This is a genomic window from Cupriavidus gilardii, from assembly GCF_013347325.1.
Classification (GTDB): domain Bacteria; phylum Pseudomonadota; class Gammaproteobacteria; order Burkholderiales; family Burkholderiaceae; genus Cupriavidus; species Cupriavidus gilardii.
The window spans coordinates 205464-261601 of the sequence record NZ_CP054624.1; the positions used below are offsets into that span (position 1 = coordinate 205464).

Genomic DNA, 56138 nt, shown 5'->3' on the forward strand with positions numbered 1-56138 from the left:
GATAGGCCGCGTGCTTGTCGGCATCGAAGCCGAAGCGCGTGATGAACTCCTGTGCGTACTGCGTGCCGATCGCGCGCAGGATCCGCACCGACACCAGGTTCTTCGACTTGGCCAGCGCGCGGCGCATCGTCATCGGACCTTCGAAGCGGCCGTCGTAGTTCTTCGGCTCCCACACCTGGCCGCCGGTATCGGGGCCGATCGACAGCGGCGCGTCGTTGATCACGGTGGCCGGCGAGAAGCCCTTTTCCAGAGCGGCGGTATAGATGAACGGCTTGAAGCTCGAACCCGGCTGGCGCCACGCCTGCGTGACGTGGTTGAACTTGTTGCGGTTGAAGTCGAAGCCGCCGACCATCGCGCGGATCTCCCCGTCCTCGGGGTTCAGCGAGATGAACGCCGCGGCCACTTCGGGCAGCTGCGCCACCGACCACGCGCCTTTCTCGTTCTGCACCACGCGGATGATCGCGCCGGGACGGATCTTGACCTTGGGCTGGGCGTTGGCCGCCAGCGACGGCGCGATATAGCGCAGCGCCGAGCCTTCGATCACCACCTCCTCGCCGGACAGCAGCACCGCGCGCACCTGCTTGCTCGATGCCGCGGTGACGACCGCCGAACGCATGTCGTCGCTGGCCGGATGCTCGACCAGCGCGTCGTCGATCGCCTGCTCGCGCTCGGCCGGATCCGACGGCAGGTCGATGAAGGCCTCGGGACCGCGATAGCCGTGCTTGCGCTCGTAGTTCATGATGCCGGCGCGCACCGCCTCGTAGGCCGCGTCCTGATCGGCCTTGGTCAGCGTGGTGTAGACCGTCAGCCCGCGCGTGTAGGTTTCCTCGCGGTATTGCGCGTACATCAGCTGGCGCACGATCTCGGCCACGTATTCGGCGTGGGTCGAGAACTCGTTGCCCTCGTTGCGGACCTTCAGTTCCTCGTGCACCGCCTCGTCGTACTGCTGCGGCGTGATATAGCCCAGGTCGCGCATCCGCTGCAGGATGTATTCCTGCCGCACCTTGGCGCGCTTGCGGTTGACCACCGGGTTGTAGGCCGACGGGGCCTTGGGCAGGCCGGCCAGCATCGCCGCCTCGGCCACCGTGACGTCCTTGATCGACTTGCCGAAGTAGACGCGCGCGGCGCTGGAGAAGCCGTAGGCGCGCTGTCCCAGGTAGATCTGGTTCATGTACAGCTCGAGGATCTGATCCTTGCTCAGGTTCGCCTCGATCTTGTACGCCAGCATCATCTCGTAGATCTTGCGCGTGTAGGTCTTCTCGCTGGACAGGAAGAAGTTGCGCGCGACCTGCATCGTGATGGTCGACGCGCCCTGCGACAGGCCACCGCGCAGATTCGCCAGGCCCGCGCGCAGCACGCCGATGAAGTCGACGCCGCCATGCTCGTAGAAGCGGTCGTCCTCGATCGCCAGCACGGCTTTCTTCATCACGTCGGGGATTTCGGCGATCGGCACGAAGTTGCGCCGCTCCTCGCCGAATTCGCCGATCAGCACGTTGTCGGCGGTGTAGATGCGCAGCGGGATCTTCGGACGGTAGTCGGTCAGCGTGTCGAGCGACGGCAGGTTCGGTGCCGCGACCAGAAGCGCGTAGCCGAGCAGCAGGGCCACCGTGACGACACCCGCGGCCATCAGGCCCAGCGCCCAGTAGCTGGCGCGTATCCACAGCGGGCGGCGAGCCGGTTTGGCCGGCTTCTGTTGTGCAGTAGCCATTGGGTAATACCTAGTTGGAGGTGCCCGGATTATATCGCTCGCGTTCGCGGCTCCCGGGCGGGTAGTGCCGTGGCGGGCGCATCCATGCTGTTACAAGTTGTAAGGTCGGAAATCGCCGCCGCCAATACCAGTATGGGCGCCCGCGGCCCAAGCGCAATCGCGTCGTGACTTGCGAAAACCGGCTCGATGGGCATGGCGTCGCATTGCCGGTGCCATGGCTGGCTGCCGAGAATCGGTCCATCGGCGCGCCCTCGATCGTGGCACGGATCGCGGTGTCGGCAACGAACGGGCAGGCAAGCGGCGGGTCGGCGGGTTGGTGGCGGATTGGCGGCAGGTTGCGGCGGATTGGCGATGCTGGATCGGCGCACAGCAGTGGAAGCGCCGGTTAGAGCCGCCGTCGCGCCGCCGAGTTCAACGCCGCGCCCGGAACAAAGGTTCGACGGAGGGACCGGGATCGTGCGAAGGCAAGGCATCTGGCGTTGGGGATGGCATCGCGCAGCGGGTGTCGCACGGCGTCTGACACGGCGTCTGACACGGCGTCTGGCGCGTCATCTGGCGCGGCGGGCCGGTTCGTTGCGGCCGGGATGGCGCGCCGCCGCCGGCTTCGCCGGAGCCGCCGTGCTGGTGGGCGGCTATGGCGTCGATCGGCGAATCGCGGCTGTCGAGCGCGAGAACCGCACGCTGGCCGAGCGGGCCCGCCAATGGGAAGCGCCGGCGCGCGAGGCGGCCCGCTTGCGGCAGGAGATCGCCGTGGCGAGCCGGCGCGGCAGCGCGCTCGATGCGCTGCTGAGCGACCGCCTCCGGCCGGCTCGACTGCACGATGCGCTGGCCCGCCATGTGCCGCCCGGGGTCCAGCTGCGCAACATCGGTCAGCAGGGCGACACGGTGACGATCGAGGGCGTGGCGCGCCGTCACGAGCGGGTCGCGGCATTGCTGCGCGGGTTCGAACCGTTGCCGTGGCTGGCACGGGCCGAGCTGATCGAGTCCCGGGCGGAATCTTTCGAAGCCGGTACCGCGGGCACGGCGGACCAGGCGGCGGGATTCGCGTTCTCGGTGCGGCTGGTCTATCGCCCGTTCGACACCACAGGCACGGACAGCACGGTCGGCGCTTCCACGCCAACGCCGGCGCAGCCGCACAGGGGCGCGGATGGGCCCGCATGACGACGACGAGCTCCCGTACGCCTCGACCTGCTGGCCCGGGGACGCGGCGCAAGGCGATGCCGGCGCGCGGCACGGGTTTGCCCCGGGGCTTGCGTTGTGGCCGATGCTCGTCGCGGGCGCGGTGCTGGCGGCCGGCTGGCAGTGGCATTGGCGCGACAAGCTTGCCTTGCTCGACAGCCGGCGGGCCGAGCAGGCCGCACTGCGCCAGTCCGTCGCGCGGCAGGCGGCCGAGGCAGCGAGCGCCGAGCCGACGCGACGGCGCCTGGCCGGGTTGACGCAGGCGCTGACGATACGCGAGCGCCATCTGCCCGAGCATGGCGGCGTCGACGATCTGCTGGTCACGTTGAGCGCGCTCGCCGCGGCCCGTGGGCTTCGGATCGCGCTGTTCCAGCCGCAGCCCGCGGCGGCGGGCGAGGACTTCGCCCGGATTCCGCTGAGGCTGCGCGTCGACGGCGGATTTCGCGAGATCACCGCCTGGCTGGCCGATATCGCCGCCTTGCCGCGGCTGGTGACGCTGCAGTCGATGCAGCTGGCGGTCGGCAAGGGCGGCAGCGAGGGCGGCGGGCTGACGATGGAGGCGGTCGCGCTGGCCTACCGCGCGCTCGATGCCGTGGAGCGCGAGGCGAAACAGCGGGCGGCGCGCACATCGCGCGGCAAAGCCGCGGCCCAGGCTCCGCCGCCGACGTCATGGACACCGACACCGCCAGGTTCGCCGCCTCGGCTGGCCTTGCCGGATGCCAACCGTGCCAGCCATGCCGGCCATGCCGGCGACGCCGACCCGGCGGCGGCCGATCCCTTCGCCTACGCGCGGCTGGTGGCGCCGCTGATCGGACCGCCGGACGATCCGCTGGCCGCCGCGCGCCACGCACGGGCGCGGGAGCCGCTCGAGGCGTATGCGCTGGAGCAGATGCGGATGGTCGGCAGCCTGCACGGCGGGGGCCGCGCCTACGGTCTGGTGCGGGTCGATGGCGTCGATGGCGACGATGGCCTGGTCGCGGCGGTACAGGCGGGACAGCGTCTGGGCCGCCGCGATGGCGTCGTGGTGCGCATCGGCCGGGACGAGATCGTGCTGCGCGAACGCGTCTGGAACGGGGAGGATCGATGGATCGAAACGACGTCCCGCCTTGCGCTCGGTGCGCCGGCATGATCGTGCCCCTGCCGCGGCGGCTGATGCGACGGATGCTGGCGTTCGCGCTTGCGCTGGCCATGCCGTGGGCGGTTCCGCTGCGCGCGCTCGCCGTGCCCACGGTCGAAGCGTCGGCGGCCGAGGCCGTTGCCTGGCCGTCGTCCTCGCCCCCGCGCGAGCGCCTGTCCCTGAATTTCCAGCGCGTCGATGTCCGCGCGCTGCTGCAGGTCTTCGCGGATTTCACCGACCTGAACGTGGTCGCCAGCGACAGCGTGCAGGGCAATCTGACGCTGCGGCTCAAGGACGTGCCCTGGCAGCAGGCGCTGCGCATCGTGCTCGATGCGAAGGGCCTGGCGTCGCGGCGCGACGGCAACGTGCTGTGGGTCGCGCCGCGCGCCGAGCTCGCGGCACGGGACCGGCAGGAACTGGAGGCGCGGCAGCAACTGGCTGATCTGGAGCCGGTCGCAAGCCAGGTGTTCCAGCTGAACTATCAGCGTGCGGACGACGTCCGCCGGCTGCTGCTCGGCGGCGGATCCGGGGCGCCGGCGGGCACGGCGTCATACGGCGGTTCGCAAGGGCACGGCGCATCGGCCGGCGCTTCTGCGCTGCGGCTGCCGTCCCGGCGCGGCAGCCTGACGGCGGATGCCCGCACCAACCAGCTGTTCGTCTCGGACCTGCCCGAACGGCTGCAGCAGATCGCTGCCTTCCTGGCCCGCATCGATGTGCCGGTGCGCCAGGTCATCATCGAGGCGCGCATCGTCGAGGCCGACGACAAGTTCAGCCGCAACCTGGGCGTCAAGCTGAGCTTTGCCGCGCAATACGGGCGCGGCCGCATCGCCGATACGCTGTCCGACGTGATGCCCGGCGCGGCCGGGCAGCCCGGCCCGCTGCTCAGTCTGCCGGCCGGCGCGATGCATGGCGCCGATCCGGGCCATCTGGCGGTCAGCCTGTTCAACAGCGCGGCCAGCCGTTTCGTCGCGCTGGAGCTGTCGGCGCTCGAGGCCGACGGCAAGGGCAAGATCGTGTCGAGTCCGCGCGTGGTCACCACCAACAACATCAAGGCGCTGATCGAGCAGGGCACCGAGCTGCCCTACCAGGCGGCCACCTCCAGCGGCGCGACCTCGGTGCAGTTCCGCAAGGCCAATCTGAAGCTGGAGGTGACGCCGCAGATCACGCCCGAGGGCCAGGTGCTGCTCGACGTCGACGTCAGCAAGGACAGCGTCGGCGTGCAGACCACGCAGGGCTTCGCGATCGATACCAGGCACGTGCAGACCCAGGTGCTGCTCGAGAACGGCGGCACCGCGGTGATCGGCGGCATCTATACGCGCGCCGAGCGCGGCGATGCCGCCAAGGTGCCGCTGCTCGGGGATATCCCGCTGCTCGGCCGCCTGTTCGGCAGCCGCGCGGTCTGGCGCGACCGCACCGAGCTGCTCGTCTTCCTGACCCCGCGCATCCTGCACGATGCCGCCGCGCCGGCCCGCGCCGATTCGCGCGCTCCGCCAGGCGGGATGCAGTAGACTGAGGCCCGCAAATGCAGCGGCGGCGCCGGCATGCGGCAGGATCGGGCGAATTCCGCCGAAGATCGGCCGCCGGTGCCGGCCGCGCGGCTGCACGGGTCTTGCCCCGCCGGGCCCGACATAAGAAGATGATGCCGTTTCCAACCCGCGAGCCGCCTGCAGAGCGCCGATCGGCTCGCCGCGAATCCGTGACCGCTTCCCGTCCGAACCTTTTTTTCGTCGGCCTGATGGGCGCCGGCAAGACCACTGTCGGCCGCACCGTAGCCCGCCGCATCGGCTATTCCTTTTTCGATTCCGACCATGAGATCGAGGCGCGCTGCGGCGTTCGCATCCCGGTGATCTTCGATCACGAAGGGGAGAGCGGCTTTCGCGACCGCGAGGCGCAGATGATCGACGAGCTGACGCAGCGCCAGGGCATCGTGCTGGCGACCGGCGGCGGCGCGGTGCTGCGGCCGGAGAACCGCAGCCGGCTGAAGGCGCGCGGCACCGTGGTCTATCTGCGCGCCAGCCCGCACGACCTGTGGCTGCGCACGCGGCACGACCGCAACCGGCCGCTGCTGCAGACGCAGGACCCGAAGGCGCGCCTGGAGGCGTTGTATGCCGAGCGCGACCCGCTCTATCGCGAGGTGGCCGATTTCGTCATCGAGACCGGCAAGCCCTCGGTAGCCCAGCTTGCTAATATGGTGCTGATGCAACTCGAGATGTCCGGCTGGATCGCCGCGGCGGCCGGCGGCAACGATCCCCGCAACGATGTTCCAGACGATGCCCGCGGCGATGCCGGCATCGAGCCGGCCAAAGATACCAACACCGATGATCACGCTTGAAGTCGACCTGGGAGAGCGCAGCTATCCCATCCATATCGGCGCGGACCTGCTGGACCGCGCCGAACTGCTGGCCCCGCATATCCGTGGCCGCCACGCCGTCATTGTCACCAACGAGACCGTCGGCCCGCTGTACGCGGCGCGCGTCGAAGCCACGCTGGCCGGTCTGGGCAAGATCGTGCGCACGGTGACGCTGCCCGACGGCGAGTCCTTCAAGCACTGGCAGACGCTGAACCTGATCTTCGATGCGCTGCTCGGCGCCGGCGCCGACCGCAAGACCACGCTGATCGCGCTCGGCGGCGGCGTGGTCGGCGACATGACCGGGTTTGCCGCCGCCTGCTACATGCGCGGCGTACCGTTCGTGCAGATGCCGACCACGCTGCTGGCCCAGGTCGATTCGTCGGTGGGCGGCAAGACCGGCATCAACCATCCGCTCGGCAAGAACATGATCGGCGCCTTCCACCAGCCGCAGGCGGTGATCGCCGATATCGGCACGCTGAAGACGCTGCCGCCGCGCGAACTGGCCGCGGGCCTGGCCGAGGTCATCAAGCATGGCGCGATCGCCGACGCCGACTACTTCGGCTGGATCGAGCAGCATATCGGCGCGCTCAACGCCTGCGACGCCGACATGCTGGCGCTGGCCGTGCGGCGTTCGTGCGAGATCAAGGCGGCGGTGGTGGCGGCCGACGAGCGCGAAGGCGGCATCCGTGCCACGCTCAATTTCGGCCATACCTTCGGCCATGCGATCGAGGCCGGCATGGGCTACGGCGAATGGCTGCACGGCGAGGCGGTGGGCTGCGGCATGGTGATGGCCGCGGACCTGTCGCTGCGGCTGGGCTTCATCGACATCGAGACGCGCTCGCGCATCGAGCGGCTGGTGGCCGCCGCGATGCTGCCGGTCGTCGCGCCAGACCTCGGCGTGGACCGCTACATCGAACTGATGAAGGTCGACAAGAAGGCCGAGGCTGGCCAGATCAAGTTCATTCTGCTGAAGAAGCTGGGCGAGGCCCTGATCACCAGCGTGCCCGATGCCGACCTGCGTGCCACGCTGCAGCATGCCGTATTGAAACGTCCCGCCGAGGCACCGGTCGCGTAAGCGGTCGGCCATGCCTCGCAACCCTCAGACGATGCCCGCATCGCCCAACCGGATTGCCGCATGACCGACCTCGAAAGCCATCTCGCTCCCTATGCCGCGCACTCGGCGCAGTCGCGCGGGCGTGTCCATGTCGAACCGGCGTCGTCCTCGCGCAGCGAATTCCAGCGCGACCGCGACCGCGTGATCCACAGCACCGCGTTCCGCCGGCTCGAATACAAGACGCAGGTCTTCGTCAATCACGAGGGCGACCTGTTTCGCACGCGGCTGACGCATAGCCTCGAGGTGGCGCAGATTGCCCGGTCGATCGCCCGCAACCTGCGGCTGAACGAGGACCTGGTCGAGGCGATCTCGCTGGCGCACGACCTCGGCCACACGCCGTTCGGCCACGCCGGGCAGGATGCGCTGAACGCCTGCATGAAGAACCACGGCGGCTTCGAGCACAACCTGCAGAGCCTGCTGGTGGTGGACGAGCTGGAGGAGCGTTACGGCGGCTTCAACGGCCTGAACCTGACGTTCGAGACGCGCGAGGGCATCCTGAAACATTGCTCGCGCGTCAACGCCGCCGCGCTGGGCGAGCTGGGGCGGCGCTTCCTCGAGGGCACGCAGCCGTCGCTGGAGGCGCAACTGGCCAATCTGGCCGACGAGATCGCCTACAACAATCACGATATCGACGACGGGCTGCGCTCGGGGCTGCTGACGCTCGAGCAGATGGAAGAGGTGCCGATGTGGGGCCGTCACCGCGCCGAGGTCATCGCGGCCTATCCGGGCATCAACGGCCGCCGGCTGATCAACGAGACGGTCCGCCGGATGATCAACACGCTGATCGTCGACCTGATCGAGACGACCCGCCGCAATATCGCCGCGGCGCGGCCGGCCGACATCGACGCGGTGCGGGCCGCCGGGCCGCTGGTCGCGTTCAGCCCGGCGGTCAGGGAGGAGGCACAGGCGCTCAAGCGCTTCCTGTTCCGCCATCTGTACCGCCACTACCTGGTGATGCGGATGTCGGCCAAGGCCCAGCGCATCATCGACGACCTGTTCGAGGCGTTCATGGGCGACCCGCGCCTGCTGCCGCCGCAATATCAGGCGGCCCACGGCGGCGACCAGCCGCGGCTGATCGCCCACTACATCGCCGGCATGACCGACCGCTACGCGATTCGGGAGCATCGGCGCATGTTCGCCGTCGGCGAGCAGAACTGATGGCCGGCCGGGGGGCCGCCCAATCAAAAAAATAGGGACAGATCAGCTATCATGGCGCCATCGCATTGACACGATGGCGCCATGGCTCGACTTCCCCGCTTCTCTCCGACCGGCCTGCCGGCACTGGTGTTGCAACGTGGCAACAACCGCCAGCCGGTCTTCCTGACCGCGGACGACTACCGCTTCTACCTCGATTGCCTGCGCATGGCGGCGCGCGAGCACGATCTGGCGGTGCACGCCTATGGGCTGCGGCCCAACCATATCCACCTGGTGGCGACGCCGCGGCGCGACGACGCGTTGAGCCTGACCATGCAGGCGGTCGGACGCCGCTACGCCCGCTACTTCAATCGGGTCGCCAACCGCACCGGCACGCTGTGGGAAGGGCGCTTCCGCTCCGCGGTGCTGGAGCCGGACGCCTGGCTGCTGCCGGCGATGCTCTATGTCGAAGGCAATGCGGTCCGCGCCGGCGAAGCCAACACGCCGGAGGAAGACCGCTGGAGCAGCCACCGCCATCACGTCGGCCTCGAGGCGAGCCCCTTTGTGAGCGATCACTCCGCCTATTGGGCGCTTGGCAATACACCGTTCGAGCGCCAATCGCGCTACCAGTCGCTGGCGGCCGAAGGGTTGTCGTCCAGCACGCTGGCCACGCTGCGCAAACACGCGCACAGCGGCTGGCCTCTCGGCAGCGAAGCCTTCCTGCGCGGACTGGAGCGCCACGCGGAACGGCGTGTGCAGCCGTTGCCCAAGGGCCGGCCGAAACGCGCGACGACCGAAGCCGAGGCTCCGGCAACGTCCTGAAACGGTGTCGGCGGCGGGTCGGAGCGGCGCCCCGAATTGGTGCAATCATAATATGTCCCCAATTAATGACCATCACCAAAACAGGGCATGAAATAATATGATCTGACCCTATTTTATTTTTTTGCGGGACTCGGACGATTCTTTTATATTTGCTCCACCCACATTCATTGTGCGGCGCGTCACGTCCTGTGTACGCCGCTGCGGTCCCCTTCGCTGCCAATCACGTCCGACCGGACTGCACGCGAACGCCGTTCCGGCCGATGCCACACGAGGCGCGCTGCCCTCACCGGAATCGAAGCCCGTGGACCAATCGCAATTCCCGCCGGCCGAGCAGGCCCAGCAGGCCCAACAGGCCCAACAGGCGCTGCAGACCCACGCCAGCGCCGAGCGCCCGCAGGCGCAAGGCATGTACGACCCCGCCAACGAGCATGACGCCTGCGGCGTCGGCATGGTCGCCCATATCAAGGGCAAGAAGAGCCACGAGATCATCCTGCAGGGCCTGAAGATCCTGGAGAACCTGGATCACCGGGGCGCGGTGGGCGCGGACCACCTGATGGGCGACGGCGCGGGCATCCTGATCCAGATTCCCGACCAGTTCTATCGCGAGGAAATGGCCGCGCAGGGCGTCACGCTGCCGCCGGCCGGCGAGTACGGCGTGGGCATGATCTTCCTGCCGAAGGAGCACGCGTCGCGCCTGGCCTGCGAACAGGAGCTCGAGCGCACCGTCCGCCTGGAAGGCCAGGTCGTGCTGGGCTGGCGCGACGTGCCGGTCGACGCGGCGATGCCGATGTCGCCGACCGTGCGCAAGACCGAGCCGGTGATCCGCCAGATCTTCATCGGCCGCGGCCGCGACATCATGACGACCGACGCGCTCGAGCGGAAGCTGTACGTGATCCGCAAGACCGCCAGCCACGCGATCCAGGCGCTCAAGCTCAAGCACGGCAAGGAGTACTTCGTGCCGTCGATGTCGGCGCGCACCGTGGTCTACAAGGGCCTGCTGCTGGCCAACCAGGTCGGCCAGTACTACCGCGACCTGCAGGATGCGCGCGCCGTGTCGGCGCTGGCGCTGGTCCACCAACGGTTCTCGACCAACACCTTCCCGGCCTGGGAGCTGGCGCACCCGTACCGGATGGTCGCCCACAACGGCGAAATCAACACCGTCAAGGGCAACGTCAACTGGATCAACGCGCGTACCGGCGCGATCTCGTCGCCGGTGCTGGGCGAGGACCTGCCCAAGCTGTGGCCGCTGATCTATCCGGGCCAGTCCGATACCGCGTCGTTCGACAACTGCCTCGAGCTGCTGACGATGGCCGGCTACCCGCTGGTCCACGCGATGATGATGATGATTCCGGAAGCGTGGGAGCAGCACACGCTGATGGACGACAACCGTCGCGCCTTCTACGAGTACCACGCGGCGATGATGGAGCCGTGGGACGGCCCCGCGGCGATCTGCTTCACCGACGGCCGCCAGATCGGCGCGACGCTGGACCGCAACGGCCTGCGTCCGGCGCGCTTCTACGTGACCGAGGACGACGTCGTGGTGCTGGCCTCCGAGGCCGGCGTGCTGCCGTTCCCCGAGTCGCGCGTGGTGCAGAAGTGGCGCCTGCAGCCGGGCAAGATGTTCCTGATCGATATGGAGCAGGGCCGCATCATCGACGACAAGGAACTGAAGGACAACCTGGCCAACGCCAAGCCCTACAAGAGCTGGATCGACGCCGTACGCATCAAGCTCGACGAGATCGACGCGAAGCCCGAGGACGTCGCCTCCGAGGCCAAGCCCGCGGCCAAGCTGCTGGACCGCCAGCAGGCGTTCGGCTTCACGCAGGAGGACGTCAAGTTCCTGATGGCGCCGATGGCGCTGTCCGGCGAAGAGGCGACCGGCTCGATGGGCAACGACTCGCCGCTGGCGGTGCTGTCGTCGAAGAACAAGACGCTGTACCACTACTTCAAGCAGCTGTTCGCCCAGGTCACCAACCCGCCGATCGACCCGATCCGCGAGAACATGGTGATGTCGCTGGTGTCCTTCATCGGGCCGAAGCCGAACCTGCTCGAGCTGAACAACATCAACCCGCCGATGCGCCTCGAAGTGTCCCAGCCGGTGCTGGACTTCAAGGACATCGCCAAGATCCGCAACATCGAGCACTACACCGGCGGCAAGTTCCGTTCGTACGAGCTCGACATCTGCTATCCGGCCCAGTGGGGCAAGGAAGGCATCGAGGCGCGCCTGGCGTCGCTGTGCGCCGAGGCCGTCGATGCGGTGAAGTCGGGCTACAACATCCTGATCGTGTCGGACCGTCGCGTCGATCCGTCGCACGTCGCGATCCCGGCGCTGCTGGCCACCTCGGCGATCCACCATCACCTGGTGGAGAAGGGCCTGCGCACGTCCACCGGCCTGGTGGTCGAGACCGGCTCGGCGCGCGAGGTCCATCACTTCGCGCTGCTGGCCGGCTACGGCGCCGAGGCGGTGCACCCGTACCTGGCGATGGAGACGCTGGCCGAGATGGCCGGCGGCCTGTCGGGCGACCTGTCGGCCGACAAGGCGATCAAGAACTTCATCAAGGCGATCGGCAAGGGCCTGCAGAAGGTGATGTCCAAGATGGGCATCTCGACCTACATGTCGTACACCGGCGCGCAGATCTTCGAGGCCATCGGCCTGTCGCGCGAACTGGTGCAGAAGTACTTCCACGGCACCGCGTCGAACGTCGAGGGCATCGGCATCTTCGAGGTCGCCGAGGAAGCGCTGCGCCTGCACCGCGACGCCTTCGGCGACAGCCCGGTGCTGGAGAACATGCTCGACGCCGGCGGCGAATATGCGTTCCGCATCCGCGGCGAAGAGCATATGTGGACCCCGGACTCGATCGCCAAGCTGCAGCACTCGGTGCGCGCCAACGAGGGGCAGGGCGCCTACCAGACCTACAAGGAATACGCGAACCTGATCAACGACCAGAGCCGCCGCCACATGACGCTGCGCGGCCTGTTCGAGTTCAAGGTCGATCCGTCGAAGGCGATTCCGCTGGAGGAAGTCGAGCCGGCCAAGGAAATCGTCAAGCGCTTTGCCACCGGCGCGATGTCGCTCGGCTCGATCTCGACCGAGGCGCACACCACGCTGGCGATCGCGATGAACCGCATCGGCGGCAAGTCGAACACCGGCGAGGGCGGCGAGGACGAGAAGCGCTATCGCAACGAGCTGCGCGGCATTCCGATCAAGAACGGCGACACGCTCAAGAGCCTGCTGGGCGACGACGTGGTCGAGCGCGACATCGAACTGAAGGACGGCGATTCGCTGCGCTCGAAGATCAAGCAGGTCGCCTCGGGCCGGTTCGGCGTGACCGCCGAATACCTGGCCTCGGCCGACCAGATCCAGATCAAGATGGCGCAGGGCGCCAAGCCCGGCGAGGGCGGCCAGCTGCCGGGCCACAAGGTGTCGGACTACATCGGCAAGCTGCGTTATTCGGTGCCGGGCGTCGGCCTGATCTCGCCGCCGCCGCACCACGACATCTATTCGATCGAGGACCTGGCGCAGCTGATCCACGACCTGAAGAACGTCAATCCGCAGGCCGACATCTCGGTCAAGCTGGTGTCCGAAGTGGGCGTCGGCACGGTTGCGGCGGGCGTGGCCAAGGCCAAGGCCGACCACGTGGTGATCGCCGGCCATGACGGCGGCACCGGCGCCTCGCCGTGGTCGTCGATCAAGCATGCCGGCACGCCGTGGGAACTCGGCCTGGCCGAGACGCAGCAGACGCTGATGCTCAACGGTCTGCGCAACCGCATCCGCGTGCAGGCCGACGGCCAGATGAAGACCGGCCGCGACGTGGTGATCGGCGCGCTGCTGGGCGCCGACGAGTTCGGCTTCGCCACCGCGCCGCTGGTCGCCGAGGGCTGCATCATGATGCGCAAGTGCCATCTGAACACCTGCCCGGTCGGCGTCGCCACGCAGGACCCGGTGCTGCGCAAGAAATTCCAGGGCAAGCCCGAGCACGTCGTCAATTTCTTCTTCTTCGTCGCCGAGGAAGCGCGCGAGATCATGGCGCAGCTGGGCATCCGGACCTTCGACGAGCTGATCGGCCGCGCCGACCTGCTCGACACCCGTGCCGGCATCGAACACTGGAAGGCGCGCGGCCTGGACTTCTCGCGCATCTTCTATCAGCCGCCGTTCCCGGGCGAGCAGCCGCGTTTCCATACCGATACGCAGGACCACGGCCTGGCGCCGGAATCGGGCAAGGCGCTCGATCACGTGCTGATCGCCAAGTCGCGCGCGGCCATCGACAAGGGCGAGCGGGTGTCGTTCATCCAGCCGATCAAGAACGTCAACCGTACCGTCGGCGCGATGCTGTCGGGCGTGGTGGCGCGCCAGTACGGCCACGAGGGCCTGCCGGACGACACCATCCACATCCAGCTGCAGGGCACCGCCGGCCAGTCGTTCGGCGCGTTCCTGGCGCACGGCATCACGCTGGACCTGGTGGGCGACGCCAACGACTACGTCGGCAAGGGCCTGTCGGGCGGCCGCGTGATCGTGCGCACGCCGCACGAGTTCCGCGGCGATCCGACCCGCAACATCATCGTCGGCAACACCGTGCTGTACGGCGCGATCGCGGGCGAGGCCTTCTTCAACGGCGTGGCCGGCGAGCGCTTCGCGGTGCGCAACTCGGGCGCCGTCGCAGTGGTCGAGGGCACCGGCGACCATGGCTGCGAGTACATGACCGGCGGCACCGTGGTGGTGCTCGGCGCCACCGGCCGCAACTTCGCGGCCGGCATGTCGGGCGGCGTGGCCTACGTCTATGACGAGGACGGCCTGTTCGACAAGCGCTGCAACACCTCGATGGTCGCGCTCGAAGCGGTGCTGGGCGCCGCCGATCAGGAGAAGGGCCAGAGCGCGGCGAGCTGGCACAAGTTCGGCGGCAAGCGCCAGCTGGACGAGGTGATCCTGCGCGGCCTCATCGAGCAGCACTTCCGCTTCACCGGCTCGGAGCGCGCCAAGGCGCTGCTGTCGGACTGGACCACGGCGCGCCGCAAGTTCGTCAAGGTCTTCCCGACCGAGTACAAGCGGGCGCTGGGCGAGATGTACGCCAAGGAACAGGCCGCGCGCGACAGCGACCGCGAGGCGATCGCCGCCTGAGGGCGGGCACCGCAGCCGGGACGGCGCGGGCGGCAACGGTGGCGAATCGCTGCCGCCGCGCGGTCCACCACACCACTATGACCTCACAACGGGGCGCGCGCGTCGCGCTGCGCCCCGAGCACAACCCAAGGAAGCGACATGGGCAAGGCGACTGGCTTTCTCGAATTTCCGCGCCAGAGCGAGAGTTACGAACCGGCACCGAAGCGGGTCCGGCATTACAAGGAATTCGTGTTCCGGCTCAGCGACAACGAAGCCAAGGTGCAGGGCGCGCGCTGCATGGACTGCGGCATCCCGTTCTGCAACAACGGCTGCCCGGTCAACAACATCATCCCGGACTTCAACGACCTGGTGTATCGCCAGGACTGGAAGTCGGCGATCGACGTGCTGCACCAGACCAACAACTTCCCCGAGTTCACCGGCCGCATCTGCCCGGCGCCGTGCGAGGCCGCCTGCACGCTCGGCATCAATGAAGACCCGGTCGGCATCAAGTCGATCGAGCGCGCGATCGGCGACAAGGCCTGGGAAGAGGACTGGGTCAAGCCGCAGCCGCCGGCGCACAAGACCGGCAAGACCGTGGCCGTGGTCGGCTCGGGTCCCGCGGGCCTGGCGGCCGCGCAGCAGCTGGCGCGCGCCGGCCACGACGTGACGGTGTTCGAGAAGAACGACCGCATCGGCGGCCTGCTGCGCTACGGCATCCCCGACTTCAAGCTCGAGAAGGCGCTGATCGATCGGCGCATGGCGCAGATGCAGGCCGAGGGCGTGACCTTCCGCGCCGGCGTGATGGTGACCGACGGCAAGCTGCCGGCCGGCATCAAGAACTACGCGCGCGAAACGATCTCGGCGCAGGAACTGATGGACCAGTTCGACGCGGTCGTGCTGGCCGGCGGCGCCGAAGTGCCGCGCGATCTGCCGGTGCCGGGACGCGAGCTGCAGGGCGTGCATTTCGCGCTGGAATTCCTGATTCCGCAGAACAAGGAAGTGGCCGGCGACGGTCCCAACGAGATTCGCGCCGACGGCAAGCACGTGGTGGTGATCGGCGGCGGCGATACCGGCTCGGACTGCGTCGGCACGTCGAACCGCCATGGCGCCGTCTCGGTGACCCAGTTCGAACTGCTGCCGCAGCCGCCGGAAGAAGAGAACAAGCCGCTGGTGTGGCCGTACTGGCCGATCAAGCTGCGCACCTCGTCGTCGCACGAGGAAGGCTGCGAGCGCGACTGGTCGGTGGCGACCAAGGAGTTCATCGGCGAGAACGGCAAGGTCACCGCGCTGAAGGCCTGCCGGGTCGAATGGAAGGACGGCCGCATGCAGGAAGTGCCCGACAGCGAGTTCGTGCTGAAAGCCGACCTGGTGCTGCTGGCGATGGGCTTCACCAACCCGGTGGGCTCGATGCTGGAAGCGTTCGGGGTCGACACCGATGCGCGCAAGAACGCCAAGGCCTCCACCGAAGGCGAACGCGCCTATTACACCAATGTGCCGAAGGTGTTCGCCGCCGGCGACGTGCGCCGCGGTCAGTCGCTGGTGGTCTGGGCCATCCGCGAAGGCCGCCAGGCCGCGCGCTCGGTCGATGCCTTCCTGATGGGGCATTCGGAACTGCCGCGCTGAGGCGGTTGCCGGGGGGGGGCGCTTGCCCTCTCCCCCAACCCCTCTTCCGCCAGCGGGAGAGGGGAGCCGACCGGCAGAACTGTCCACGCGATCGGGTTCTCCCTCTCCGCTGGCGGGACAGGGCCGGGGAGAGGGCAGCCGACAGCGGGCAGCGGGGCATGCGCCATGCCACCGTCCTGCGACACTACGCCCCGATTTCCTTCCCCATCACCACCGCCCCCTTCCCATAGCGCGACAGCTTGGTCGCCGCTTCCCCGGCAAGCGCCACCGGTGCATAGCCGAGCCCCTGCCACCAGCGCGCCGCGCTCTGTACCGCGATCAGCCGCGAGCAGCGCAGGCCGGCCTGCTTCGCCCCCTGCCGGGCCTTCTCGTAGAGCCGTTTCGCCAGGCCTTGCCCCTGTCCGGCAGGCGCCACCGCCATGTCGTGGATAAACCAGGTCAGGCGTGAGTCGGCGGGCGCGTCGTGCCGCAACACGCCGTCCAGCGGCGGCAGCGACTCGCGCGGCCACGGGTGGGTCAGCAGATAGGCGGCAAGCCGTTGCGGCGCATCGGCGTGCGTGGCGACCCAGCATAGCGTCGGCGCCAGCGCCAGCCGGCTGGCCAGCGCGTCGGCCGATTCGATCAGTTCGGGGCGGTAGCACTGCGCCTGCACCGCCAGCACTTCGAGCAGATCGGCCGCCGCCATCGGCCGCAACAGGAATTCGGACATGGCGCGGATTATAGGGCGCGCCGGCATGCGGCCTGGCGAAGCGCGCCCGGCGCAGTGCTTCCAGCGATGGACCTGCGCGCGATGGACGTCCGCGCGAAGTGCTTCCGGGTTGACCCGGCTATGGTTAACGCGGTTTGTGCTGGCCGGAACCGGCTTCGTACAATCGTCCCAAGCAAGAACAACGCTGCCTCGCTCACCCCTGTCAGCCAATCCAGGTGCCCCACCAGCGCGGCGCCCCGGAGGATCTTGATGCCCGAAGTACGCATGCTTGCGCGGCTTTGGCGAGGTAAGGCGACGTTGCACTTCCCCGCCGTGACGGCGACCGGCGCACCTGGCGCGCGGCCGCGCGCCGCGGCCGGCCCCGGGCGCGCGGTGGTCGTGATGTGTCTTCTGTCGGCTCTCCTCGGCCCGGTCAGCGGCGGGCTGGCTGCCCCGCCGGCCGCCCAGTCCAACGCGCAGCCCGCCACGCCGTCCGCCGCGCCATCGGGCGCCGCCGCGCGCTCCGCCTCGATGTCCTTTCCCGCCCGCCCGCTGCGGCTGGTCGTGCCGTTTCCCGCCGGCGGCGTGCCGGACGCCATCGCGCGCACGCTGGCCGAGAAGCTGGCCGCCAGGCTGGGCGTGCCGGTCGAGGTCGACAATCGCCCCAGCGCCAACGGCACCACCGCCGGCGACGTCGTGGCCAAGGCCAGTTCCGACGGCCATACGCTGCTGCTGCACCAGTCGACGATGCTGATCCAGTCCGGCGTCGAGCCGCTGCCCTACGACGTGGTGCGCGATTTCACGCCGGTGGCGCGCGTCGCCGCGATGCCGCTGTTCCTGGTGATCGACGCCCGCCTGCCGATCCGCACACCGCAGCAATGGATCGCGGCGGTGCGCGCCAATCCCGGTGCCTACAGCGTCGGCACGGCACAGGCCGGCACGCCGGCGCATCTGTATGCGGAATACGCGGTGCGCGGCATTCCCAACGGCGTGCCGCTGGTGACCGCCAAGGGCGAGGCGGCGCTGGTGCAGGAGATGCTGGCGGGCCGGATCAGCGCCTGTTTCTGCAATTTCGCGCCGGTCCAGCAGCATGTGCGGGAGGGTACGCTGCGGCTGCTCGGCGTGGCGGGATCGGCCCGTTCGCCGCTGGCTCCTGGCGTGCCGACTCTTCACGAGAGTGGACTCGACGGCTACGGCGCGGGTCCGTGGCTGGGCGTGCTGGCCCCGGCCAAGACGCCGCGGGCCATCGTCGCCAGGCTGGCCACGGTGCTGGACGAGGTCATGCGCGAGGGCGACGTCGGGCGTCGGCTGGAATCGGTCGGGCTGACGCCGCTGCGCGACTCGCCCGAGGCCTTCGCGACCTCGATCCGCTCGGAATCGATCCAGTGGCAGGTGATCCTGCGCCAGGCAGGCAGGCCGGTCGAACCTTGATTGCGCCGCGGCGTGCGCCGCTTTTGTCGTCCCCTCGTCGCCCCTCGTTGCTCCCTCGTCGGCCCCTCGTCGGCCCTTCGTCGCCCGATAGTGCACGTCGCGCTGCCCTGCAGCATTTCATCGCGGGCGCATTGCCCGGCACGCGAACGGACGAGTATAGGTATTAGCACTTATAATGCCGACCGTCTCTAGCGCGATGCCAACGTGACCGAAACCACACCCAACCTCGTCGAGCTGCAAGCGGTCGACTTCGCCTATGCGGCGGGCGGCAAGCCCATCCTGTCGGGCCTGTCCATGCGGATTCCGCGCGGCAAGGTCGTCGCGGTCATGGGCGGTTCGGGCTGCGGCAAGACCACCGTGCTGCGGCTGATCGGCGGCCAGGTCCGGCCTCAACGCGGCCACGTGCGCTTCGACGGCGCCGATATCCCGGCGCTGGATCGCGCGGGCCTCTATGCGGCGCGGCGGCAGATGGGGATGCTGTTCCAGTTCGGCGCGCTGTTTACCGACCTGTCGGTGTTCGACAACGTCGCCTTCCCGCTGCGCGAGCACACCGACCTGCCCGAATCGATGATCCGCGACCTGGTGCTGATGAAGCTCAACGCGGTCGGCCTGCGCGGCGCGCGCGACCTGATGCCGGCGCAGATCTCCGGAGGCATGGCGCGGCGCGTGGCGCTGGCGCGCGCGATCGCGCTCGATCCTTCGCTGCTGATGTACGACGAGCCCTTTGCCGGGCTCGATCCCATTTCGCTGGGCCTGACCGCGCGCCTGATCCGCACGCTGAACGACGCGCTCGGCGCCACCACGATCATCGTGTCGCACGACGTGCACGAGACCTTCCAGATCGCCGACTACGTGTATTTCATTGCCGAAGGCCGCATCGCGGCGGAAGGGGAGCCCGAGGCGCTGCGCGCGTCGACCGATCCCTTCGTCCACCAGTTCGTGCATGCCGAGGCCGACGGCCCGGTGCCGTTCCACTACGGCGGGCCCTCGCTCGCCGAGGACTTCGTCGGCGGGGCGGGACGGTGATGGGCGCGCTCTACAACGCCATCGCGACGATCGGCTCGGCGGTGCGCCAGACCGTCGAGGGCCTGGGCATGGCCACGCGGATGTTCTTCGCGATGCTGGCGATGTCGCCGTCGATGCTGCGGCGCTTCCGGCTGGTATCGGACCAGATTTTCTTTGTCGGCAACCTGTCGCTGGTGATCATCGCGGTGTCCGGGCTGTTCGTCGGCTTCGTGCTGGGCCTGCAGGGCTACTACACGCTGAACCGCTACGGCTCCGAACAGGCGCTGGGGCTGCTGGTCGCGCTGTCGTTGGTGCGCGAGCTCGGGCCGGTGGTGACCGCGCTGCTGTTCGCCGGCCGCGCCGGCACCTCGCTGACCGCCGAGATCGGCCTGATGAAGGCGGGCGAGCAGCTGACCGCGATGGAAATGATGGCGGTGAACCCGCTGCAGCGCGTGGTCGCGCCCCGCTTCTGGGCCGGCGTGATCGCGATGCCGGTGCTGGCGGCGATCTTCAGCGCGGTCGGCATCCTGGGCGGCTATATCGTCGGCGTGCAGCTGATCGGCGTCGACGCCGGCGCGTTCTGGTCGCAGATGCAGGGCGGCGTCGACGTGCGCGACGACGTGCTGAACGGCGTTATCAAGAGCTTTATCTTCGGCATTGCCGTGACGTTTATCGCCTTGTACCAGGGCTACGAGGCCAAGCCGACGCCCGAGGGCGTGTCGCGCGCCACCACCCGCACCGTGGTGATCGCGTCGCTCGCCGTGCTGGGGCTCGATTTCCTGCTGACGGCGCTGATGTTCAGTACCTGAGCCCCGCATGGGCGCCGTCGCATCCCGCTGGTTGAACTAGAGAATTCCGATGAGAAAGAACGCACTCGATTTCTGGGTGGGGCTGTTCGTGGTGGCCGGCTTCGTGGCCCTGCTGTTCCTTGCGCTGAAGGCCGGCAACATGAGCGCCTTCACGTTCGAGGACACCTACACCGTGCAGGCCCGCTTCGACAATATCGGCGGGCTGAAGGCGCGCGCGCCGGTCAAGAGCGCCGGCGTGGTGGTGGGCCGGGTCGCGCAGATCAGCTTCGACGACAAGAACTACCAGGCCACGGTGACGATGCACCTGGAGCAGCGCTACCAGTTTCCCAAGGACACGTCGGCCAAGATCCTGACCTCGGGGCTGCTGGGCGAGCAATACATCGGCCTCGAAGCGGGCGGCGACACCGCAATGCTGGCCGACGGCGCACGGATCACGATGACCCAGTCGGCCGTGGTGCTGGAGAATTTGATCGGGCAATTCCTGTACAACAAGGCGGCCGATGCAGGCGGCACGGGAGCGGAGAAATGAGGGGTTTGGGAGTACACGGGCGCTGGCTGCTGGCCGGCGCGATGGCGGTCGCCCTGGCGGGCTGCGCGACGGGGCCGGACGCCAATCCGCGCGACCCGCTCGAGCCGTTCAACCGCGAAGTCAACAAGATCAACGAGGACTTCGACAAGGGCGTGATGCGCCCGATCGCCGAGGTCTATGCCGACTACGTGCCGTCGCCGGTCCGCACCGCGGTCAGCAATGTGTTCTCCAACGTCAGCGACGTCTACTCGGCGCTGAACAACCTGCTGCAGGGCAAGCCGACGCGCTTCGCCGAGGACACCATGCGGGTGGCGATCAACACCGTGCTCGGCATCGGCGGCCTGATCGACATCGCCACGCCGGCCGGCCTGCCGAAGTACAAGGAAGACTTCGGCCAGACGCTGGGCGTCTGGGGCGTGCCGCCTGGTCCGTACCTGGTGCTGCCGCTGTTCGGGCCGAGCACCGTGCGCGACACCGGCGGCATGCTGGTGGACCGGCAGGCCGACCCGACCGCCTACCTGCATCCGGTCTGGATGCGCAATACGCTGATCGGCGTGCGCGTGGTCAGCGCCCGCGCCGAACTGCTGGGCGCCAGCAGCCTGGTCGAGATGGCCGCGCTGGACCGCTACTCGTTCATGCGCGACGCCTATCTGCAGCGCCGCGAGTACCTCGTCTACGACGGCAATCCGCCGGACCGCGAGGACGATGGCGTCGACAGCGACGCCGAGCCCAAGCCGCCGGGCTCGGGTTCGGGCGAAAGCCTGCCGGGCCAGACCATGCCGGTGCCGCCGGTGGCGCCGTCGCTGACGCCCGGCCGGCTCGGTCTGTGAGCGCCGGCGCCGCGAGGCTTGTGCGCCACTGCGGTCGAACGGCTTTGTCAGTGGCCGGTCACCGCTGCAACAAACTGTGATAACGGGTGCCAGCGCCGTGCGCGCCGGGCACCATGAACTTGCCCGGGGTGCGCGCTCTCCAACGTACGCACCCCCCGCCGCCCCCGGCGGAACAAGATAGACAAGGAAAAACCATGTTCAAGCGACTGTTGCTTCCCTTCATCGCCGCCTTCGCCATGGCGGGCGCGGCCATGGCCCAGAGCGCGGATACCTCCACGCCCGACGGGCTGATCAAGGCCCTGGTGGACGACGTGATGGCCACCGTCAAGGCCGACAAGGAAATGCAGGCGGGCAGCATTCCGAAGATCACCGCGCTGGTCGAGCAGAAGATCCTGCCGAACGCCAATTTCCAGAAGACCACGCAGATCGCGATGGGCCGCAACTGGGCCAAGGCGACGCCGGAGCAGCAGAAGCAGATCGTCGAGGAATTCAAGATGCTGCTGATCCGCACCTACGCGGGCGCCGTTTCGCAGATCCGTGACCAGACCGTGCAGTTCCGCCCGTTCCGCGCCGCGCCCGAGGACACCGAGGTGACCGTGCGCACCCAGGTGATCAACAAGGGCGAGCCGATCCAGATGGACTACCGCCTGGAGAAGACCGCGCAGGGCTGGAAGGTCTATGACATCAACGTGCTGGGCGCCTGGCTGACCGAGGCCTACAAGGGCAGCTTCAACACGATCGCCAGCCAGCAGGGCATCGAAGGCGTGATCAAGACGCTGCAGGACCGCAACCGCCAGCTGGCCAGCGCGAAGGGTTAAGACCCGTTGCGGCGCAGCACGTGGATGCTGCGCCGCGTTACAATGCCGGCTCGGTGTGCACGCTTTGCGCGCTCCAGCCGCCAAATCCGATCCGCCCCGATTCCTGACCGACCGCCTCGATGCTTTCACTCGGAACCTCGCTGACCAACCGCAACGCCGCCGCCGTGCTGCGCGAAGCGGCCGCGCGCGTGGCGCAAGGGGAAGCGCAGGTCGATTGCAGCGCGCTGGGGCAGGTCGATTCTTCGGCGGTGGCCGTCATGCTGGCGCTGCATCGCGACGCCAGCGCGCGCGGCCGCACGCTGTCCTTCGTCGGCGTGCCGCAGCAGCTGGCCGCACTGGCCAGCCTGTACGGCGTCGATACGCTGCTGGCGCTGTCGCCGCGGAACCCGGCGTCGGGACCGGTGCAAGCGGTTGCCGGAACGGAGGCAGAACCCGCCGCCGAATCCGCTTCGGCATCCGTCGCCGCACCGCTCGAGCAAGCCGCCTTGCATCGACATTGAACCGGCATCCGCGGTGAGCGCAGGGCCAGGGCCCGCGCCGGCACCGTCGCGATGCCTCGGCGCCGGCCGCCCGCCCGCGCCGCGTCCCAAGCGGGGACTTCCCCGCATCCCCTATAATTCCGGGTTATTCGTTCGTCAGCACCGCCGCGCGCCAACGCGCGATGCGCCTGCCACGCCGGCAGCCGGCAGACCAGGCGGGCGACCAGTCCGGCTGCTGCAACACCCTCAGGCGGTCCCCGCCATTTCCAGGAGCCCGGCGCGGCAGCGCGACGCTCGCACGCCCGCCAGACGATATCGGCCATGAAAGCCATCGAAATCCAGGATGTCCGCAAGCGCTACCGCAATCTGCAGGCGCTCAAGGGCGTCAGCTTCAGCGTCGAGCGCGGCGAATTCTTCGGCCTGCTCGGCCCCAACGGCGCGGGCAAGACCACGCTGATCTCGATCCTCGCCGGACTGAACCGCGCCGACTCGGGCCAGGTACGCGTGCACGGCCACGACGTGGTCGGCGATTACCGGCTGGCGCGCCGCATGCTGGGCGTGGTGCCGCAGGAGCTGGTGTTCGATCCGTTCTTCACGGTGCGCGAGACGCTGCGCCTGCAGTCGGGCTATTTCGGCCTGACGCGCAACGACGACTGGATCGACGAGATCATGGCCAACCTGGACCTGACCGACAAGGCCGACGCCAACATGCGCCAGCTGTCGGGCGGCATGAAGCGCCGCGTGCTGGTCGCGCAGGCGCTGGTGCATCGTCCCCCGGTGATCGTGCTCGACGAGCCGACCGCGGGCGTGGACGTGGAGCTGCGCCAGACGCTGTGGAAATTCATCTCCCGGCTGAATCGCGAAGGTCATACCATCATCCTGACCACCCACTATCTGGAAGAGGCCGAGGCCCTGTGCGATCGCATCGCTATGCTCAAGTTCGGCGAGGTGGTGGCGCTGGACCGCACCAGCAGCCTGCTGAGCCAGTTCGCCGGCCTGCAGCTGGTGCTGACGCTGTCGGCCGGACGCCTGCCGGCTTCGCTGGAGCCGCTGCGGATGCCGTCCAATCCCGGCGAGCGCGCGATCCGGCTGCGGCTGTCGGGCTACCAGGTGGTCGAACCGATTCTCGCGGCGTGCCGCGAGGCGGGCTGCGAAATCGAAGACATGGAAATCAACAAGGCGGACCTCGAGGACGTATTCGTGCAGATCATGGGAAGGGAAGGGCGCAAGCCGGCTTCCCGTGACCCGAGCGCAGAGGAAGGCGCGGACGGACAAGGCAAGGGCGACGGCGGCAAGCGCGCCACGGACCCGGCCGAACCGGTCAATACCACCCCTTCCTCGCTGGAGAGCCCGGTATGAAACATCCCGCCGGACTCGATCACGCGCAGCAGGACGGCCGCCACGGCGACGACAGCCGGCACCTGGCGCCGATGGCGGTGGGCGGCCTGGTCGGCTTTCGCACGCTGCTGTACAAGGAAGTGCTGCGCTTCTGGAAGGTCAGCTTCCAGACCGTGGCCGCGCCGGTGCTCACGGCGATCCTCTATCTGCTGATCTTCGGCCATGTGCTGGAGGACCGCGTCCAGGTCTACGACCAGATCAGCTACACCGCCTTCCTGGTGCCCGGGCTGGTGATGATGAGCATTCTGCAGAACGCGTTTGCCAACAGTTCGTCGTCGCTGATCCAGTCCAAGATCACCGGCAACCTGGTGTTCGTGCTGCTGCCGCCGCTGTCGCACTGGGAAATGTTCGGTGCCTACGTCACCGCGGCCATCGTGCGCGGGCTCGCGGTCGGACTCGGCGTGCTGCTGGTGACGGTGTGGTTCGCCGATCTGCATGTGGCCAATGTCGCGTGGATCGTCGTGTTCGCGCTGCTCGGCGCCGGCATGCTGGGCACGCTCGGGCTGATCGCCGGCATCTGGGCCGAGAAGTTCGACCAGCTGGCCGCCTTCCAGAACTTCCTGATCATGCCGGCGACCTTCCTGTCCGGCGTGTTCTATTCGATCCACTCGCTGCCCGCCTTCTGGCAGAAGGTATCGCACGCCAATCCGTTCTTCTACATGATCGACGGGTTCCGCCATGGCTTCTTCGGCGTCTCCGACGTGTCGCCGTGGTTCAGCCTGGCCGTGGTCGCGAGCGCCTTCGCGGTGGTCGCGACGATCGCGCTGCGGCTGCTGCAGAGCGGCTACAAGCTGCGGCACTGATCTTGCGAGACCAGGCCGGATCGACACGCGACAGCGGGACGCACACAGACGAAACGAGATTCACCATGCTGCCTACACCGGAACAAGTCAGGGACTACATCGCCCAGGGGCTGCCCTGCGAACACCTCGAAGTGGAAGGCGACGGCCAGCACTTCTTCGCCACCATCGTCAGCGCCGAGTTCGAGGGCAAGCGGTTGATCCAGCGCCATCAGCGCGTCTATGCCGCGCTGGGCGACCGCATGCGGGCCGAGATCCACGCGCTGTCGATGAAGACGCTGACGCCGGCGGAATGGCAAGGCGGTCAGGGCGACCAGGCCGGCCAGCCGGGCCGCGGCTGAGCGGCCGGGTACCTGCGTATCCCTCATGGATCAACTGCAAATACACGGCAACGGCCCGTTGCGCGGCGAGATCCGCGTTTCGGGGGCGAAGAACGCCGCGCTGCCGATCCTGTGCGCCAGCCTGCTGACGGGCGACACGCTGACGCTGCGCAACGTTCCCGGTCTGCACGACGTGCGCACCATGCTGGCGCTGCTGCGCCAGATGGGCGTACGCATCGGGCAGGATGGTGCGCAATTGTCGCTGGACGCGGCCCAGATCGTCTCGCCCGAGGCGCCGTACGACATGGTCAAGACCATGCGCGCGTCCATCCTGGTGCTCGGACCGCTGGTCGCGCGCCTGGGCGAGGCGCGGGTGTCGCTGCCCGGCGGCTGCGCCATCGGCGCGCGGCCGGTGGACCAGCACATCAAGGGCCTGCAGGCGATGGGCGCCGAGATCGCGATCGAACATGGCTACATCCACGCCCGCGCGCGCCGGCTCAAGGGCGCCCGCATCGTCACCGACATGATCACGGTGACGGGCACCGAGAACCTGCTGATGGCGGCCACGCTGGCCGAGGGCGAGACCGTGCTGGAGAACGCGGCGCGCGAGCCCGAGGTGACCGACCTGGCCAATCTGCTGGTCGGCATGGGGGCACGGATCGACGGCATCGGCACCGACCGGCTGGTGATCCAGGGCGTCGAGCGGCTGCACGGCGCCGAGCATGCGGTGATTGCCGATCGCATCGAGGCCGGGACCTTCCTGTGCGCGGCCGCGGCGACGCTGGGTGAGGTCGTGGTGCGCGATGTCTCGCCCGGAATCCTCGACGCGGTGCTCGACAAGCTGGTCGAGGCCGGCGCGTCGATCGAGCGCGGCACGGACTGGGTGCGGCTGTCGATGCGCCAGCGCCCGCGCGCGGTCAGTTTCCGCACCTCGGAGTACCCGGCCTTTCCGACCGACATGCAGGCGCAGTTCATGGCGCTCGATTGCGTCGCCGACGGCGCCGCGCGCATCACCGAGACGATCTTCGAGAACCGCTTCATGCACGTGCAGGAGCTGAACCGGCTCGGCGCCAATATCGCGGTCGAAGGCAATATGGCGGTGGTGACCGGCGTGCCGCGCCTGTCCGGCGCCCGCGTGATGGCGACCGACCTGCGCGCCTCGGCCAGCCTGGTGATCGCCGGCCTGATCGCCGATGGCGAGACGGTGATCGACCGCATCTATCATCTGGACCGCGGCTACGACCGCATGGAAGACAAGCTGTCGGCAGTCGGTGCGCGCATTCGCCGCATCGCCGGCTGACCCAGCGACGAACAAGACGATGAGCCCATCTCCGAACCAGCTGACCCTGGCCCTCTCCAAGGGCCGGATCTTTACCGAAACCATGCCGCTGCTGGCGGCCGCGGGCATCGAGGTCACCGAAGACCCGGAAACCTCCCGCAAGCTGATCCTGCCGACCACCGACCCGGACGTGCGGGTGATCATCGTGCGCGCCTCCGACGTGCCGACCTATGTGCAATACGGCGCCGCCGACTTCGGCGTGGCAGGCAAGGACGTGCTGATGGAGCACGGCATGGCAGGCCTGTATGCGCCGATCGATCTGAATATCGCGCGCTGCCGCATGTCGGTGGCGGTGCCGGCGGGCTTCGACTATGCCCGCGCGGTGCGCCAGGGGGCGCGGCTGGCGGTGGCGACCAAGTATGTACAGACCGCGCGCGAGCATTTCGCCAAGAAGGGCGTGCACGTCGATCTGATCAAGCTGTACGGCTCGATGGAGCTCGGTCCGCTGGTCGGGCTGGCCGATGCGATCGTCGACCTGGTCAGCACCGGCGGCACGCTGCGTGCCAACAATCTGGTGGAAGTCGAGGAGATCGTGCAGATCTCGTCGCGCCTGGTGATCAACCAGGCCGCGCTCAAGCTCAAGCGCGAGCGGCTGGCGCCGATCCTCGAAGCGTTTGAACGGGCCTCCGCGGCCGTGGCGTGATGCCATGGCCGACGGCCCGGGGAATGGAATCATGAACGAACAAAGCCTGAACATTCGCCGACTGGATTCGGCCAGCACGGACTTCCCCGTGCGGCTGCGCCAGCTGCTGGCCTTCGAGGCCGGCGAAGACGAGGCCATCGAGCGCGCCGTCGCGCAGATCCTGGCCGACGTCAAGGTGCGCGGCGATGCCGCGGTGCTGGAATACACGCTGCGCTTCGATCGCGTCGAGGCGGAATCGCTGGCCGCGCTGGAACTGTCGCCGGCCGAGATGGACGCCGCGCTCGAGGAACTCGAGCCCAAGCGCCGCGCCGCGCTCGAGGCGGCCGCGGCGCGCGTGCGCGCCTACCACGAGAAGCAGAAGATCGAATGCGGCAGCCATAGCTGGGAATACGCGGAGGCCGACGGCACCGTGCTGGGCCAGAAGGTGACACCGCTCGATCGCGTCGGCCTCTATGTGCCGGGCGGCAAGGCGGCCTATCCGTCGTCGGTGCTGATGAACGCGATTCCGGCCCGCGTCGCCGGCGTCAAGGAAGTGATCATGGTGGTGCCGACCCCGGGCGGCGTGCGCAACCCGCTGGTGCTGGCCGCCGCGGCGATCGCCGGCGTCGACCGCGTGTTCACGATCGGCGGCGCGCAGGCCGTCGGCGCGCTGGCCTACGGCACCGAGACGCTGCCGCAGGTCGACAAGATCGTCGGCCCGGGCAATGCCTATGTCGCCGCGGCCAAGCGGCGCGTGTTCGGCACGGTCGGCATCGACATGATCGCCGGCCCGTCCGAGATCCTGGTGATCTGCGACGGCAGCACCGACCCGGACTGGGTGGCGATGGACCTGTTCTCGCAGGCCGAGCACGACGAGATGGCGCAGTCGATCCTGCTGTGCCCGGATGCCGGCTATCTGCTGAAGGTCGAGGACAGCATCCGCCGCCTGCTCGACGACATGCCGCGCCGCGACGTGATCGCGGCCTCGATCGGCGGCCGCGGCGCGCTGATCAAGGTCCGCGACATGGACGAGGCCTGCGACATCGCCAATGCGATTGCGCCCGAGCACCTGGAGATCTCCGCGCTCAATCCGCGCCAGTGGGCCGAGAAGATCCGCCACGCCGGCGCGATCTTTCTGGGCCAGTTCACCAGCGAATCGCTGGGCGACTACTGCGCGGGGCCGAACCACGTGTTGCCGACCTCGCGCACCGCGCGCTTCTCGTCGCCGCTGGGCGTCTACGACTTCCAGAAGCGCTCGAGCCTGATCGAGGTCAGCGAAACGGGCGCGCAGATGCTGGGCCAGATCGCCGCGGAACTGGCCTATGGCGAGGGTCTGCAGGCGCATGCCCGCAGCGCCGAATATCGTCTGAAGCGCAGTTGATTTGCCGGGGCATGCGTGCCGCGCCGGCGTGCCGCCCCATCACTCCCCACCGAAGAGGAAACCATGTCAGCAGTCGAGCCTTCCCTGATCGAGCGAATCATCCGTGACGACGTCCGCGCCATGGGCGCCTATCACGTGGCCGATTCGCACGGTCTGATCAAGCTCGACGCGATGGAGAACCCGTACCGGCTGCCCGCGCCGCTGCGCGAGGCGCTTGGCAAGCGGCTCGCCGAGGTCGCGCTGAACCGCTATCCGGTGCCGACCAGCGAGGCGCTGCGCGCGCGGCTCAAGAGCGTGATGGACGTGCCCGCCGGCATGGAGATCCTGCTCGGCAACGGCTCGGACGAGATCATCAGCATGCTGGCGCTCGCGGTCGCAAGGCCGGGCGCGAAGGTCATGGCGCCCGTGCCCGGCTTCGTGATGTACGCGATGTCGGCCCAGTTCACCGGCCTCGAGTTCGTCGGCGTGCCGCTGCGCGGCGACTTCACGCTGGACCGCGAAGCGATGCTGGCCGCGATGGCCGAGCACAAGCCGGCGGTGATCTACCTGGCCTATCCGAACAATCCGACCGGCACGCTGTTCGATGAGAACGACATGGAGGCGATCGTGCGCGCCGCGCAGGGCGAGGTCTGCCACAGCCTGGTCGTCGTCGACGAGGCCTACCAGCCGTTCGCCCAGCACAGCTGGATGCCGCGGCTGCCCGAGTTCGGCAATCTGCTGGTGATGCGCACCGTGTCGAAGCTGGGCCTGGCCGGCATCCGGCTCGGCTACCTGGCCGGCGACCCGGCCTGGCTGGCGCAGATCGACAAGGTTCGTCCGCCGTACAACGTCAACGTGCTGACCGAGGCGACCGCGCTGTTCGTGCTCGAGCATGTCGACGTGCTCGACGAACAGGCCGCGCAGCTGCGCGCCGAGCGCGCCAGCGTGGCCGCGGCGATGGCAGCGCACCCCGGCGTGACGGTGTTCCCGAGCGCCGGCAATTTCCTGCTGGTGCGCGTGCCCGATGCCGCGCGAATCTTCGATCGGCTGCTCGCGCGCAAGGTGCTGATCAAGAACGTGAGTAAAATGCACGCATTGCTGGCCAACTGTCTGCGCGTGACGGTCAGCACCCCCGAAGAAAATGCGCAGTTTCTCGAGGCGTTTGCCGCCTCGCTGCAGGATTAGCACCATGCGTGTTGCCGAGGTCACCCGCAATACCTCCGAGACCCAGATCCGCGTCGCGTTGAATCTGGACGGCACCGGACGCCAGCTGCTGGCTTCCGGCGTTCCCTTCCTGGACCACATGCTGGACCAGATCGCCCGCCATGGCATGTTCGACCTCGAGGTCGAGGCCAAGGGCGATACCCATATCGACGACCACCATACGGTCGAGGATGTCGGCATCACGCTGGGACAGGCGGTGGCCAAGGCCATCGGCGACAAGAAGGGCATCACGCGCTACGGGCACAGCTACGTGCCGCTGGACGAATGCCTGTCGCGCGTGGTCATCGATTTCTCGGGCCGGCCGGGGCTGGAATTCCACGTGCCGTTCACCCGGGCGCGCGTGGGCAGCTTCGATGTCGACCTGACCATCGAGTTCTTCCGCGGCTTCGTCAATCATGCCGGCGTGACGCTGCATATCGACAATCTGCGCGGCATCAATGCCCACCATCAATGCGAAACGGTGTTCAAGGCGTTCGGCCGGGCGCTGCGCATGGCGGTGGAGCTGGACCCGCGCGCGGCCAACACGATTCCGTCGACCAAGGGCACGCTCTGATATCGCTGCATGCGTGATCCGGGGCGGCACCCGTGTTGCCGCCGCCGAACACGCCGAACACGGCCGACACGCCGACCGATCTCTACCGGACTTCACCACCCTACACCGTTTCCGAGGGGACGGCCGCGCGATGCCACGGCCGTTTCCAACATCATGACTACGATTGCAATTGTGGATTACGGCATGGGCAACCTGCGCTCGGTGGCGCAGGCGCTGCGCCGTGCGGCGCCGGACGCCGATGTGCGCATCGTCGATGCGCCCGAGGGCATTCGTGCCGCCGAGCGCGTGGTGCTGCCCGGCCAGGGCGCGATGCCCGACTGCATGGCGGCGCTGAACGCCTCCGGGCTGCGCGAGGCCGTGCTCGAGGCCGCGGCCAGCAAGCCGCTGCTGGGCGTGTGCGTTGGCGAACAGATGCTGTTTGAAGCCAGCAGGGAAAGTAGGGCCGGTGCGGACAGCACGCCATGCCTGGGCCTGATGCCCGGCGAGGTCGTGCGCTTCGAGCTCGACGGCATGACGCAGCCCGACGGCTCGCGCTACAAGGTGCCGCAGATGGGCTGGAACCGCGTTCGGCAGACTCGCCCGCATCCGCTGTGGCAGGGTATTCCCGATCAGAGCTGGTTCTATTTCGTACACAGCTACTATGTGCAGCCGCGCGATTCCGCCCATACTGCCGGGGAAACCGAATATGGCGTCGTGTTTACCAGCGCGGTGGCCCGAGATAATATTTTTGCCACGCAGTTCCACCCCGAGAAGAGTGCGGCGCTCGGCTTGCAGCTCTACCGGAACTTCGTGGACTGGAAGCCCTGATTCACCAAGCCGTTCGACGCAGGCAAGGCCGGGCCGGCAGCGCCGGTCACGCCAGGACAACCTTTTTACTTCAACACGCTCGTCACGCTTATGTTGCTCATTCCGGCCATCGACCTGAAGGACGGTCAGTGTGTACGCCTAAAACAAGGCGATATGGACCAGGCCACCGTCTTCTCCGAAGAGCCCGCCGCCATGGCACGACATTGGGTGGAACAGGGCGCGCGCCGTCTGCACCTGGTCGACCTGAACGGCGCCTTCGTCGGCAAGCCCCGCAATGAGGCGGCGATCAAGGCCATCATTGCCGAGGTCGGCGAAGAGATCCCGGTCCAGCTCGGCGGAGGCATCCGCGACCTGAACACCATCGAGCGCTGGCTGGACGACGGCCTGTCGTACATCATCATCGGCACCGCCGCGGTCAAGAATCCGGGCTTCCTGAAGGACGCGTGCTCGGCGTTCGGCGGCCACATCATCGTCGGCCTCGATGCGCGCGACGGCAAGGTCGCCACCGACGGCTGGAGCAAGCTGACCGGACACGAGGTGATCGACCTGGCGCGCAAGTACGAGGACTACGGCGTCGAGGCGATCATCTATACCGACATCGGCCGCGACGGCATGCTGCAGGGCATCAACATCGATGCGACCGTCAAGCTGGCCCAGTCGGTGTCGATCCCGGTGATCGCCAGCGGCGGCCTGTCGAACATGAGCGATATCGACCGGCTGTGCTCGGTCGAGAGCGAAGGCGTCGAAGGGGTGATCTGCGGCCGCGCGATCTACTCCGGCGACCTCAATTTCGCGGACGCGCAGGCGCTCGCGGACAAACTCGGCGCGGACAAGTAAGCCGTCGCCATTGCGCCCCGGGGGCGCTGCTGCCCGCGTCGCGTCGCACTGGCGCGCGCCGCGTGGCAAGGATTCCGATGCTAGCCAAACGTATCATCCCCTGCCTGGACGTGACCAATGGGCGGGTGGTCAAAGGGGTCAACTTCGTCGAATTGCGCGACGCCGGCGACCCGGTCGAGATCGCGCGCCGCTATGACGAGCAGGGCGCGGACGAAATCACATTCCTTGACATCACCGCGACCAGCGACGGCCGCGATCTGATGCTGAACATCATCGAGGCGGTCGCCTCGCAGGTCTTCATTCCGCTGACGGTGGGCGGGGGCGTGCGCACCGTCGAGGATGTGCGCCGGCTGCTCAATGCCGGCGCGGACAAGATCAGCGTCAATTCGTCGGCGATCAGCAATCCGCAGCTGGTGTCCGATGCCACCGCGCGCTACGGCTCGCAATGCATCGTGGTGGCGATCGACGCCAAGCGCAGTTCGGCGCCGGGCGAGCCGCCGCGCTGGGAGGTGTTCACCCACGGCGGGCGCAAGGCGACCGGGCTCGACGCGGTCGAGTGGGCGCGCGAAATGGCGCGCCGCGGCGCCGGCGAGCTGCTGCTGACCAGCATGGACCGCGACGGCACCAGGAGTGGTTTCGATCTGGAGCTGACCCGCGCGGTCAGCGACGCGGTCGGCGTGCCGGTGATCGCCTCGGGCGGCGTCGGCGGGCTGCAGGATCTGGCCGATGGCATCCGCATCGGCCACGCCGACGCGGTGCTGGCGGCGAGCATCTTCCACTACGGCCAGCACACGGTGGCCGAGGCGAAGGCATTCATGGCCCGCGAGGGCATTCCGATGCGGGTTTGACGATGCAAAAGAAGTGGCTCAACAAGGTCAAATGGGACGATCACGGCCTGGTGCCGGTGATCGTGCAGGAAGTCGGCTCCAACGACGTGCTGATGTTCGCGTTCATGAATCGCGAGGCGCTGCAGCGCACCGTCGAGCTTGGCGAGGCGGTGTTCTGGTCGCGCTCGCGCAAGCGGTTGTGGCACAAGGGCGAGGAATCGGGCCATGTGCAGAAGGTGCATGAAATCCGCCTCGACTGCGACGAGGACGTGGTGCTGCTGAAGGTCACGCAAGCCGGCGACATCGCCTGCCATACCGGCCGCCATTCCTGCTTCTTCCAGAAATTCGAGGGCGACGTCGAGGACGGCGACTGGCAGACCGTCGAACCGGTGCTCAAGGACCCCTCGTCCATCTACGGCGGCAATCACTGATGAGCGACTCTGCTGCAAACCAGGCGGACGCGCTGGCCGACGTGCTGGCACGCGTGGCCGCGGTGCTCGAATCGCGCAAGCCGGAACACGGCGGCGATCCGGACCAATCCTATGTGGCGCGGCTGTTTCACAAGGGCGACGATGCGATCCTGAAGAAGATCGGCGAGGAAGCGACCGAAACGGTGATGGCGGCCAAGGACGCGCGCGCCGCCGGCCTGGCCGGGCCCGCGCTCGACAAGGTCGTCTACGAGGTCGCGGACCTGTGGTTTCACAGCATGGTGCTGCTGGCCCGCTTCGGGCTCGGCCCGGCCGACGTGGTGGCCGAACTGGCGCGCCGCGAAGGGCTGTCGGGGCTGGCCGAAAAGGCGGCGCGCACGCCCGGGTCGAAGTGATCGCCGGCGCTCCTCGGCGGGCCGCGGTGTATCGTGTGGCACAGTATCGTCTGGACCGAACCGTGCGCACATGCAAGGAGGCGCAATGAGCAATGACTATCCCGGCCGCGATTATCCGGGCCAGGTGGTGCCGAGCAGCGGCGGCGCGCAGCTCGACAGCCTGCGCAAGCTGACCCATATCCTGTACGGGCTGTATGCGATCTTCTGGCTGACCGGCGGCATCACCGCGCTGATCGCGATCATCATCAACTACGTCAAGCGCGACGATGCGCGAGGCACGCTCTATGCATCGCACTTTGCGTGGCAGATCCGATCGTTCTGGTGGTCGGTCGCGTGGACCGTGCTCGGCGGCGTGCTGTTCGCCACCGTGGTCGGCATCGCGCTGGCCTTCATTGTCTGGGGCCTGTTGTCGCTGTGGATTCTTTACCGTATCGTCAAAGGCTGGTTGTATTTGAACGACAGCAAGCCGATGTACCCGGAGCAGCGTTTCTAAAGGGCGCGAACCGGGTCAGGCTCGAATCCGGCTTGCCGGTGTCCTTCACTTCGCAATGAAACTTTCATGAACGCACACGAGAATTGCATCTTCTGCAAGATCGTCGCCGGCCAGATACCGTCGCGCAAGGTGTACGAGGACGCCGACATGCTGGCGTTCCACGATATCCATCCGAAGGCGCCGGTGCACTTCCTGATCATTCCGAAGGTGCATGTGAACTCGCTCGCCGACTGCGGCCCGGGCGAGGGCGACGCGCTTGCTAAAATGCTGCTCAAGGCGCCGCAGCTGGCCCAGGAACTGGGTTGCGGCAATGGCTTCCGCACCGTGATCAACACCGGTCCGGATGGCGGCCAGGAGGTCTATCACCTGCATCTGCACGTGATGGGCGGGCCGCGGACCGAATGGAAGGTCGCGCTGCCGTAGCCGCGGCAAGCCTTCAGCAGAGAATGACGTCTGGCCGCTTGCGGCGGACGAAACAGCGCCGGCTACCGTCGCCCGGCGTGCGAGCTCGGACGGAACAACGGGTCCGCGTGGCAAGGTGCCCCGCGGGGCTTCATCAGGAGCAGGAAAATGGGTTCGTTTAGCATTTGGCATTGGCTGATCGTGCTGGTGATCGTCATGCTGGTCTTTGGTACGAAGAAGCTGCGCAACATCGGCCAGGATCTGGGCGGCGCGGTCAAGGGCTTCAAGGACGGCATGAAGGATCCCAACGCCCCGGCGGGCGAGGACACCGCCACCGGTACGCCGAAGGAACTGCGCGATTCGACCACGATCGACGTGGACGCCAAGGAAAAGTCGCGCCAGCAGCAGTAATCCGACCATGCAGTCAGTCGGCGTCCGGCCGGCACGGCCCCGCAGCGGCCCGGCCGTGCCCCGGTACACTGATTCCCTCCTTCCTCCGGGTGGCGGCATTGGGCATTGCGCCCGGCCGCGCTCGGCACTGGCATTGAATCCCGCATGATCGATCTGGGCATTTCCAAGCTGGCGCTGATCGGCGCGGTCGCGCTGATCGTGATCGGGCCCGAGCGGCTGCCCAAGGTTGCCCGCACCGTCGGCGCGCTGGTCGGCCGCGCGCAACGCTATATCAGCGATGTGAAGGCCGAGGTCAGCCGCGAAGTCGAGCTCGACGAGTTGCGTCGGATGCGAACCGAGTTCGAGGAGGCCGCGCGCGACGTCGAGCGGACCATCCATAAAGAGGTCAACGAGCAGACGCAGTCGCTGAACGAGGCGCTGTCGGATGCGATCGCCGAGCCCGGCGCGCCCGGCGCCGGCTCGGGCGATGCGCCGGCGCCGTATGTGCCGAGCTGGGATACCGCGCACAAGATGCACAACGGCCGCAAGAGCTGGCGCGTCAAGCAGGCCGCCGTGCCGAAGTGGTACAAGCGCCAGAACAATGTCCGCGGCTGGGCGCAGTCCGGCGCTGCCCGCGTCAAGCGGCACCGCCCGGCAACGCGCCCCGCGCGTTCTTTTTTCGAGTGACCATGCGGCAGTCCGCCCCGATGCCGGCGGCCGACCGGTCCGCACGTATGTCACGCGCCTTGCCGCGCGCGACGTCGCTTTTCTCTTCCCTGTTGTCCGCCCACCGCTGCTGAGCGGCTGCCGCCATGAGCGAATCGCGTTCTCCCGAACCCCAAGACGAATCCCAGCAGGAAACCTTCATCTCGCACCTGGTGGAGTTGCGCGAGCGCATCGTCAAGGCTGTCGCCGGCGTGCTGGTGGTATTCGTCAGCCTGGTGTACTGGGCACCGGATATCTTCAACTTGTTCGCGCGGCCGCTGATGGAGTCGCTGCCCAAGGGCGGCAAGATGATCGTCACCGACGTGACAGGCTCGTTCTTCGTGCCGATGAAGGTCACGTTGCTGGTCGCCTTCCTGATCGCATTGCCATGGGTGCTGTACCAGATCTGGCAATTCGTCGCGCCCGGTCTCTATCAGCACGAGAAGCGGCTGATCATGCCGCTGGTCACCAGCAGCTATCTGCTGTTCCTGTTCGGCGTGGCGTTTGCCTACTTCCTGGTGTTTCCCACGGTGTTCCATTTCATGGCGCACTACAACGCGCCGCTGGGCGCCGAGATGTCGACCGACATCGACAAGTATCTCGGCTTTGCGATGACCACCTTCCTGGCCTTCGGCATCACCTTCGAGGTGCCGGTGGTCGTCATCGTGCTGGTGCGCTTCGGCGTGGTGGAACTGGAGAAGCTCAAGCAGATCCGCCCGTATGTGATCGTCGGCGCCTTCATCATTGCAGCGATCGTCACTCCGCCCGACGTGCTGTCCCAGCTGCTGCTGGCAATTCCGCTGATCCTTCTCTACGAGCTTGGCTTGCTGATGGCCAAGGTCATCGGCCGTCCGTTGCCCAATGACGGCGCTGCAAAGGAGTCGCAAGCCGACTGATTGGTGCCGGAAGGCGCAAACATTGCGTCCTTTTTGCACCAAATTGGGGAAAATCACCGTTTCTCCTGTTGCTGTTCAGCAACAAAAGCCGCCCTCAGGAACGGTTTACGACGAAAAAGCCTTCTGAGCGCGCGGGAGCCTGACACATAATACGCAGCAGACGTGATGGTGAATGCGTCGCCCAAGCACTTGGGCAACCCAAGATTTCCCAATCAGTTGACAAGGAAAGTGTCGATATGAAGATGAAACTGTTTGCAGCTGCAGTCGCCGCCCTGGCCGCTGGTGGTGCCTACGCCCAGTCGAGCGTGACCCTGTACGGCGTGGTCGACGCTGGTATCGAGTACAACAACAACGCTGGTCAGACGGGCGAAAACCTGTTCAAGATGACGTCCGGCGGCCAGTCGGGCTCGCGTTGGGGCCTGCGTGGCGTGGAAGACCTGGGCGGTGGCCTGAAGGGTCTGTTCGTGCTGGAAAGCGGTTTCGATCTCGACACCGGCCGTTCGGGCCAAGGTGGCCGTCTGTTCGGTCGTAGCGCCTACGTCGGTCTGCAGAACCAGTTCGGCACCCTGACCCTGGGCCGTCAACAGACCCCGTTCTACGACTTCGGTCTGCAGTTCGACCCGATGGCGATCGCTCCGCGTTACTCGATCACCTCGCAAGCTGTCGAGTTCCAATCGCGTGCTGACAACGCCGTCAAGTACGTCGGCAAGTTCGGCGGCCTGACCGCGTCGGCGATGTACTCGTTCCGCGCTGACGGCCAAGAAGTTGCTGGCCGCAACGTGTTCGGCCGCGAAATGGGCGCCATGCTGTCGTACGCAGCTGGCCCGTTCGCGATCGGTGCTGCCTACGACGACCTGCACGTCGGTACGGAAGCTAACCAGGCTCCGGTGATCCGCCGCGCTACGGTTGCTGGTACCTACGCTTTCGGTCCGGCCAAGGCTTTCGTTGGCTACCGTTGGGCGAAGGCTTCGGACGGCGCTGTTCTGCCGGGCGCTGTTGGTGCTGACACCACGACGTCGAACCTGTACTGGGCTGGCCTGGCGTACCAAATGACCCCGGCCTTCTCGGTCACGGGTGCTGCGTACTACCAGGACTTCCGCCGCAGCGGTGCTGATCCGTGGCAATTCGTGCTGACCGGCGACTACGCCCTGTCGAAGCGCACCGACATCTACACCTCGCTGTCGTACACCCTGAACAAGGATGGTTCGGGTCTGGGCGTGTCGGGCTTCAACACCATCGGCGCTACCGCCGCTGCCAGCACGTTCAACGTGGAGCCGGGCAAGGACCAGTTCGGCGCCATCATCGGCGTGCGCCACAAGTTCTAATTTGACGCGAGCAATCGCATCAAGTTAGCTTGATCGAAACGCCGGCATCCTTCGGGATGCCGGCGTTTTGTTTTGTGGTGCCCTGATCGATGTCGTTGCGCGGCGCTCGGTGGAGCCCAACGAAGAGGCCCCAGCGAAGAGGCCTCGGCGAAGAAGGGTCCGGCAAGAGCCATGCATGCTCACCCGGGGCAAGGAACGGAAGCGCAATAAGCAACGGCAATAGGCAACAGGCGCGGTGCCATGCCATGTCCCTCGCCCATGAATAGGCACGTTCGGCCCTGATGCCTTGGCGATGCGTATCCGCCAACCGGATGCTCTCGATCACCGCCGAAGCGCAGGCCCGTCGGGCTGTGAATGCAAAGAGAGAGACCCCGTAGCAGGCGCATCTGAAAATGCCTTGGCGAACCTCGGTATCGGCGGTCGCCATCACATCCCCCAGTGCGTCGGGACCGGCGTCCACACTGCCCCGCCTCCCTGCATCGATCAGCAGGCGTGTCAAGTCCTGACATAGGTTGACAGTTCTTTTGCGGTTGCCTGGTCTTATTGAGCCAAGGTGAGCAACGCCCGATGGACCTCATCGGGCGTTTTGTATTTCAAGGCCTGATGCGGACGCTCGCCGTTATAGATCTGTACTGACTCTCGGACCATACGGGCAGCTTGCAGCAGATCTCGCGGACGGTTCAAGAGGAACTCGCTCTTGAGGATGCCGTTAATGCGCTCGGCCATGGCGTTTTGATAGCAGTCGTAGCCATCGGTCATCGAGCAGGTCAGGCCGTGCCGCTGATGGATAGCCTGATAGTAAGTCGAGCAGTATTGAATGCCGCGATCCGAATGGTGTACCAAGGGCTGCCGGGTCTGGCGTGAGCGCAGCGCCATCTTCAGGGCCTGGCTCACTTGCTCGGTCTGCAGGCTATCGTGGACGTGGTAGCCCACGATCTTTCGTGAGTAGGCGTCGGTGACCAGGCTAAGGTAGACCGTCTGGTGCGTCGTGGGCAGGTACGTAATGTCAGCGACCCAGAGCTGTTCTGGTGCAGTGGGTACGACCTTTTGCGGTCCATCCTTGAGCAAGTTTGGATGGCGGCGAAAGCGGTGGTGGCTGTCGGTGGTCTTGTGATAGGCCCGATGCGGCTTCACCAGTAGCCTGGCCGCGCGCAGCACTTCGAACAGCCGGTCACGACCGAGCTGGATATCGGCCCTCTCCATCGGGGCCCGCAGTACTTGCTGCAGCTTGCGCGTACCTATGCGAGGCTGGCGCAGCCGCACCTGCTTGACCAGCGCACAGATCGCACTATCCCGAGCGGCCTGCCGCAGTTCGCTGTCGCGGCGCTTGTAGTAAGCCTGACGGCTGATGCCGAAGTAACGGCAGGCCTTGCTAACGCTTAGCCCTTGGACGAGCTCTTGCGTGAGGACCTGCCCAAAGGCTTTTTTACGATGCGCCCCCCGTGCTCCTTCTGGATCACGTCAATCACTGCCTCGAACAGGCGCGCTTTCTCCTGCGCTTCGCGCAACTGGACTTCCAACTCCTTGATCCGCTGTTCTGGCGTAACCCGTTTGGTCTTGTCTTGGTTTTCCATCCTGGCGTACTGGACGCCCCGGGGCAACGAGCCGCTCCAGTCCTGTAGTCCATGCTTGCGCAACCATACCAGTACTGTAGACCGGCCCTGGATGCCGTACTTGCGCTGCGCCTGTTTGTACGTCAGTTCGCCTTTTTCCACCGCCTCCACAACTGCCAACTTAAAAGCCAGCGTGTAGTCACGTTGCGTTCGCTTCCGTTCCCTCTCCACAGCACTCTCCCAATCTCGACAGGAAAAGTGTCAACCGTATTCAGGACGGGTCAGCGCCAACAAAAAAGCCCCTTGGCATCACCAAGGGGCTTTTCAGTTCATCGAACGTTCAGAACGTCCTCAATCTTCCTCGTCATAAGGCAGGACGCGCCGCGGCGGAGGAGGGCGCCTGCCAATCATCACCGTCACCTCGGTCGGCTTGCCGCGACGTACCACCTTCATCTTCACTTCCGTACCGGGCTTGAGCTGCGCGATGGCATTGAGCAGTGCCGTGGTATCGGTGATCGGTTGATCCTGCACCGCGACCAGCACGTCTCCCGGACGTACGCCGGCCTTGTCGGCCGGGCCGCCCTGGACGATCGCGGCGATCAGCGCGCCTTCCTTCGCTTCGAGCCCGAACGATTCGGCGATCTCCGGCGTCATGTCCTGCGGTTCGACGCCGATCCAGCCGCGCGTCACCGAACCGGTCGAAATGATCGACTCCATCACCTGCTTGGCGGTCGACACCGGAATAGCGAAGCCGATCCCCAGCGAACCGCCTGAGCGCGAGTAGATCGCCGTATTGATGCCGAGCAGATTGCCTTGCGCATCGACCAGCGCGCCGCCCGAGTTGCCCGGGTTGATCGCGGCGTCGGTCTGGATGAAGTTCTCGAAGGTATTGATGCCGAGATGGCTGCGGCCCAGCGCCGACACGATACCCATCGTCACCGTCTGGCCGACGCCGAACGGATTGCCGATCGCCAGCACCACATCGCCAACCTTGACGTTCTCGAGGCGTCCCAGCGTGATCGCCGGCAGATCCTTCAGCGTGATCTTGAGCACCGCCAGGTCGGTCTCCGGGTCCGAGCCCACGACCTTGGCGTTGGCCTTGCGGCCGTCGGTCAGCGCGACCTCGATCTCGTCGGCGCCGTCCACCACATGGTGGTTGGTTAGAATGTAGCCCTCGGCGCTGACGATCACACCCGAGCCCAGGCTCGATACCGGCTCCTGCCGCTCGGGCAGCCGGTCACCGAAGAAGAAGCGGAACCACGGATCGTCGGCCTGTGGATTGCCGCGCCGCGCACCGTTCTTGCTGGTGAAGATATTGACCACCGCCGGCATCGCCAACTGCGCCGCCTCGCTATACGAGCGTTCCGCCGACGGTCCGGTGACATTTGGCACCACTTCCTTGAGCGCGACGATTGGCGAACCGGATTGGACCGCGACGCGCCCGCGTTGCAGCCATTCCGGTTTCAATGTCGCCACGACAAACCAGATGGCCAGCACAACTGTGACGGCCTGGGCAAAGAACAGCCAGAAGCGGCGCAACATATTGGAGTTTGGGCTGAAAATGAAAACAAAAGAGCTTGAATTGTACTTGAACGACCTGTTGGAAGTGCCCCGCTACAAGGACTATTGTCCGAATGGTCTGCAAGTACAAGGTCGGCCGGAAGTCACCCACATCGTGACCGGAGTGACGGCCAGTGTCGCCTTGCTCGATGCCGCAATCGAAGCCGGCGCCGATGCGATCCTGGTCCATCATGGCTATTTCTGGCGCGGCGAGGACGCGCGTGTCATCGGGCAGAAGCATGGCCGGCTGCGCCGCCTGCTGGTGTCCGACACCAATCTGCTGGCCTATCACCTGCCGCTGGACGGCCATCCCGAGCTGGGCAACAACGCCCAACTGGGACGAGAGCTCGGATTGAATCCCACCGGCCGCTTCGGCGACGATCAGCTCGGCTGGACCGGCACGTTGCCGCAGTCGATGACGCTGCGCATGCTGGCAGACCACATCGCGGGCGTGCTCGGCCGCGAGCCGCTGGCGATCGGCGATCCCGATCAGCCGGTACGCACGGTGGGGTGGTGTACCGGGGGCGCGCAAGGCTACTTCGACGGAGCGATTGCCGCGGGAGTCGATGTCTATCTGAGCGGCGAGGTGTCCGAGCAGACCACCCATCTGGCGCGCGAGAGCGGCGTCGGCTATATCGCCGCCGGCCATCACGCCACCGAGCGCTACGGCATTCGGGCACTCGGCACGCATCTGGCGCAGCAGTTCGGCCTGCGCCATACCTTCATCGACATTCCGAACCCGGTATAAAAGGCGTCTCGCCGGGCGCCGGCCGTCAGGCCGGTACCAACGGCACTCAGGCCCGGCTGCTCTTCAGGCTGTCGCGGATCTCGCGCAGCAGCTTGATGTCTTCCGGATCTTCCGGCGCCGGGGCCGGCGGTTCGGCGGCGCGCAGGCGATTGATCGCTCGCACCATCATGAAAATGATGAAGGCCAGAATCAGGAAGTTGACCAGGATGGTCAGGAAATTGCCGTAGGCGAATACGGGAACGCCGGCCTTTTTCAATGCATCGAGCGTCATTGGCGTTCCGGCTGGAGGGTCGGACAGCACCAGGAACAGATTCGAAAAGTCCAGCTTGCCGATGATGCGGCCCACCAGCGGCATGATCAGGTCATTGACCACGGAATCCACGATTTTTCCGAAAGCTGCGCCGATAATCACGCCGACCGCGAGGTCGACCACGTTGCCGCGCATCGCGAAGGTCTTGAATTCCGAGATCATGCTCATGGTTTAACTCCTTGCTGTTGTTCATTTTTCACCACGGACCGCAGCGCAAGACTGCCGCAACGATGCCGCAAACGCAAGCCTGACGCGGCTTTGCGGCAGACTGATGTCGCTTGCTTACACCCTCGCGCGATGAGCGAACACCCCCGGGTAACCGCGCTTTCACTGGCCAATGTGCCTAAGGTACAATTTACGGTTGACGCAAAATCTAAATTGACTTCCCCTGGGGTTTGGAATGAATGACCAGCAAAGCGTGAAGAGCGTGGATAAGGGGCGTCGCAACTGGTTGATCGCGACGTCTGTGGCTGGCGGCATCGGAGGAGTGGCAGTTGCGGTGCCGTTTGTCAGTACGTTTGCACCGTCGGAAAAGGCCAAGGCGGCAGGCGCGCCGGTCGAGGCCGACATCAGCGGGCTCAAGCCCGGCGAAATGATGACGGTCGAATGGCGCGGCAAGCCCGTCTGGATTCTGCGTCGCACCGACGAAATGCTCGCGTCGCTGAAAAAGACCGACGCCGAAGTGGCCGACCCGAACTCGGAAATCCCGTTCACGATGGAGACTCCCGAGTACTGCAGGAACGAAACCCGTTCCCGGCCCGAGCACAAGGACATCCTCGTCGTCGTCGGTATCTGCTCGCATCTTGGTTGCTCCCCGTCCGGCCCGTTCGCGGCTGGCGCCAATCCCACCCTCGGTTCCGACCCCGGTTTCCTCTGCCCATGCCACGGCTCGACCTTCGACCTGGCAGGCCGCGTCTTCAAGAACAAGCCGGCACCCCAGAACCTTGACGTTCCCCCATACCAGTTCCTCACCGACACCACGATCGTGATCGGCAAAGACGAAAAAGGAGAGGCTTGATCATGGCGGCGGAAAAGCAAGTCAAGACGACCGGCCTGCTGGGCTGGATCGACGCGCGCTTCCCGGCGACGCAGCTGTGGGAAGACCATCTGTCGAAGTACTACGCACCGAAGAACTTCAACTTCTGGTACTTCTTCGGCTCGCTGGCGCTGCTGGTGCTGGTGATCCAGATCGTCACCGGCATTTTCCTGGTGATGAACTACAAGCCCGACGGCACGCTGAACGCCGCCGGCATCCCGGTGGCCTACGCCAGCGTCGAATTCATCATGCGCGAGGTCCCCTGGGGCTGGTTGATCCGCTACATGCATTCGACCGGCGCGTCGGCGTTCTTCGTGGTCGTCTACCTGCACATGTTCCGCGGGCTGCTGTACGGTTCGTACCGCAAGCCGCGTGAACTGGTCTGGATCTTCGGCTGCCTGATCTTCCTGACGCTGATGGCCGAGGCCTTCATGGGCTATCTGCTGCCGTGGGGCCAGATGTCGTACTGGGGCGCGCAGGTGATCGTCAACCTGTTCTCGGCGATCCCGGTGATCGGCCAGGACCTGTCGCTGTTCATCCGCGGTGACTACGTGGTCAGCGACGCGACGCTGAACCGCTTCTTCTCGTTCCACGTGATCGCGGTGCCGCTGGTGCTGCTGGGACTGGTGGTCGCGCACATCATCGCGCTGCACGAAGTCGGCTCGAACAACCCCGATGGCGTCGAGATCAAGGCCAACAAGGACGAAAACGGCGTGCCGGTCGACGGCATCCCGTTCCACCCGTACTACTCGGTCCATGACCTGATGGGCGTTGGCGTGTTCCTGCTCATCTTCTCGGCCGTGATCTTCTTCTTCCCCGAGATGGGCGGCTACTTCCTGGAACACAACAACTTCTTCCCGGCCGATCCGCTGAAGACGCCGCCGCATATCGCGCCGGTCTGGTACTTCACGCCGTTCTATTCGATGCTGCGTGCCACCACGGCCAACTTCCTGCCGATCCTGTGGATCTTCTTCGCGGTGCTGCTGGGCATCCTGTTCCTGCGCAGCAAGAGCCTGAAGGTCAAGGGAATCGCGGTCGCGATTGCGGTGCTGCTGGCGCTGGGCTTCTACTTCATCGACGCCAAGTTCTGGGGCGTGGTGATCATGGGCGGTTCGGTGATCATCCTGTTCTTCCTGCCTTGGCTCGACCATTCGCCGGTCAAGTCGATCCGTTACCGTCCGGCCTTCCACAAGACGATCCTGATGGTCTTCGTCGTGTTCTTCCTGATCCTGGGCTACCTCGGCGTGCAGCCGCCGTCGCCGATCGGCGAGAAGGTGTCGCAGCTCGGTACGCTGCTGTACTTCGCCTTCTTCCTGACCATGCCGCTGTGGAGCCGCGTCGGCACCTTCCAGCCGGTGCCCGACCGCGTGACGTTCAAGCACCACTAAGCCAGGCCCAAGGACAAGGAACAACGATGAAAAAGCTGCTTTCCATTCTCGCGCTGGCCGGCGCGTGCTTTGCCGGTGCGCCCGCCATCGCCGCCGAAGGGGGCTATCCGCTCGAGCCGGCGCCGGTCAATACCAGCGACCTGTTCTCGCTGCAGCGTGGCGCCAAGCTGTTCGTCAACTACTGCCTGAACTGCCACGGCGCGTCGATGATGCGCTACAACCGGCTGCGCGATATCGGCCTGACCGAGGAGCAGATCCGCGAAAACCTGATGTTTACCGCGGACAAGGTCGGCGAAACGATGACCATCGCGATGCAGCCGAAGGACGCCAAGGCGTGGTTCGGCGCCGCGCCGCCGGATCTGTCGGTGATCGCGCGCGCCCGCGGCGACGCCTGGCTGTATACGTATCTGCGTACCTTCTACCGCGACGACACCCGTGCGACCGGCTGGAACAACCTGGTCTTCCCGAGCGTCGGCATGCCGCACGTGCTGTGGGAACTGCAGGGCCAGCGCGCCGCCAAGTTCGCAGAGGCGGAAGAGCATGGTCAGAAAGTGCACAAGTTCGTCGGTTTCGAACAGCTGACGCCCGGCAGCATGACGCCGCTGCAGTACGATACCGCCGTCGCCGACCTGGTCGCCTATCTGGACTGGATGGCCGAGCCGGCGCAGAACCATCGCCGCCGTCTGGGCGTGTGGGTGTTGCTGTTCCTGGGCATCTTCACCGTGTTCGCCTGGCGCCTGAACGCCGCCTACTGGAAAGACGTCAAGTAATCCCGGTAGACCGCCCGAGGGCTAGTGCGGAGTTGCGTATGCGGCACCGCCTGGCCCTTTTTCCTTTGTGACGGGATGAAATGGATTCGGCATGGTCGCGCCGCATGCGCCTCCCGCCAAGCCACCGATCCGACATTCCGTTACGCTATTTGTAACGAATTTGCTTTCCGATGGTGGGTTCTGACAGAATGTTTGACCCAACTTCGGCCTAGCGCCGCCTCCAAGGAATCCCAACCATGATGGTGTTGTATTCGGGCACCACCTGCCCGTTCTCTCAGCGTTGCCGCCTGGTCCTGTTCGAAAAGGGCATGGACTTCGAAATCCGCGACGTCGACCTGTTCAACAAGCCGGAAGACATCTCGGTGATGAATCCCTACGGCCAGGTGCCCATCCTGGTCGAGCGCGACCTGATCCTGTACGAATCCAACATCATTAACGAGTACATCGACGAGCGCTTCCCGCACCCGCAGCTGATGCCGGCCGACCCGGTCCAGCGCGCCCGCGCCCGCCTGTTCCTGTTCAACTTCGAGAAGGAACTGTTCACCCACGTCTACGTGCTGGAGAACGAAAAGGGCAAGACCGCCGAGAAGAGCCACGAGCGTGCCCGCGGCGCGATCCGCGACCGCCTGACGCAACTGGCGCCGATCTTCGTCAAGAACAAGTACATGCTTGGCGAAGAGTTCTCGATGCTGGACGTTGCCATCGCCCCGCTGCTGTGGCGCCTGGATCATTACGGCATCGAGCTGTCGAAGAACGCCGCCCCGCTGCTGAAGTACGCGGAACGGATCTTCAGCCGCCCCGCCTATATCGAAGCGCTGACCCCGTCCGAAAAGGTGATGCGCCGCTAAGCCGGCCCGGCCCGAGTCCGCTCGGGCCACCGGCGCGACGCCACTGGAAGTCTTATGCCTGAAACCTCGACCAAGCCCTACCTGATCCGTGCGATTTACGAATGGTGCACGGACAACGGCTTCACTCCGTATATCGCCGTGTTCGTCGACGCGAACACCAACGTGCCGCGCGAATTCGTCAAGAACAACGAGATCGTGCTGAACGTCAGCTTCGACGCGACCAGCGGTCTGGAAATGGGCAACGAGTGGATCAGCTTCAGCGCCCGCTTCGGCGGCGTCTCGCGCAAGCTCGACGTGCCGGTCGACAACGTGCTGGCGATCTATGCGCGCGAAAACGGGCAGGGCATGGCCTTCCCGGTCGAACGCAGCGTGCCGGAGACCCAAGCTGCAACCGAACGCGAACTGAATCCGCCGCCGAAACTGGCCCCGGTCGAAAGCGACGGCGCCGCGCAAGCCGACGGCGCCGACGCGTCGGACGACGACGATCCGAATCCGCCGCCGGTTCCGAGGATCGGCACGCGCAAGCCTTCGTTGAAGGTCGTCAAGTAAGTCCCTCGGCCGGTCTATTCTTGGCCGGTCAACCATCGCCAACGCAGCCCGCATGCAGTAGAATCGCGGTCTGCATTCATGCCGGCTTAGCTCATCAGGTAGAGCAGTTGATTTGTAATCATCAGGTGGCGGGTTCGAGTCCTGCAGCCGGCACCAAAACTCAAAGGGTCACGCGAATATCGGCGTGACCCTTTTTCGTTTCTCAGCCTGCAAAACGGCAATCCCGATACGGCGCTCGCATTTATCTGCCATCCAAACTCGTCGGAAAATGCACCCCCGCCCGCTGCGCCGCCTGAACGATATGCTCGGCCATCGCCCGCTGCGCCAGTGAAGGATCCCCCGCAGCCAGCGCATCGATGATCGCCGTGTGCTCGTTGAACGTAGCCCGTCGCGCACCCCGCTTGTAGAACGGCAGGCGCTGGCTTTCCTGAATGATCTCCGCACTGTTGCGCAGAATCTCCGCAATCGCTCGATTGCCGGAGATCGCGATGATCTGCATGTGGAAATCGAAATCGAGCTGCGCGGCCTGCGTGAAGTCCGATGCTTCGATGCAGGCCTGCATCGCTTCCGCATTGGCACGCAGTGCGTCGATGTCGGCGGGCTCGACGACCAATGCAGCGAGCCGCGCGGTGAAATTTTCCAGCGCGAAGCGCAGCTGGTAGATGTCGGTCAGCGAGTGTGAATCGGCGAAGCGCCAGGGCTGGGCGGAGGGCGAGGGGTTTTCGGCGACGTAGACGCCCTTGCCGGGGCGCGGCACGATCAGACCCAATCCCTGCAAGGTCGAGAACGCTTCCCGCAGCGAGGTGCGGCTGATGCCGAGGCGCTCGGAGAGCTCGCGCTGGGAGGGCAGCAGCGAGCCGGCGGGGTAGGTGCCGTCGTTGATCCACTGCTGGATCAGCCGGGCGGCATTGGCGGCGACTGCGGTCGAATTGAACATGCCTGATGTCTGAACGAGGAAGAGCGCCGAGGCAGCAGCGGACGAACTCGTCGCGCAACGAAGCGGAAGGGGCGCCGCTCAGGCCAACGATTGTACCCGAGCGTCGCCCCGTCCCCCGCGCCGCGGACGCCTACTTGTTGACCAGCTTGGCAGGCACCGTGTACGTCAGCAGGGCGCCCATCAGCAGCACGCCGGCGAGGACGAACATCGCCAGGTTGGTGCTCTGCGTCGCGTCCTTGATCAGCCCGATCATGTAGGGGCTCAGGAAGCCGGCGAGATTGGCGAAGGAGTTGATCATCGCGATGCCCGCGGCCGCGCCAGCGCCCGACAGGATGGCGGTCGGCAGGCTCCAGAAGAGCGGCGAGGTGGCAAGGCTGCCGCCGGCGGCCAGTGCCAGCGCGGCGAGGGACCACGCCACGTTGTCGCTGAACACGGCGCTGAGCATCAGTCCCGCAGCGCCGCAGCCGAAAGGCACGATCAGATGCCAGCGCCGTTCGCGCATGCGGTCGGAGCTGCGGCTGACCAGAATCATCGAGCAGACCGCGACCGAGAACGGCACCGCGGTCAGCAGGCCGATATGCAGCGCGCCGGATACGCCGGACTGCTTGATCAGCGTCGGCAGCCAGAAGGTCAATCCGTACTGGCCCATCACCGTGCAGAAGCAGATGAAGGCCATCTTGACGATGCGCGTATCGGCGAACAACGCGCGCAGCGTCGGATGGGCGTCCTTGGTTTGGCGTTCGTTCGCGATATTGCGTTCGAGCACGGCCTTCTCGGATTCGGTCAGCCACTTCGCGGAACGGATGTTGTTGTCGAGGTAGAACATCACCGCGACACCGACCAGCAGCGACGGGATCGCCTCGATCAGGAACATCCACTGCCAGCCACGCAGCCCCGATACGCCCTGCATCGATTCCATGATCCAGCCCGACAGCGGCCCGCCGAAGATGCCGGACACCGGGATCGCACACATGAACAGCGCGACCATCCTGGCGCGCCGATGCGACGGGAACCAGTAGGTCAGGTACAGGATCATGCCGGGATAGAAGCCGGCTTCCGCGGCGCCGAGCAGAAGGCGCAGCACGTAGAACTGCGTCGGCGTGGTGACGAACATCATCGCGGCGGAGATCAGCGCCCAGGTGATCATGATGCGCGAAATGGTCGCCTTGGCGCCGATCCGGTGCATCAGCATGTTGCTGGGCACCTCGAAGAAGAAGTAGCCGATGAAGAAGAGGCCCGCACCCAGGCCGTACATGGCTTCGCTGAACTGCAGGTCGGCGAGCATGTGCAGCTTGGCGAAGCCGACGTTGACGCGGTCAAGATACGCAACGACGTAACACAGCATCAGGAACGGCAGCAGTCGCCATGCCACCTTGCGGTAGAGCGCGTTTTCTTGCGCGACGGCCGGGATGTCGGCCTCGGCTGCCGGCGTTATTGCCTGGCCGGCTTGGTAGGGTGTCATGGCAAGTCTCCTCGTGTTTGTTGTGTCACCGGGTCGAATCTCAACTGGTATTACCAGTATGATTTACGCGTCAGGGCGCAACGATAACTTCTTGCCGATCTGCGTATATATCGGCATTTACCCGTTGCCAGCGTGCGTAGACAATGGACGCTCATACCGTAATACTGGTAAGACCAGTATGCGAACCCGACTCCGAATTGCCATGCCGCTGCTCACCGATTCACTGCCCCTGATCGCGCAACCGCTGACCGCCGACGCCTTCGCGCCGTTCGGCGACGTCATCGAAAGCGATGGCCACGCGCCCATCGCGATCAACCGCGGCATGTGCCATCGCTTTCACGACCTTGCCGAAGTGGACGTATCCACGAACGACGGACGGCCGCTGATCAATCTGTTCGAGTCGCAGCCCTATGCGCTGCCGCTGGCGCTGACCTCGTTCGAGCGGCACCCGCTCGGCAGTCAGGCATTTATTCCGCTGGGGAATGTGCCGTTCCTCGTCGTGGTGGCGCCGCCGGGCGACACGATTGCGCCGCAGGCAGTGCGGGCGTTCGTCACCAACGGCCGGCAAGGCGTCAACTATCGAAAGGGCGTGTGGCACCACTCGCTGATCGTGACGGAAGGCGTGGCGCGGTTCATCGTCGTGGACCGTGGCGGGCCGGGGAACAATTGCGATGAGCTCGAACTGGCGGGGGGCGCCACGCTGTGGCTGACCTTGCAGCAGACCGGGTGGGAACGGGCATCGGCAACCGAAGCCACGCTGTTCTGAGCTGCCGGTTGTATCGTTGGTCGTAATCGAGGGAAGCGAAAGGCGAGGGGGACCTTGCCTTCGCTTTGAAGTGTTGCGCTACTGATACTGCAGCAAGATATCCAGCTGCTCGGAAACATCCGTCAGCTTGCGCTCCATCACGCGTTTCGCGTCGAGCACGCCTTCGTTGTAGGCCTGTGATCGCACCAGCTTGTACAGCTTCTCGGCAAAGGGGACGACTTCCATATTGCCGACGGATATCTGAAGCTCGCTGTCGAGCAGATCCCGGACTGCGGAAGAAAACTTGATCAGGTCGAAATTGTCGTTTTGCATGGGACTCCTCGGTGTCTCCTCGGTCGAGTTCAGGAATGTAATCCATCGAGCCGAACTGACGGATCGGGGCGGCAAACCACCCAAGCGCGTCGAACGCCGATGCCAGATTTCCGGGCCCGTCACGGGGGGTATGCGATCATTGGCCCCAACCGCAGAATCCGCTTTCCCCTTTAATGCTGTTGAAGTCTCTTTCCAGAATCCGCCGTCCGCACACCGATTCGCCGCCCGAAGTCTCCATCATCGTCCCCTGCTACAACCAGGCGGCCGTGATCGCCGACACGCTGAAATCGGTGCAGCGCCAGACCTACCGGCACTGGCGCTGCATCGTGGTCGACGACGGCTCCACCGACGATACCGCGCAGCGCGTGCAGGCCTTCGTGCAGAAGGACCGCCGCTTCACCTATATCCGCAAGCAGAACGGCGGCGTGGCGTCGGCGCGCAATCTCGGCATCCGGCTGACTGGCGGCGAATACATCGTGCCGCTCGATGGAGACGACAAGATCCATCCGGACTACCTGCGCCGCGCGATCCGGCATTTCCGCAAGCAGCCGGATACCGCGCTGGTCTACTGCCAGGTCAAGCGATTTGGCGCGAAGAAGGGCAAATGGCGCTTGCCCGAATACAGCTATCAACGGCTGCGATTCGAGAACATGATCCACAACTGCGCGGTCTACCCGCGCGCGTTGTACGACCGGACCAGCGGCTATTCCGAAGCGATGAAGCACGGCTTCGAGGACTGGGAGTTCTATATCCGGCTGCTGGACTCCGAAGCGAAGGTGCATCGGATCGATGCGCCGCTGTTCTACTACCGCATCAGCAAGCGCTCGCGAACGACGCAGCAGTTATCGGGCGGCCATGAGCGCGAGTCGTTGGCGACGATCTATCGCAACAATACCGACGTCTATTCGGACGTGGTGGACGATCCGATCACCAGCTTCAAGACGGCGCGGCAACTGTTCCTGCCCGACGTGGTGCGGCGCTACAAGCGGCAGCGCACGCGCATGCATCTTGGCTATCTGGCGGTGATCCTGCTGTTGGCGGTGCAGGCGTTCGATTGAACGGTGCAGGACGTTCCGTCGCGGTGGCAGAGCCACCGCTCAGATCAAAGGGCCACGCCTGACACGGCCGCGATATCGAACAGGCTTCCCGGAATTCATGGCTGCCGATATGGCGCGCATCGAACCACGGCGCCCCATGGACCTTGCCGCCCAAGTCTCGATCGTTTGCAGAACATCAGATCCTCCGACAGCATGTCACCATGCTCGTCTCCTCCGAGATCGAAAAAACACGTGGATCCGTTCATCGCTTGAGCGATCGGGCGACTTCATGGTCGCGGCCGGGTACGCTGCGGCCATTCGCTCGAACACACCGCGCTTGATCAGCATGATGCCGGTGCCGATTCCATTGACCTCGACCGGCGTGTGGGGCTTGATACCCGGCGGTGCGCGTGCAGCAGATTACCGCTCGGTAATTCGCCGCTTGACGATAGTCCGGTTTGGCGCAAAAATTACCGAACGGTAATTCGATGGATGTTATATGGCGAAAAAGGCATTGGACTTCCCGATCGGTAACTTTGAAGCCGGCGCCGTCGCCATCCGCAGTTCAACCGAACTCGGCGCCGCCATCCGCCAACGTCGCGAACAGCTTCAACTGAAGCAGACCGATCTCGCTGGACTCGGCGGCACTGGCAACCGTTTTGTCGTCGACCTCGAGAGGGGCAAGCCAACCGTCCAATTGCAGAAGGTTCTCGACCTGATGGACTTGCTCGGTCTGGAAATAGTGGTGAAGCCGAAGACAAGTGGAGGCTTGTGATGGTCCGGCCAGAGCGGCTTAGCGTCCTGTTGGGCGATGAAGTGGTCGGGACCATTTACGATACCGCGCCTTTGGCTTTCGCCTACTCGCCGGCGTGGCTTGGCCGGCAAGTTCAATTCCAGGTCGCCGCCATTCCGCTGATACCAGGGCAGCAGGACACCGAGGTGGTGCAGGCGTTCTTCGAGAACCTGCTGCCCGAAGGCGAGTTGCGCGACTATCTCGCGCAGCAGAAGAAGGCATCGACCTTGTTTTCAATGCTGCTCGAGTTCGCCGGGGATACGGCTGGCGCCTTCGTCATCGTGCCGGAAGGCGACGCGCCGAAACCGCCCACGTATCAGAAGACGTCATGGCAAGCGCTGGGCGAGGCGCTGAGCCAGCCGTCTGCGGCAGCGGTCGATCTGAAAGGCGCGAGAGCGCGCATTTCCCTTGCCGGTGCCCAGGACAAGACCAGCCTCGCAATCTTCGATGACGGCGTGCCGCGCCTTCCTCGAGGCATCGCGCCGTCGACGCACATCCTGAAGCCGGACATCAAGCGTCTTGCCAAGGTATGGCACTCCGCCGCGAATGAGACCATCGTGATGCGGATTGCGGCCGAATGTGGTTTGCCTACCGCCGATGTCTTTTATGAGCCGATGACGCGAGCTTGCGTGGTGCGGCGCTTTGACAGATACCAGCGGCCGGATGGAGTGTTGGAACGATTGGTCCAGTACGATCTGTGCCAATTGGCCGGTACCGTTTCCGACCGGAAGTACGAAAAAGAGGGAGGACCGGGTATTGCGGCCTGTGCCGCTCTGATACGGCAGCGCAGCGTTCAGTCAGCAGTGGACCTGCGAAACTTCCTGAACTGGATCTTCTTCAACCTGTACGTCGGCAACAACGACAGCCACGCGAAGAACCTGTCGCTGTACTTGCTGCCCGGACATGGCGTGAGATTGACCCCGTTCTACGATCTGATGTGCACCCGCTTGTATGCCGGCCTGTCAGGCGAGTTCGCTTTTTCGATCGGTGGGGAAAATCGGCCGGGCGAGATAGGGCGCCAGCACGTCGTGGCAATGGCGGAAACTCTCGGGATGCAGCCGCGGTTCGTATTGAACCAGGCGGCCGAACTGGCGCAGAAGATGCCCGGCGCCGTGGCGCGGGCGGTAGAGCAGACGTTGCCCTCGTTGCCGCATGGCGCGCGCGATCTCGCGGATCGCCTCGCGCGATTCATTCAGTCGACGACGCGGAAGGTCTCCGCTCGTATCGCGTCCTGAACCTGGCGTGCCATCAATGATGATGGTGATGATGCGCCCAATGAATATCGTTCGACTCCACGAACGACGCGACCGCATCCTTGTCACCGGTCGCGTGGCGCATCATTTCGCCGCACTTGCAGAAGCCCTGGTACGGCGTGATATGCGAGCAGGCGGAGACCTTCTGCAGATATAGCGTCACGGGCTTGTTGCACTTCTTGCACTTGAAGGTCAGCGTGCGGGCGGGTTTGGGGCTCATGGTGGTATTCGGCAAGCGGAAATTGGCCCGGAGGCGAGGGGCATGATGATACCGCGCCCGCACCAATCGGGTGCGGCGGCCGCGCCCGGTTTGCTACACTGCGCCATCCCCCTCCAACACCGTCATTTCACCGGATAAGCCGCATGGCACAGTACGTCTATACGATGAATCGCGTGGGCAAGATCGTTCCGCCCAAGCGTCAGATCCTGAAGGATATTTCGCTGTCCTTTTTCCCCGGCGCCAAGATCGGCGTGCTTGGCCTGAACGGTTCGGGCAAGTCGACGCTGCTCAAGATCATGGCCGGCGTCGACAAGGACATCGAGGGCGAAGCGATCCCGATGCCGAATCTGAACATCGGCTATCTGCCGCAGGAGCCGCAGCTCGATCCCGAGCAGACCGTGCGGGAAGCGGTCGAGGGCGGCCTGGGCGAGGTGTTCGAGGCGCGCAAGAAGCTCGAGGAAATCTACGCGGCCTACGCCGAGCCCGACGCCGACTTCGATCAGCTCGCCGCCGACCAGGCCAAGTACGAGGCGATCCTGGCCGCCAGCGACGGCAACAATGCGGAGCAGCAGCTGGAAGTCGCTGCCGACGCGCTGCGGCTGCCGCCGTGGGACGCGAAGGTCGGCCATCTGTCGGGCGGCGAGAGGCGCCGCGTCGCGCTGTGCCGGCTGCTGCTGTCGCGCCCCGACATGCTGCTGCTCGACGAGCCGACCAACCACCTGGACGCCGAGTCGGTCGAATGGCTCGAGCAGTTCCTGACGCGCTTCCCGGGCACCGTGGTCGCGGTGACCCACGATCGCTACTTCCTCGACAATGCGGCCGAGTGGATCCTGGAACTGGACCGCGGCCACGGCATTCCGTGGAAGGGCAACTACAGCTCGTGGCTGGACCAGAAGGAAAACCGCCTGAAGCAGGAAGAGTCCAGCGAGTCGGCGCGGCAGAAGGCGCTGAAGAAGGAGCTGGAATGGGTGCGCCAGAATCCGAAGGGCAGGCAGGCCAAGTCGAAGGCGCGTCTGGCGCGCTTCGACGAACTGAACAGCCAGGAATACCAGAAGCGCAACGAAACCCAGGAGATCTTCATTCCGGTCGGCGAGCGGCTCGGCAACGAGGTGATCGAGTTCGAGAACGTGTCGAAGGCCTATGGCGATCGGCTGCTGATCGACAACCTGAGCTTCAAGGTGCCGCCGGGCGCGATCGTCGGCGTGATCGGTCCGAACGGCGCCGGTAAATCGACGCTGTTCCGCATGCTGACCGGCAAGGAGCAGCCGGACAGCGGCTCGATCAAGATCGGGCCGACCGTCAAGCTCGCCTATGTCGACCAGAGCCGCGATGCGCTCGACGGCAGCAAGACGGTCTTCGAGGAAATCTCCGGCGGTGCCGACGTGCTGACGGTGGGCCGCTACGAAACGCCGTCGCGCGCCTATATCGGCCGCTTCAACTTCAAGGGCTCGGACCAGCAGAAGCACGTGGGCACGCTGTCCGGCGGCGAACGGGGCCGCCTGCATCTGGCCAAGACGCTGATCGCCGGCGGCAACGTGCTGCTGCTCGACGAACCGTCCAACGACCTCGACGTCGAAACGCTGCGCGCGCTGGAAGACGCGCTGCTCGAGTTCGCCGGCTGCGTGATGGTGATCTCGCACGATCGCTGGTTCCTGGACCGGATCGCGACGCATATCCTGGCCTTCGAAGGCGACTCGCACGTCGAGTTCTTCGCCGGCAACTATCAGGAATACGAGGCCGACAAGAAGCGCCGCCTGGGCGAGGAAGCGGCCAAGCCGAAGCGCATCCGCTACAAGCCGATCGCTCGTTGAAGCGATCGCGCTTTCCCTCTCCCCCGGCCCCTCTCCCGCCTGGCGGGAGAGCGGAGAACACCGTCAGAGCCCCGTTCGCGGGCGGCTCGTCCGTTTCGGGCCCGGGCCGCTAGGCGCCCGCGGCGCGCAGCCGTATCCGCGTGATCTCCGACGGCGCGCCAAAGCGCTTGGGCGGGCCCCAGTAGCCGGTGCCGCGGCTGACATAGACCCACATGTTGCGGTGGCGGTGCAGACCGGCGACATAGGGCTGCTGCATCGGCACGAACAGGTTCCACGGCAGAAACTGTCCGCCGTGCGTATGGCCGGACAGCTGCAGGTCGAAGCCAGCCTCGGCCGCCGCCGCGGCGCTGCGCGGCTGGTGGGCCAGCAGCACGCGCACCGCCGCATCGGCCGGCGCGCCGGCCAGCGCCGCGATGGGATCGCTGCGATGTGCCGGATCGAAATGCCCGGCGCTGAAATCGGTGACGCCGGCCAGCACCAGCGTGGCCCCGTCGCGCTCGATCGCCACGTGCTCGTTCAGCAGGACCCGCAGCCCCAGCCGCCGCAGCTCGTCGATCCACGCATGCGCGCCGGCGTAGTACTCATGATTGCCGGTGACGACGTAGACGCCATGCGGCGCGCGCAGCGAGCCGAGCGGTGCGGTGTGTTCGCTCAGTTCGGGCACCTTGCCATCGACGAGGTCGCCGGTAAGCGCGATCGCATCGGCGCCCAGCGTATTGGTGCGTTCGACGATGCGCTGCAGATATGGCCGCTTGATCGTGGGGCCGACGTGGATGTCGCTGAGCTGGGCGATCGTGAAGCCGTCAAGCGCGGCGGGCAGCCCGGCGATCGGCACCTCGACATCGACGACGCGCGCGACCCGCCGCGCGTTCCAGTAGCCGAGCAGCGAGACCAGCAGCGCCAGCGCGACGGTGGCGACCGCGCTCCAAACCG

At 66.0% G+C, this 56138-nt stretch carries 54 protein-coding genes, 1 tRNA gene and 2 pseudogenes (2 of these 57 cut by a window edge); 47 read left to right on the forward strand and 10 right to left on the reverse strand.

Translation table 11 applies throughout. The features are described from left to right. Positions 1-1708 carry the 5' portion of a penicillin-binding protein 1A gene (locus tag FOB47_RS00920; protein WP_174779682.1) on the reverse strand. Its footprint begins 671 nt before the window's first position, so 1708 of the gene's 2379 nt are visible here — the first part of the coding sequence; the start codon lies at positions 1706-1708; its stop codon lies off the left edge, out of view. 351 nt (positions 1709-2059) lie between these two features. Here FOB47_RS00920 and FOB47_RS00925 point away from each other — a divergent pair, with 351 nt between their 5' ends. The 9 genes and pseudogenes from FOB47_RS00925 to FOB47_RS00965 all read left to right on the forward strand — a co-directional run bounded on the left by FOB47_RS00925 (position 2060) and on the right by FOB47_RS00965 (position 16142). Then, positions 2060-2869 (forward strand): PilN domain-containing protein, encoded by an 810-nt coding sequence (locus FOB47_RS00925; protein ID WP_174779683.1) that lies wholly within the window; start codon positions 2060-2062, stop codon positions 2867-2869. Continuing rightward, positions 2856-4016, forward strand: coding sequence for a pilus assembly protein PilP (locus tag FOB47_RS00930; protein ID WP_174779684.1), 1161 nt, complete (start codon positions 2856-2858; stop codon positions 4014-4016). The genes FOB47_RS00925 and FOB47_RS00930 overlap by 14 nt, the downstream gene beginning before the upstream one ends. A 155-nt stretch (positions 4017-4171) precedes the next feature. Beyond that, positions 4172-5512: pseudogene (locus tag FOB47_RS00935) on the forward strand (type IV pilus secretin PilQ); the annotation flags it as partial. 188 nt (positions 5513-5700) lie between these two features. Further along, positions 5701-6336, forward strand: a complete 636-nt coding sequence (gene aroK / locus FOB47_RS00940; protein ID WP_226994776.1) for a shikimate kinase AroK — start codon at positions 5701-5703, stop codon at positions 6334-6336. Beyond that, on the forward strand, positions 6323-7429 hold the full coding sequence (aroB, locus tag FOB47_RS00945; RefSeq protein WP_174779686.1) for a 3-dehydroquinate synthase: 1107 nt from the start codon (positions 6323-6325) through the stop codon (positions 7427-7429). The genes aroK and aroB overlap by 14 nt, the downstream gene beginning before the upstream one ends. Before the next feature lie 60 nt (positions 7430-7489). Continuing rightward, positions 7490-8626 carry a deoxyguanosinetriphosphate triphosphohydrolase gene (locus tag FOB47_RS00950; protein WP_174779687.1) on the forward strand — a complete coding sequence of 379 codons (1137 nt, stop codon included), beginning with the start codon at positions 7490-7492 and terminating at the stop codon, positions 8624-8626. An 81-nt stretch (positions 8627-8707) separates the two neighbouring features. Further along, a complete protein-coding gene (locus tag FOB47_RS00955; RefSeq protein WP_174779688.1) occupies positions 8708-9424 on the forward strand; it encodes a transposase in 717 nt (238 codons plus the stop codon). A gap of 301 nt (positions 9425-9725) precedes the next feature. Next, complete coding sequence (locus tag FOB47_RS00960; RefSeq protein WP_174779689.1) at positions 9726-14540, forward strand: glutamate synthase-related protein; 4815 nt, start codon at positions 9726-9728, stop codon at positions 14538-14540. 138 nt (positions 14541-14678) lie between these two features. After that, positions 14679-16142 (forward strand): glutamate synthase subunit beta, encoded by a 1464-nt coding sequence (locus FOB47_RS00965; protein ID WP_053822657.1) that lies wholly within the window; start codon positions 14679-14681, stop codon positions 16140-16142. A gap of 184 nt (positions 16143-16326) precedes the next feature. Here the strand turns inward: FOB47_RS00965 and FOB47_RS00970 are convergent, their stop codons facing one another. Then, entirely contained in the window at positions 16327-16851 is a 525-nt protein-coding gene (locus FOB47_RS00970) for a GNAT family N-acetyltransferase (protein WP_174779690.1), read from the reverse strand. A gap of 249 nt (positions 16852-17100) precedes the next feature. On the opposite strand from FOB47_RS00970, the gene FOB47_RS00975 reads away from it, so the two are divergent. The 26 genes and pseudogenes from FOB47_RS00975 to FOB47_RS01100 all read left to right on the forward strand — a co-directional run bounded on the left by FOB47_RS00975 (position 17101) and on the right by FOB47_RS01100 (position 37852). Continuing rightward, positions 17101-18261: a Bug family tripartite tricarboxylate transporter substrate binding protein gene (locus FOB47_RS00975; protein WP_174779691.1), complete on the forward strand. Its 1161-nt coding sequence runs from the start codon at positions 17101-17103 to the stop codon at positions 18259-18261. Between the two features lie 204 nt (positions 18262-18465). After that, positions 18466-19287: an ABC transporter ATP-binding protein gene (locus tag FOB47_RS00980; protein WP_053822654.1), complete on the forward strand. Its 822-nt coding sequence runs from the start codon at positions 18466-18468 to the stop codon at positions 19285-19287. Beyond that, the gene (gene mlaE, locus FOB47_RS00985) at positions 19287-20075 is read left to right on the forward strand and encodes a lipid asymmetry maintenance ABC transporter permease subunit MlaE (RefSeq protein WP_174779692.1); all 789 of its coding nucleotides are present in this window, start codon (positions 19287-19289) and stop codon (positions 20073-20075) included. Before FOB47_RS00980 ends, mlaE begins: the two co-directional genes overlap by 1 nt. Positions 20076-20124: 49 nt before the next feature. Next, positions 20125-20604 (forward strand): outer membrane lipid asymmetry maintenance protein MlaD, encoded by a 480-nt coding sequence (mlaD, locus tag FOB47_RS00990; protein ID WP_006575761.1) that lies wholly within the window; start codon positions 20125-20127, stop codon positions 20602-20604. Beyond that, positions 20601-21434 carry an MlaA family lipoprotein gene (locus FOB47_RS00995; protein WP_174779693.1) on the forward strand — a complete coding sequence of 278 codons (834 nt, stop codon included), beginning with the start codon at positions 20601-20603 and terminating at the stop codon, positions 21432-21434. Before mlaD ends, FOB47_RS00995 begins: the two co-directional genes overlap by 4 nt. A 194-nt stretch (positions 21435-21628) precedes the next feature. Continuing rightward, positions 21629-22252, forward strand: coding sequence for an MlaC/ttg2D family ABC transporter substrate-binding protein (locus FOB47_RS01000; protein WP_006575763.1), 624 nt, complete (start codon positions 21629-21631; stop codon positions 22250-22252). Between the two features lie 119 nt (positions 22253-22371). Beyond that, positions 22372-22623, forward strand: a pseudogene (locus FOB47_RS01005) (STAS domain-containing protein); the annotation flags it as partial. Positions 22624-23052: 429 nt separating this feature from the next. Continuing rightward, the gene (locus FOB47_RS01010) at positions 23053-24090 is read left to right on the forward strand and encodes an ABC transporter ATP-binding protein (RefSeq protein WP_174779695.1); all 1038 of its coding nucleotides are present in this window, start codon (positions 23053-23055) and stop codon (positions 24088-24090) included. Between the two features lie 71 nt (positions 24091-24161). Continuing rightward, complete coding sequence (locus FOB47_RS01015; RefSeq protein ID WP_043436578.1) at positions 24162-24932, forward strand: ABC transporter permease; 771 nt, start codon at positions 24162-24164, stop codon at positions 24930-24932. Between the two features lie 65 nt (positions 24933-24997). Continuing rightward, on the forward strand, positions 24998-25270 hold the full coding sequence (locus FOB47_RS01020; protein ID WP_053822652.1) for a BolA family protein: 273 nt from the start codon (positions 24998-25000) through the stop codon (positions 25268-25270). Positions 25271-25295: 25 nt separating this feature from the next. Continuing rightward, positions 25296-26549, forward strand: a complete 1254-nt coding sequence (gene murA, locus FOB47_RS01025; RefSeq protein ID WP_174779696.1) for a UDP-N-acetylglucosamine 1-carboxyvinyltransferase — start codon at positions 25296-25298, stop codon at positions 26547-26549. Positions 26550-26568: 19 nt separating this feature from the next. Continuing rightward, positions 26569-27231 (forward strand): ATP phosphoribosyltransferase, encoded by a 663-nt coding sequence (gene hisG, locus FOB47_RS01030; protein WP_006575769.1) that lies wholly within the window; start codon positions 26569-26571, stop codon positions 27229-27231. Between the two features lie 31 nt (positions 27232-27262). Beyond that, a complete protein-coding gene (gene hisD / locus FOB47_RS01035; RefSeq protein WP_053823221.1) occupies positions 27263-28591 on the forward strand; it encodes a histidinol dehydrogenase in 1329 nt (442 codons plus the stop codon). Positions 28592-28654: 63 nt separating this feature from the next. After that, positions 28655-29755, forward strand: coding sequence for a histidinol-phosphate transaminase (gene hisC, locus FOB47_RS01040; protein WP_174779697.1), 1101 nt, complete (start codon positions 28655-28657; stop codon positions 29753-29755). 4 nt (positions 29756-29759) lie between these two features. After that, positions 29760-30347 (forward strand): imidazoleglycerol-phosphate dehydratase HisB, encoded by a 588-nt coding sequence (hisB, locus tag FOB47_RS01045; RefSeq protein ID WP_006575772.1) that lies wholly within the window; start codon positions 29760-29762, stop codon positions 30345-30347. Positions 30348-30500: 153 nt separating this feature from the next. Continuing rightward, positions 30501-31154 (forward strand): imidazole glycerol phosphate synthase subunit HisH, encoded by a 654-nt coding sequence (hisH, locus tag FOB47_RS01050; protein ID WP_053822649.1) that lies wholly within the window; start codon positions 30501-30503, stop codon positions 31152-31154. Between the two features lie 90 nt (positions 31155-31244). Next, positions 31245-31991, forward strand: a complete 747-nt coding sequence (gene hisA / locus FOB47_RS01055; RefSeq protein WP_006575774.1) for a 1-(5-phosphoribosyl)-5-[(5-phosphoribosylamino)methylideneamino]imidazole-4-carboxamide isomerase — start codon at positions 31245-31247, stop codon at positions 31989-31991. A gap of 77 nt (positions 31992-32068) precedes the next feature. Next, positions 32069-32839: an imidazole glycerol phosphate synthase subunit HisF gene (hisF, locus tag FOB47_RS01060; protein WP_006575775.1), complete on the forward strand. Its 771-nt coding sequence runs from the start codon at positions 32069-32071 to the stop codon at positions 32837-32839. 2 nt (positions 32840-32841) lie between these two features. After that, positions 32842-33249: a phosphoribosyl-AMP cyclohydrolase gene (gene hisI, locus FOB47_RS01065; RefSeq protein WP_006575776.1), complete on the forward strand. Its 408-nt coding sequence runs from the start codon at positions 32842-32844 to the stop codon at positions 33247-33249. Continuing rightward, the gene (locus FOB47_RS01070) at positions 33249-33641 is read left to right on the forward strand and encodes a phosphoribosyl-ATP diphosphatase (protein ID WP_053822648.1); all 393 of its coding nucleotides are present in this window, start codon (positions 33249-33251) and stop codon (positions 33639-33641) included. Before hisI ends, FOB47_RS01070 begins: the two co-directional genes overlap by 1 nt. An 85-nt stretch (positions 33642-33726) precedes the next feature. Beyond that, entirely contained in the window at positions 33727-34134 is a 408-nt protein-coding gene (locus tag FOB47_RS01075) for a DUF4870 family protein (protein WP_232206324.1), read from the forward strand. Positions 34135-34200: 66 nt separating this feature from the next. Next, positions 34201-34557 (forward strand): histidine triad nucleotide-binding protein, encoded by a 357-nt coding sequence (locus FOB47_RS01080; RefSeq protein ID WP_174779698.1) that lies wholly within the window; start codon positions 34201-34203, stop codon positions 34555-34557. Between the two features lie 147 nt (positions 34558-34704). Beyond that, on the forward strand, positions 34705-34947 hold the full coding sequence (gene tatA / locus FOB47_RS01085) for a Sec-independent protein translocase subunit TatA (protein WP_006575780.1): 243 nt from the start codon (positions 34705-34707) through the stop codon (positions 34945-34947). Between the two features lie 144 nt (positions 34948-35091). Next, positions 35092-35613 carry a Sec-independent protein translocase protein TatB gene (gene tatB, locus FOB47_RS01090; RefSeq protein WP_174779699.1) on the forward strand — a complete coding sequence of 174 codons (522 nt, stop codon included), beginning with the start codon at positions 35092-35094 and terminating at the stop codon, positions 35611-35613. Between the two features lie 125 nt (positions 35614-35738). After that, positions 35739-36527 carry a twin-arginine translocase subunit TatC gene (tatC, locus tag FOB47_RS01095; protein WP_053822645.1) on the forward strand — a complete coding sequence of 263 codons (789 nt, stop codon included), beginning with the start codon at positions 35739-35741 and terminating at the stop codon, positions 36525-36527. A 236-nt stretch (positions 36528-36763) separates the two neighbouring features. Further along, positions 36764-37852: a porin gene (locus FOB47_RS01100; protein WP_053822644.1), complete on the forward strand. Its 1089-nt coding sequence runs from the start codon at positions 36764-36766 to the stop codon at positions 37850-37852. A 540-nt stretch (positions 37853-38392) separates the two neighbouring features. Here the strand turns inward: FOB47_RS01100 and FOB47_RS01105 are convergent. Both FOB47_RS01105 and FOB47_RS01110 read right to left on the reverse strand, forming a co-directional pair. Beyond that, a protein-coding gene (locus FOB47_RS01105; RefSeq protein WP_420839240.1) for an IS3 family transposase occupies positions 38393-39636 on the reverse strand; the annotation gives its coding sequence in 2 pieces (ribosomal slippage) (positions 38393-39282 and positions 39282-39636; 1245 coding nt in all). A 120-nt stretch (positions 39637-39756) separates the two neighbouring features. Then, on the reverse strand, positions 39757-40947 hold the full coding sequence (locus FOB47_RS01110) for a Do family serine endopeptidase (RefSeq protein WP_174779700.1): 1191 nt from the start codon (positions 40945-40947) through the stop codon (positions 39757-39759). Between the two features lie 19 nt (positions 40948-40966). Here FOB47_RS01110 and FOB47_RS01115 point away from each other — a divergent pair, with 19 nt between their 5' ends. Beyond that, complete coding sequence (locus tag FOB47_RS01115; protein ID WP_053822642.1) at positions 40967-41713, forward strand: Nif3-like dinuclear metal center hexameric protein; 747 nt, start codon at positions 40967-40969, stop codon at positions 41711-41713. A gap of 46 nt (positions 41714-41759) precedes the next feature. On the opposite strand, the gene mscL is transcribed toward FOB47_RS01115, so the two are convergent. Further along, positions 41760-42191 (reverse strand): large conductance mechanosensitive channel protein MscL, encoded by a 432-nt coding sequence (gene mscL, locus FOB47_RS01120; RefSeq protein WP_053822641.1) that lies wholly within the window; start codon positions 42189-42191, stop codon positions 41760-41762. Between the two features lie 232 nt (positions 42192-42423). Here mscL and petA point away from each other — a divergent pair, with 232 nt between their 5' ends. The 6 genes from petA (at position 42424) to FOB47_RS01150 (ending at position 46770) form a co-directional block, all read left to right on the forward strand. After that, positions 42424-43041 (forward strand): ubiquinol-cytochrome c reductase iron-sulfur subunit, encoded by a 618-nt coding sequence (gene petA, locus FOB47_RS01125; RefSeq protein ID WP_053822640.1) that lies wholly within the window; start codon positions 42424-42426, stop codon positions 43039-43041. Between the two features lie 2 nt (positions 43042-43043). Then, on the forward strand, positions 43044-44447 hold the full coding sequence (locus FOB47_RS01130; RefSeq protein ID WP_174779701.1) for a cytochrome b: 1404 nt from the start codon (positions 43044-43046) through the stop codon (positions 44445-44447). A 26-nt stretch (positions 44448-44473) separates the two neighbouring features. Next, positions 44474-45217 (forward strand): cytochrome c1, encoded by a 744-nt coding sequence (locus FOB47_RS01135; RefSeq protein WP_006575789.1) that lies wholly within the window; start codon positions 44474-44476, stop codon positions 45215-45217. A gap of 236 nt (positions 45218-45453) precedes the next feature. Further along, entirely contained in the window at positions 45454-46065 is a 612-nt protein-coding gene (locus FOB47_RS01140) for a glutathione S-transferase N-terminal domain-containing protein (RefSeq protein WP_006575790.1), read from the forward strand. A 54-nt stretch (positions 46066-46119) separates the two neighbouring features. Next, the gene (locus tag FOB47_RS01145; RefSeq protein ID WP_006575791.1) at positions 46120-46614 is read left to right on the forward strand and encodes a ClpXP protease specificity-enhancing factor; all 495 of its coding nucleotides are present in this window, start codon (positions 46120-46122) and stop codon (positions 46612-46614) included. 80 nt (positions 46615-46694) lie between these two features. Then, positions 46695-46770 (forward strand) — tRNA-Thr (locus tag FOB47_RS01150). 85 nt (positions 46771-46855) lie between these two features. On the opposite strand, the gene FOB47_RS01155 is transcribed toward FOB47_RS01150, so the two are convergent. Further along, positions 46856-47551, reverse strand: coding sequence for a FadR/GntR family transcriptional regulator (locus tag FOB47_RS01155; protein WP_174779702.1), 696 nt, complete (start codon positions 47549-47551; stop codon positions 46856-46858). A 130-nt stretch (positions 47552-47681) separates the two neighbouring features. Next, positions 47682-49013, reverse strand: a complete 1332-nt coding sequence (locus FOB47_RS01160) for an MFS transporter (protein ID WP_174779703.1) — start codon at positions 49011-49013, stop codon at positions 47682-47684. Between the two features lie 202 nt (positions 49014-49215). Here FOB47_RS01160 and FOB47_RS01165 point away from each other — a divergent pair, with 202 nt between their 5' ends. Then, the gene (locus tag FOB47_RS01165) at positions 49216-49779 is read left to right on the forward strand and encodes an ureidoglycolate lyase (RefSeq protein WP_174779704.1); all 564 of its coding nucleotides are present in this window, start codon (positions 49216-49218) and stop codon (positions 49777-49779) included. A gap of 78 nt (positions 49780-49857) precedes the next feature. On the opposite strand, the gene FOB47_RS01170 is transcribed toward FOB47_RS01165, so the two are convergent. Continuing rightward, a complete protein-coding gene (locus FOB47_RS01170; protein ID WP_174779705.1) occupies positions 49858-50091 on the reverse strand; it encodes a DUF2164 family protein in 234 nt (77 codons plus the stop codon). Between the two features lie 173 nt (positions 50092-50264). Here FOB47_RS01170 and FOB47_RS01175 point away from each other — a divergent pair, with 173 nt between their 5' ends. The 3 genes from FOB47_RS01175 to FOB47_RS01185 all read left to right on the forward strand — a co-directional run bounded on the left by FOB47_RS01175 (position 50265) and on the right by FOB47_RS01185 (position 53156). Continuing rightward, the gene (locus FOB47_RS01175) at positions 50265-51149 is read left to right on the forward strand and encodes a glycosyltransferase family 2 protein (protein ID WP_174779706.1); all 885 of its coding nucleotides are present in this window, start codon (positions 50265-50267) and stop codon (positions 51147-51149) included. A 478-nt stretch (positions 51150-51627) separates the two neighbouring features. Next, positions 51628-51903 carry a helix-turn-helix transcriptional regulator gene (locus FOB47_RS01180; protein ID WP_174779707.1) on the forward strand — a complete coding sequence of 92 codons (276 nt, stop codon included), beginning with the start codon at positions 51628-51630 and terminating at the stop codon, positions 51901-51903. Further along, positions 51903-53156: a type II toxin-antitoxin system HipA family toxin gene (locus tag FOB47_RS01185; RefSeq protein ID WP_174779708.1), complete on the forward strand. Its 1254-nt coding sequence runs from the start codon at positions 51903-51905 to the stop codon at positions 53154-53156. Before FOB47_RS01180 ends, FOB47_RS01185 begins: the two co-directional genes overlap by 1 nt. A gap of 13 nt (positions 53157-53169) precedes the next feature. Here the strand turns inward: FOB47_RS01185 and FOB47_RS01190 are convergent, their stop codons facing one another. Further along, complete coding sequence (locus FOB47_RS01190; RefSeq protein WP_053822632.1) at positions 53170-53394, reverse strand: hypothetical protein; 225 nt, start codon at positions 53392-53394, stop codon at positions 53170-53172. A 143-nt stretch (positions 53395-53537) separates the two neighbouring features. Between FOB47_RS01190 and ettA the strand changes: the two genes are divergently transcribed. Beyond that, the gene (gene ettA / locus FOB47_RS01195; RefSeq protein WP_174779709.1) at positions 53538-55205 is read left to right on the forward strand and encodes an energy-dependent translational throttle protein EttA; all 1668 of its coding nucleotides are present in this window, start codon (positions 53538-53540) and stop codon (positions 55203-55205) included. A 109-nt stretch (positions 55206-55314) separates the two neighbouring features. Here ettA and FOB47_RS01200 read toward each other — a convergent pair whose 3' ends face one another. Next, positions 55315-56138: the 3' portion of a metallophosphoesterase gene (locus FOB47_RS01200; RefSeq protein WP_174779710.1), read on the reverse strand. 316 nt of this gene lie beyond the right edge of the window; only the last 824 of its 1140 coding nucleotides appear in the window; its start codon lies off the right edge, out of view; it ends in the stop codon at positions 55315-55317.

Coding starts and splice junctions, on each gene's coding strand:
- FOB47_RS00925 (WP_174779683.1), top strand. CDS start 2,060: ATGCTGGATCGGCGCACAGCAGTGGAAGCGCCGGTTAGAGCCGCCGTC.
- FOB47_RS00930 (WP_174779684.1), top strand. CDS start 2,856: ATGGGCCCGCATGACGACGACGAGCTCCCGTACGCCTCGACCTGCTGG.
- aroB (WP_174779686.1), top strand. CDS start 6,323: ATGATCACGCTTGAAGTCGACCTGGGAGAGCGCAGCTATCCCATCCAT.
- FOB47_RS00950 (WP_174779687.1), top strand. CDS start 7,490: ATGACCGACCTCGAAAGCCATCTCGCTCCCTATGCCGCGCACTCGGCG.
- FOB47_RS00955 (WP_174779688.1), top strand. CDS start 8,708: ATGGCTCGACTTCCCCGCTTCTCTCCGACCGGCCTGCCGGCACTGGTG.
- FOB47_RS00965 (WP_053822657.1), top strand. CDS start 14,679: ATGGGCAAGGCGACTGGCTTTCTCGAATTTCCGCGCCAGAGCGAGAGT.
- FOB47_RS00970 (WP_174779690.1), bottom strand. CDS start 16,851: ATGTCCGAATTCCTGTTGCGGCCGATGGCGGCGGCCGATCTGCTCGAA.
- FOB47_RS00975 (WP_174779691.1), top strand. CDS start 17,101: ATGCCCGAAGTACGCATGCTTGCGCGGCTTTGGCGAGGTAAGGCGACG.
- mlaE (WP_174779692.1), top strand. CDS start 19,287: ATGGGCGCGCTCTACAACGCCATCGCGACGATCGGCTCGGCGGTGCGC.
- mlaD (WP_006575761.1), top strand. CDS start 20,125: ATGAGAAAGAACGCACTCGATTTCTGGGTGGGGCTGTTCGTGGTGGCC.
- FOB47_RS00995 (WP_174779693.1), top strand. CDS start 20,601: ATGAGGGGTTTGGGAGTACACGGGCGCTGGCTGCTGGCCGGCGCGATG.
- FOB47_RS01000 (WP_006575763.1), top strand. CDS start 21,629: ATGTTCAAGCGACTGTTGCTTCCCTTCATCGCCGCCTTCGCCATGGCG.
- FOB47_RS01010 (WP_174779695.1), top strand. CDS start 23,053: ATGAAAGCCATCGAAATCCAGGATGTCCGCAAGCGCTACCGCAATCTG.
- FOB47_RS01015 (WP_043436578.1), top strand. CDS start 24,162: ATGGCGGTGGGCGGCCTGGTCGGCTTTCGCACGCTGCTGTACAAGGAA.
- FOB47_RS01020 (WP_053822652.1), top strand. CDS start 24,998: ATGCTGCCTACACCGGAACAAGTCAGGGACTACATCGCCCAGGGGCTG.
- murA (WP_174779696.1), top strand. CDS start 25,296: ATGGATCAACTGCAAATACACGGCAACGGCCCGTTGCGCGGCGAGATC.
- hisG (WP_006575769.1), top strand. CDS start 26,569: ATGAGCCCATCTCCGAACCAGCTGACCCTGGCCCTCTCCAAGGGCCGG.
- hisD (WP_053823221.1), top strand. CDS start 27,263: ATGAACGAACAAAGCCTGAACATTCGCCGACTGGATTCGGCCAGCACG.
- hisC (WP_174779697.1), top strand. CDS start 28,655: ATGTCAGCAGTCGAGCCTTCCCTGATCGAGCGAATCATCCGTGACGAC.
- hisB (WP_006575772.1), top strand. CDS start 29,760: ATGCGTGTTGCCGAGGTCACCCGCAATACCTCCGAGACCCAGATCCGC.
- hisH (WP_053822649.1), top strand. CDS start 30,501: ATGACTACGATTGCAATTGTGGATTACGGCATGGGCAACCTGCGCTCG.
- hisA (WP_006575774.1), top strand. CDS start 31,245: ATGTTGCTCATTCCGGCCATCGACCTGAAGGACGGTCAGTGTGTACGC.
- hisF (WP_006575775.1), top strand. CDS start 32,069: ATGCTAGCCAAACGTATCATCCCCTGCCTGGACGTGACCAATGGGCGG.
- hisI (WP_006575776.1), top strand. CDS start 32,842: ATGCAAAAGAAGTGGCTCAACAAGGTCAAATGGGACGATCACGGCCTG.
- FOB47_RS01070 (WP_053822648.1), top strand. CDS start 33,249: ATGAGCGACTCTGCTGCAAACCAGGCGGACGCGCTGGCCGACGTGCTG.
- FOB47_RS01075 (WP_232206324.1), top strand. CDS start 33,727: ATGAGCAATGACTATCCCGGCCGCGATTATCCGGGCCAGGTGGTGCCG.
- FOB47_RS01080 (WP_174779698.1), top strand. CDS start 34,201: ATGAACGCACACGAGAATTGCATCTTCTGCAAGATCGTCGCCGGCCAG.
- tatA (WP_006575780.1), top strand. CDS start 34,705: ATGGGTTCGTTTAGCATTTGGCATTGGCTGATCGTGCTGGTGATCGTC.
- tatB (WP_174779699.1), top strand. CDS start 35,092: ATGATCGATCTGGGCATTTCCAAGCTGGCGCTGATCGGCGCGGTCGCG.
- tatC (WP_053822645.1), top strand. CDS start 35,739: ATGAGCGAATCGCGTTCTCCCGAACCCCAAGACGAATCCCAGCAGGAA.
- FOB47_RS01100 (WP_053822644.1), top strand. CDS start 36,764: ATGAAGATGAAACTGTTTGCAGCTGCAGTCGCCGCCCTGGCCGCTGGT.
- FOB47_RS01110 (WP_174779700.1), bottom strand. CDS start 40,947: ATGTTGCGCCGCTTCTGGCTGTTCTTTGCCCAGGCCGTCACAGTTGTG.
- FOB47_RS01115 (WP_053822642.1), top strand. CDS start 40,967: ATGAAAACAAAAGAGCTTGAATTGTACTTGAACGACCTGTTGGAAGTG.
- mscL (WP_053822641.1), bottom strand. CDS start 42,191: ATGAGCATGATCTCGGAATTCAAGACCTTCGCGATGCGCGGCAACGTG.
- petA (WP_053822640.1), top strand. CDS start 42,424: ATGAATGACCAGCAAAGCGTGAAGAGCGTGGATAAGGGGCGTCGCAAC.
- FOB47_RS01130 (WP_174779701.1), top strand. CDS start 43,044: ATGGCGGCGGAAAAGCAAGTCAAGACGACCGGCCTGCTGGGCTGGATC.
- FOB47_RS01135 (WP_006575789.1), top strand. CDS start 44,474: ATGAAAAAGCTGCTTTCCATTCTCGCGCTGGCCGGCGCGTGCTTTGCC.
- FOB47_RS01140 (WP_006575790.1), top strand. CDS start 45,454: ATGATGGTGTTGTATTCGGGCACCACCTGCCCGTTCTCTCAGCGTTGC.
- FOB47_RS01145 (WP_006575791.1), top strand. CDS start 46,120: ATGCCTGAAACCTCGACCAAGCCCTACCTGATCCGTGCGATTTACGAA.
- FOB47_RS01155 (WP_174779702.1), bottom strand. CDS start 47,551: ATGTTCAATTCGACCGCAGTCGCCGCCAATGCCGCCCGGCTGATCCAG.
- FOB47_RS01160 (WP_174779703.1), bottom strand. CDS start 49,013: ATGACACCCTACCAAGCCGGCCAGGCAATAACGCCGGCAGCCGAGGCC.
- FOB47_RS01165 (WP_174779704.1), top strand. CDS start 49,216: ATGCCGCTGCTCACCGATTCACTGCCCCTGATCGCGCAACCGCTGACC.
- FOB47_RS01170 (WP_174779705.1), bottom strand. CDS start 50,091: ATGCAAAACGACAATTTCGACCTGATCAAGTTTTCTTCCGCAGTCCGG.
- FOB47_RS01175 (WP_174779706.1), top strand. CDS start 50,265: ATGCTGTTGAAGTCTCTTTCCAGAATCCGCCGTCCGCACACCGATTCG.
- FOB47_RS01180 (WP_174779707.1), top strand. CDS start 51,628: ATGGCGAAAAAGGCATTGGACTTCCCGATCGGTAACTTTGAAGCCGGC.
- FOB47_RS01185 (WP_174779708.1), top strand. CDS start 51,903: ATGGTCCGGCCAGAGCGGCTTAGCGTCCTGTTGGGCGATGAAGTGGTC.
- FOB47_RS01190 (WP_053822632.1), bottom strand. CDS start 53,394: ATGAGCCCCAAACCCGCCCGCACGCTGACCTTCAAGTGCAAGAAGTGC.
- ettA (WP_174779709.1), top strand. CDS start 53,538: ATGGCACAGTACGTCTATACGATGAATCGCGTGGGCAAGATCGTTCCG.